Below are 55,563 nucleotides of genomic sequence, written 5' to 3'. Positions count from 1 at the left end.
TGGATTCTGCAAAAAAAAACATTTTCACAAGATGCCGTGAGCGAAGTTCAGGCTCAATCGGAATTCAGCCCTTCCGAGACAAAGCAGCCGCCACCAGTTCCGCAGAGAGTGTCGATTGTCAAGTGGGGGATTGCCCGGCTTCTCAAGAATGCAACTTTAGTTGCACTGGTTCATGCAATATTGAAGCCGTTCCCTAAGCTCCATGGATACGCTATTCGTCAAGTCAATCAGGCTGTCAATATTCCGGTGCACCCCGCCAGGTTTGTTAGGGGGGCAAATGGGTCTGGGCCAAGGGCGGTGCTCCAGATTTTCCTGGATGTAACATGTCTGATCAATGAAGATAAGTTGGGTGATGCACAAGGGGTGGTCAAAAATCTGTTGATTGAACTGATCTCCAGTCCTCCTGCAGGGTTCTTTATCCGGCCAGTCTTTGCAAATCCTGGAGAGCAGGGGTATCGCCATGCGGGTGAACGAATTGCACAGCTCTACGGCATCGGTGAAGCTGCGGTGGGCATTATTGCCCCCCAGCGTGGCGATATTTTTCTTGGGCTTGATCTCCAGCCTACCTTGGTCACACAAAACGCCCAGTATCTCGATGCGATTCGTCTGGCGGGTGTTCGGGTCTATTTCGTTATTTACAATCTTTTGAATGCCGGGCATTCACGGTATTTTCCGCCTGAGATATTTTCTTTGCGCGAAAAGTGGCTGCAAGTAATATCAAAAGCCGATGGTGTGCTTTGTATTTCACAAGCAGTGGCCGATGATTACAGCGCATGGGTTCGAGAGAATCTTCCCGAGCGTTTGCAGTCGATCGAGGTGCATAATTTTTCGTTGGGGGATGATCTCTTGTCTGTCCCGGCAGATATGTTCCGTTCGGACGGTGACCCAGTCTCGCATGGTATCGCGAGAATCTCTTGGGCCCAAAGTGCCCGCCAATTGGTCGAATGCGTCCTGCCAGTCGCAGGTCAATACCTGTCTTGGAGCATTGATGGCAAGGATGGCCCGGTGACGGTAGCCGACGTGTTGCTTGGGATCCGGCGTGAACTGGTTGCCTATCAAGGGGGACCTCAATGAGGGGAAGTGGAGAGGCTGTGCCGAAGATCAACCACCAAGGACTGCGGGTCGCAGTGCTGGCAGCGGGGCCGACGACTGGCGTGGTGGGTGGCGCCGAGAGGTTGTATGAAGGATTGCTCGGTGGTTTGAGGCAACTCGAATGCGAGGCTGAACTGATTTCCATCCCTGCAGATGAGCCCAATTTCAATGCCATTATGGGCAACTACGATCGCTGTGAAGCGCTGAACGTCTCTAACTTCGACGTTGTCATCTCGACGAAGGCGCCGACCTATGCAGCGTGCCATCCGTGCCACGTTTTGTATCTAGTCCATACGGTTCGCGTGTTCGATGACATGTTCGAACGTGTCTTTCCCAATGCCGGGCAGCAAGACTATTGGCAACGCGCACGCATTCATGCACGAGACCTCAAGGCGATGACACAGGTCAAAGCCCGATTCGCGATTGGGCATGAAGTGGCCGACCGGCTTTATCGTTGGCGTGGGTTGGATGCTGAGGTGCTGCATCCTCCACTGGGCGTCACTGGCTTTCAATGCGCGACTGCTGCGGACTATTTTTTCTTGCCGGGCCGCCTGCACGACTGGAAACGTGTCCATTTGGTGATCGAAGCGGTACGTTGCTCGTCCCGCCCAATGAGACTGCTGATCGCGGGAACTGGTGAAGCAAAGACGAAACTGGAAGCATTGGCAGCAGGCGACCCGCGAATCGAATTTCTAGGCAGGGTGAGCGATGCTTCCCTGATCGAACTATATTCTCGGGCGCTTGCCGTCCCATTTGTGCCTGAGCGGGAAGACTATGGCTACATCACGCTCGAGGCCTTTGCCAGTGGAAAGCCAGTTGTAACCTGTGTGGATTCAGGAGAGCCGGCGCGCATCGTCATTGACGGGATTTCTGGCCGCATCTGTGCACCGGACCCTAAGGAAATTTGCAAAGCGCTCGAATCGCTATTTGATAATCCGCGCCAGGCTGAAGAAATGGGCCAGAACGGGCGGGCCTGGGTCGCCCAAATGCATTGGAGCGATGTAGCACAGAAACTGTTGAATGCCGCGTTGGCTCCCCAGAGAGAGACGATACCGGACAAGCTCAAGGTCGCAGTTTTGGACATGCAGCCCATCGACCCGCCAGTGGGCGGCGGAAGACTGAGGCTCCTAGGGCTTTACCACAACCTGGGTAGTGAAATCGACTGTACCTACATCGGAAGCTACGACTGGCCCGGTGAGTGCTATCGGCGACACAGGCTCAGCCCAGGCTTAGAAGAAATCGATGTGCCATTGAGCCGCGAGCACCATGCAGAAGCGGGGCGATTATCGGCTAAAGCAGGTGGCAAAACGACCATTGATATTACTTTTGGACGGTTGGGGCGCTTATCGGTCGAATACGTTCGGACGGCCCGCGAAGCGGTACGTGAGGCAGACGTGGTGGTGTTTTCGCATCCTTGGGTGTATCCCTTGCTTGCAGCAGAACTCCGCCCCAATCAAACCATTGTGTACGATTCGCAGAATGTCGAAGGTTTTTTGCGCGCCCAGTTGCTGGACGAAAATAGTTCCGTGGAGGCAGAACTGCTGCGATGCGTGGTCGACGACGAACTGCGTCTGTGCCAGCGGGCTGACCTTGTCCTGACGTGCTCCCAGGAAGACGCATCACGCTTCAATCGCTTGTACAGAATTCACGCCAACAAATTGCGCGTAGTGCCTAACGGTGTCATGGCATTTGCACATCCAAGGCCTATGCCCGCAGACCGAATGAATGCAAAAAGGCGGCTGGACATTGCGCAATGGTCACTGGTTGCGATTTTCATCGGTAGCGCTTATGAGCCCAATGTGGAGGCTGCCCAATTCATTGTAGATCAGCTGGCGCCGGAAAGCACCGATACATTATTTGTGATCGCAGGTGGTGTGGGCAAAAGAGTCGCGTCGGTACATAAAAATGTACATATTACGGGGCCAATCGAAGAGGCAGAAAAGGTGCAGTGGCTGACTGCGGCAGACGTAGCAGTCAATCCGATGTTCTCGGGCTCGGGAACAAATATTAAAATGTTTGACTTCATGGCATTTGGATTGCCAATCATTGCCACCGAGATTGGCGCGAGGGGTATTACAAAGAACTCCGGTGATGCCGTCGAGATCACTGCTCCGCAAGCGGCTCCATTTATAAAAAATATCAATCAACTTAAGGATCCAAGGAAGAGGGAGAGCCGAGGAGAAAAGGCCCGTATCTGCGTTGAGCAATACTATTCATGGGAGCGCATCAGCAAGTTCACAGGCCAATTGCTGGCCGCCCGTAGTCGTTATGCATTGCAATCCGTACCTCGTTTCTCGGTGCTTATTGTAGCGTCGGGGGGCTTCGATGATCTCAGTGCTTTTTGCTTGGCGCTTGGCTGCCAGATAGAGCGCGATTTTGAGTTGATTGTGATAGACCGTGCATCAGGTTCGAGAAAGAATCAACTGCAGGAGTATGGGTTTCCATTGGTATATATGCATGCTCCTCATTTGGGGCTTGGTGCCGCAAAGAATGTGGGCGTTTCGCTAGCGAATGGAGTAATTTTGGTGCTAGCACAAGAATATGATTTACCTGACGAGGCATGGCTTTTTCAGCTACGTGAAAGTGTGTCAATGGCAGCAGGTGGTGCGCAGTCCATAGCTTGGGTGCCTCTATCACATGCGGGGGCGGGTGCTGCCTTACCGCGAATAGCTGTGCGTACGGAAGCCCTGCGGGTAGTGGGAGGGTTTGAGGACGATGCCGTAACCAATGACTTGGCTGATCCGGAAACGCTGATTGCTCGATTAAGGCGAATCGGGAGGATAGAGGACGCACCGAGCATGGAAAATCCGACCTTAATCAAGGGAGGAAAGTGCGCGGTGGTGATGTTTTCAACCCAAGGGCATAAATGCGGTGTTGGGGAGTATGCGGCAAGCCTCGGGACTGCCCTGAAAAAAAGGGGATGGCTGTTCATGTCATCAGCTGCCGCAGCGAAACTTCCGGCGTGACGCTAAATGATGCAGGGCAGGGTGCGCATATTGGCTGGTATTATGATGATAAATCATTTGCCCATAGCTTTATATATACAGAAACGGTGGATTTAATTCGATCAACGGGCTCGAATAGGGTGATTGTTCAATACCATCCTGGATTTTTTCCGGCTGAGGAGTTGAGACGTTTTGTGAAAGAATGCATTGAGAACCGATGGCAGGTGATCATTGATAACCATCGTTTCAGAGTCGAGGATGGGCAGGCATTGATTGAAATGGCGGCAATGGGTGCTTGGGTATTCTTCCATAGATTGGCGGAGTGCAATGCTGCGAAAGAGCTTGGTTTGAAAGCGATTTACTCCCCTATCGGATTGAAAAGTAATATTCCCGATGTGCCAGAGTCAATAGGTGGCAGGGACTGGAAAAAAAGCCGCCAACGCTTGTCACGACTGGTTTTCTCCGTCCTCACAAGAACATTCAAACGCTGATTGGTGCAATGCCAGCGGTTCAAATTGAATTTCCGGGTGCGGTGCTCCGTGTTCACTGTGCAGAATATCCAAGTGACGACTCTAGGGAAGAACTGAGACGTTGCCGAGAAATGGTGGATGCACTAGGTCTGGAAGCCCATGTTGTTTTTGATACCACATTCCATGAGAAAAAGGAACAACTTACATTGCTTTGCGACGCAGACCTTGCACTCTTGGCCTATGAACAAAGTGAGGAAGGCGGGAGTGCCGCCGCTGCTGATTGCTTGTCCGTGGGGCTCCCTCTTCTGATCTCGGGTGCCCGAATTTTCGACGATGTACGTGAATATGCCTGTACCGTGGAGGGAGATGCTGCCGTGTGGGCGCAAGAGATAAAAGAAGTGCTTCGGTCGGTAGAGAAATACGATGCTCTGCGTACAAGATCAATTGATTATGCAGAAAAGCACGACTGGGATAGTTTGGTAGATCGCTTCATTTCTTTGGAAAAAGCTCTCTAAAGGAGATTTGAATGGACCAGAATTCCAGCTATGACAATCAGGCTGTCGAGGTAATGAAACGGTTGCTCCGGAGGAATTCCATCTGTGTTGACGTGGGCTGCCATGTCGGGACATTCATGGATGATTTCCTCAGACTCGCTCCCGAAGGAAAGCATTTTGCATTTGAACCTCTGCCAGATCTTTGCGAGGGGCTTAGGCGTAAGTATGAGGGTGTGTCTAATGTGACCGTCATAGAGGCAGCGTTGAGCGACCATGACGGTAAATCACGATTTACGCATGTGGTAAGTAATCCTGGGTACAGTGGTTTACGTGAACGTCGATATGAAAGGCCGGATGAGAGTTTGCAAGAGATCGATGTGTCACTTTTACGGCTGGACCAAGTCATACCGGTCGATTTATGTGTGGATATGATAAAAATAGACGTGGAAGGTGCGGAACTGGAGGTGATGAGGGGGGGCGTACAAACGTTACGCCGCAGTCAACCTTGCATCATATTTGAGCATGGGCTTGGAGCGGCGGATTGCTATGGAACTACGCCGGGCGATATATACGAGTTGCTATGTGGGACATTGGGTTATCGAATCCATTTGATGGCAAGATGGTTGCGCAATGGCGAAGATTCGGGTCTGGGAAGGGGAGAATTTGAAGACGAGTTTTATAGCGGCCGTGAATACTATTTCATGGCGGTTCGTTAAGTGATGCAATCGAACGTCATTGGTGCTGTCCTGAAGTCGAAATTCGATCTATCGAATCGAACTACAATTATTTTGGGTTGGGCAATTATCGGATTGATGGTGATGGCTTGGGCGCTTGCGCATGCCACGCCAGCAGCCAAGCGTGTGCTTTACAGCGACCAAGCCACGCATGTGATGATTGCCGACAGCCTCTGGAATGACGGTGACTTGAAGTATTCCTTGGATGACTTACGTCGGTTTTCATTGGACTATCCGCAAGAGTCTGGCCCAAGAGGTCTTTTTCTGAAGCAGGGAACTGCAGGTGAGTTGTTCTATGCAAAACCGTACATATATGGGATGGTTGCTGCACCGTTTCATGCCGCGCTCGGTATGGATGGATTTATTGTATTGAACGTACTCTGCCTGCTGGTTATCGGTTCGATAACTGCATTTGCGTTAAAAAGTGCGCTTGCGCATGGGTGGAGTTTCATCGCTTCCTTGGCGTTTGTTGTGCCTTCGGCATTTTTTCCGTGGGTATTCGTAGCTCATCCTGATATTTTCATTGCAGCGCTGCTCGCGGCAGGCACATACCTTTTATTGTCCGTAGGGATGAGTGGTCATTCGAGAGTATTTGGGGCCCTCATACTCGGTGCCGCACTGCATGAAAAAATTCCTTTCTTGGTGGTAATTCCTTTTATTATTCTGGCGATCCCAGACGTCGGATGGAGGCGTCGCAGCCTGATCGGTTCGCTCGTCGTAGTATCGTGGTTTGTATTCTCCGGCGTGAATTTAGCCATCGACGGTTCTTTGTTGTCATACCAGGGGTTGAGATTGTATGTTCGGGGTGCACCTTTTCCATTGGAGGACGGCTGGATTCCACCTACAAAAGGCATCACCGGTCACGTCTTCGACCCTCTGGGCGTCGCGGCTGCGATTGTCGGAAACCTGAGTCTATTGCCTACAAAAATCGCTGATTTTCTGGTGGGGCGGCAGACTGGAATAATTCCATACTTTACTGTTGCCGCAAGTCTTTTGATTATGCGGCCAGCTTTTACCTGGCAACGCTCGGCACTTGTACTGGTCGGTTTTTTTGCCTACATGGTGCTGCAGTGGCTCGTCTTTCCAACGAACGGCTATGGGGGGGCTGGCTCATATGGTTCGCGCTACATGATGCAGGCTTTACCTTTGATTCCATTGGCTTTCATCGGGGCTAAATATGAGCCATTCTCTCCCAAGCCGCTCGCTGTCCGCCGTTGGACGGGTGTATTTTTACTCGGAACGGCAATTCTTGGAATGTCAATTCAGTATCGGCTAATTCTCCCCGGCAATGAAGCCGTGATGCGATACTGGAGGGTTAATTTTGTTTCTCCGTTGAATTTCTTCCGTTTAGAAGAATGGCTCTTGCCAACGGTATTTTCTGGATTTTCTGATAAATATGTGGAGGAGGTGAGTGATGGGTATTTTAAGATATTTAAAACTGACAAAATCAATGAATCTTCATGGCCTCATGCTAACCGCGATGATCGAAGGTCGAATTTTTTGATATATAAAATGGATAAGGAAAGAAAATTTCCACCTGTCACTGTGGCAACGTCGGTAGACGCTTCGGTACGCATTCTCAGTGGGGGGCGCGTCGTGTGGAGCGGGGCGGTGCTTGCTGGACAAAATCAGGCTATCGAAATTGATAGCGCCGTTCCGTTTCGGCACGCATTCGATATGCTGTTCAAGAAGCATATTGCGTTGGCTGCGCTGGTGGTGGAGGCGGACGATTCCGGGGAAAAGGAGCCTGTGAATCCTACGCTGCATTTCCATGAAGATACACGTCCATTCTTTGAGGGTACTGGCAAGCGTTTGACAGTGGGGGAACTGGTTGCGCAAGGGGCTGAGCTTCGGAAAGGATGGAGTCATATCGAGCCCTGGGGCGTTTGGTCTGACGGTGACATGGCGGAAATCTCTTTTCGGGTAGGGAAAGGCGGGGCGAAATACGAGGCGGAACTGGACCTGCGTGCTTACGTTCCTGGGCAGCGGGAAGCGCTTGATGTCGAGCTTCGCTGTTCCGGCGGTGGTTCTCGCCATGTACGTTTCGAGAACGATGCTTTTAAGTTGGTCAACCTACCCTGTGAGAAATCACGCGACCATGAATACGTGCTGGTGAATGCAAAAATTCGTAATCCGACTTCTCCTCTGGCGGAAGGCCGGGGCGTGGATCCGCGAAGGCTGGGAATTGGTTTGAATGCGGTCAGAATTGAGCGAATTGATTAGAGGAAAGAAAAATGCAGAGAGTGGTCAGCTTCGTGATACCTGTTAAAGATGAGGCGGCTAGTCTCGATGAGCTTGCAGACCGAATTGTTGATTCGATGAGTCGTGAGCACCCTGCGGATGGTATTGAAATATTGTTTATTGACGATGGCAGTACGGACGGGAGCTGGGCCGTAATGCAATCAATCGCCGAGAGATTGCCAGGGATTGCAGGTGCAATACGTTTCCGCCGAAATATGGGCAAGGCGCTTGCATTGGAGGCAGGGTTCCGTGCGTCTCGTGGTGACATTGTTTTCACGATGGATGCCGACCTGCAAGATGACCCCAAGGAGATTTCGAGGTTTCTTGAAAAGCTGGAGCAAGGTTTTGATCTCGTGTCTGGCTGGAAGCGTACGCGTCACGACCCGTTGTCGAAGACCCTGCCTTCAAAAATTTTCAATGGAGTAACCTCGAAATTAACCGGAGTCAAACTGAATGACTTCAATTGTGGTTTTAAATGTTATCGCAGGGAAGTAATCGAAAACATCCGTCTTTACGGAGAAATGCACCGTTATATTCCTGTCCTGGCTTCAGATCTTGGATATCGCGTGGGCGAAATTGAAGTGGAGCATCATCCGCGTGTTCATGGAAAATCAAAATACGGCTGGGAGCGCTATGTCCGAGGATTCATTGATTTAGTTACGGTATTGGCAACTACGCGCTGGTTGGCCAAGCCTGGTCATTTGTTCGGGGGGGTCGGTGTAATTTTGGGATTGGCTGGCAGCGCGTCCTTGGTATATTTATTCATTGTTTGGCTGGGTGGCGGACCCCCCATTGGTGGGCGCCCCTTGTTGACCTTCGGTGTTTTAACCATGGTCGCTTCTTTGCAGATGCTTTCGCTCGGTATCATCGCGGAATTTTTTGTGCGAAGTTCTCCAATAGATATTGGCAAATATATTTCATCGCATTCGGGTGTGAGTCAGGATGCTGCCCAATTGATGCAAAAGAAAGATGTTCAATGAATCCTCAAGCCTATTTGAGCTATTCTCATGAGGTTTCGTCATGGCTCCATGCTGGTCGCTCCCAGCTTGTACAAAAGGTGCTTTCATGGTCTTTGACGGAATCGGTTGGCAACAGGGAGATGTTAGAGGTTGGGGCAGGAGTAGGGCAGAATATTCCGATGTTGAGCCAGTTTGGCCAAGTTGACGCGCTGGAATTGGATCCATTAGGTCTGGCCAAGCTTCGGGATTTGCAGCAGGTACGGCATGTGTTTGAGTCTGCCATCCCTTCTGATCTTCAAGGGATGTGGGATGTCATTTGTGCGTGTGACGTTATTGAACACATAGAGGATGATCGCTCGGCGATTCAGTGGATCTTCGATCACCTGAAACCGGGAGGGATTTTTCTTGCAACCGTCCCAGCTTTCCAATGGCTCTATAGTGACCATGACAGAGCGCTTGGTCATTATCGAAGATATAACGCAGAGAATTTTGAAAGACTGCTCCCCGCTGATGCGGTTCGTTTGTATGGGAGCTATTTCAATTCATACCTTTTCCCCTTGGGATTGGCTTCTCGAATGACGTGGCAAATGTGGCGTCGATTCCGAGGGCGAAATGAAGATGTGCCAAAAAAGCAGCCGGTGCCTACAGGGCGATATGCCGATAAAATACTTCGCACTGTGTTTCTGCAAGAGGTCGCGAATATGTCGGAAACAACTCGCCGAGGCTTCGGTTTGTCCTACTATGTGTGTGCTCGTAAGCTGAATTGACGAGATGAATTTGCCTGCTAAGAGGGTACTAAAGCTATTTGGCAAAATATTGGTGGTTTTGGCAATTGGCTTTGTTGTTTGGCGATTATATTTCTATGCGGGAGAGATCGATTTTTCTCGATTCGATGGTTGGAGGTGGTGTGCGATCTTGGTGTTGATCTTCCTGAGTGCAATCGCCAATGCCCTCCTTGCCCGCGCTTGGAGGCAGTTGCTACAAAATTTGGGTTGTCGGATTTCCGTGGACCAGGCGGTGAAGATTCACGGTGTGTCTCAATTGGCGAGATATATACCCGGAAATATTTTTCATCTGGCCGGAAGACAAGCCCTTGGCATGGCTGCCGGAATTGATGCGAAGGTGCTTGCTAAATCGACGGTATGGGAGTTGGCATTAATAGCCTTGGCTGCATCTCTTTTTTCAATATGGGTTTTGCCGAGGTTTGGCTTGGTTTTTCCGATGATGTGGGGTCAGATTGGGTTTGGCTTGTGCTTTCTTGGGTTGGCCCGTGTTGTTGGATATATATTCTCACGGTTCGTAACGTGGGCGTTCATATCTCATACGGTATTTCTTGCTGTCTCGGGCGGCATCTTCTTGATCTTGCTTTGGCTGAGTCATGAGGCGCCTTTGCCAGAGAGCATATGGACAAAAATAATAGGCGCATATGTGGTTGCGTGGCTGTTGGGATTGCTTGTTCCCGGAGCGCCTGCCGGAATTGGTATACGAGAGGCCGCACTCATTTACTTGCTCAATGGCGTGGTGCCTCAGGTAGAGGTGCTTACTTCGGTGATGCTCGCCCGTGCGGTAACTGTTATAGGAGATTTGTTGTTTTTTTTATATGCATTTTTTAAGAGGCAGCCGCAGGATTAGATATCTGCAGTTTCTCGCGTCGTGATTTCATTGGGTGCGTGCTTGTTTTGTTGGGGGGCTAATGAAAATAGCGGTGGCTGGAATGGGTTATGTGGGGTTGTCCAATGCGGTGTTGCTTGCGCAGAGTCATGAGGTGGTATCTCTGGATATAGATCCTGAGAAAGTTGCCATGTTGAACGCGCGGCGGTCGCTGATCGAGGATCCAGAGATTGAGAACTATCTCCGTGACAAGCAACTGCATCTGTACGCCACGGTTGACAAGGTGCACGCCTATGCAGGGGCGGATTACGTGGTGATTGCCACACCCACGAATTACGACCCGCAGACGAATTATTTCGACACGTCTTCGGTGGAGTCGGTGGTGCACGACGTGATGGAAGTCAACCCGCAGGCGGTGATGGTGATCAAGTCCACCGTGCCGGTGGGCTTCACGGAGCGGCTGCGTGAACGGCTGGGGTGCGGGCAGGTGATTTTTTCGCCAGAGTTTCTGCGCGAAGGCCGGGCGCTGTACGACAACCTGCATCCATCGCGCATCGTGGTGGGGGAGCAATCGGAGCGGGCTCGGGTGTTTGCCGATTTGCTGCTGCAAGGGGCCATCAAGCAGGATGTGCCGGTGTTGTTCACCGGCTCGACCGAGGCCGAGGCGATCAAGCTGTTTGCCAATACCTATCTGGCTATGCGCGTGGCCTACTTCAATGAACTGGACAGCTTTGCCGAGCAGCATGGGCTGGATGCGCGCCAGATCATCCAGGGGGTGTGCCTGGATGGGCGCATTGGGGGGCACTACAACAATCCCTCTTTCGGCTACGGCGGATATTGCCTGCCCAAGGATACGCGGCAGTTGCTGGCCAACTATCGCGATGTGCCGCAGAACCTGATCCAGGCCATCGTGCAGTCCAATATGTCGCGCAAGGATTTCGTTGCCGAGAGTATCCTGCGCCGCGAGCCTCGCCGGGTGGGGGTGTATCGCTTGATCATGAAGGCGGGCTCGGACAACTTTCGCGCTTCCAGCGTGCAAGGGGTGATGAAGCGCATCAAGGCCAAGGGTGTGGAGGTGGTGGTCTATGAGCCCACGCTGGCTGTGTCGCATTTCTTCCGCTCGCGGGTGGAGCCTGATCTGGCGGCCTTCAAGCGTGATTGCGACGTGATCATCGCCAACCGCATGGCGCCTGAACTGGCGGATGTGCAGGACAAGGTCTATACGCGCGATCTGTTCGGCGGGGATTGAGTATTTGATTTGGTTATTTGGAGGAAGAAGAGATGAGAAAAAAGCCGTCGTTACGGGAATCACGGGCCAGGATGGCGCTTATCTGGCGCAGTTGCTGCTGGACAAGGGCTACGCCGTGTATGGCACCTTTCGCCGGACGAGTTCGGTCAACTTCTGGCGCATCGAGGAACTGGGCATTCAGGGCCACCCCCATTTGCATTTGGTGGAATATGACCTGACGGACTTGTCGTCCAGCATCCGCCTGCTGCAGACGACCGAGGCCACCGAGGTCTACAACCTGGCGGCACAGAGTTTCGTGGGGGTGTCGTTCGAGCAGCCGGTGACGACGGCCGAAATCACCGGCATTGGCGCGGTCAACCTGCTGGAGGCGATTCGCATCGTCAACCCCAAGGTGCGCTATTACCAGGCCAGCACCTCCGAGATGTTCGGCAAGGTGCAGGCGATTCCGCAGGTGGAGTCCACGCCGTTCTACCCGCGCAGCCCTTACGGCGTGGCCAAGCTGTACGCGCACTGGATGACGGTCAATTACCGCGAGAGCTACGGCATCTTCGGCAGCAGCGGCATCTTGTTCAACCATGAAAGCCCGCTGCGCGGGCGCGAGTTCGTCACCCGCAAGATCACCGATGCCGTGGCCAGGATCAAGCTCGGCAAGCTCGATGTGCTTGAACTGGGCAACATCGACGCCAAGCGCGACTGGGGCTTTGCCAAGGAATACGTGGAAGGCATGTGGCGCATGCTGCAGGCCGACGAGCCGGATACCTTCGTGCTGGCCACCAATCGCACCGAGACCGTTCGTGACTTCGTGCGCATGGCGTTCAAGGGCGCCGGCATCGCCGTCGATTTCACGGGCAAGGACGAAGGCGAGGCCGCCGTGGACATGGCCACGGGCAAGACGGTAATGCGCGTGAACCCCAGGTTCTACCGCCCGGCCGAGGTGGATCTGCTGATTGGCGATCCGGCCAAGGCCAAGGCCAAGCTGGGTTGGGCGCCACAAACCACGCTGGAGCAACTGTGCCAGATGATGGTGGAGGTCGATCTGCGCCGCAACCAGGCGGGCTTTTCGTTCTGATCATGGCCTCGCAAGGCACGGGCGCCAAACGGGCGCTGATCACGGGGGCCGGCGGCTTTACCGGCCGCTATCTGGCGCGTGAACTGCGGCAGCATGGCTGGGAGGTGTGGGGCCTGGGGCATACGCCTGCGGCCGCATTCCCGGCAGCAGAGCTGCACCACTATGTGCAGACCGAGCTGAACGACTATGCGCCGCTGCAGGCGGCCGTGCTCCAGGCTGCGCCGCAGGCGGTGTTTCACCTGGCCGCGATTGCCTTCGTGGGCCACGGCTCGCCGGCGGATTTCTACCGTGTGAACGTGGGCGGCTCGCGCAATCTGCTGCAGGCGCTGGCCGGCCTGCCCACGGCGCCACAAAGCGTGCTGCTGGCCAGCAGCGCCAATGTGTATGGCAACGCGGCCGAAGGCCAGTTGGCCGAGTCCACGCCGCTGCGGCCTGCGAACGACTACGCGGTCAGCAAGGCCGCGATGGAAATGATGGCCAGTCTATGGGTGGACAGGCTTCCGCTGGCGGTGGCCCGTCCCTTCAATTACACGGGGCTGGACCAGTCCACCGATTTCCTGATTCCCAAGATCGTCGATCACTTCCGCCGCAAGGCGCCGATGATCGAACTGGGCAACCTGCACGTGTGGCGCGATTTTTCGGATGTGCGCGACGTGGTGCGCGCTTACCGGCTGCTGGCGGAAAAGCCCGTGGCGGGCGCGGTGGTCAACGTGGGATCGCAGGCGCTGCATTCGCTGCAGGACGTGCTGGACCTGTGCGCCCGCCTGACGGGCCACGCGATGGAGGTGCGCGTCAACCCCGCCTTCGTGCGCGCGAACGAGGTCAAGACCCTGCGTGCTGACACATCGCGGCTTGACGCGCTGATTGGCGAAAGAAGCCTGGTGCCGCTGGAGCAGACGCTGCAGTGGATGCTGGCGCCGTAGTAGCGCTCGTCCGCCATGAGAGTGCTTGTTTTTTCCGCCACCTATGACGAGGCGGGGAACATTGGCGGCGTGCTGAACGGGACAGTGGATGCCGTTCCGTATGCGGACATCCTGGTGGTTGACGATGCGAGCACGGACGGCACGGTTGCCGTCATGCGGGGCTTGCAACTGCCGCAACTCACCATCATCGAGCGTCCCGGAAAGATGGGGCTGGGCAGCGCCCATCTGCTGGCGTTTTGCCATGCCATGCATTGCGGTTACGACGTGCTGGTGAGCCTGGATGCGGACGGGTCGCACCAGCCGTGCGCCATTCCTTTGCTGATCGAGAAGATCCGAGAGGGCAATGACTTTGTCATCGGGTCGCGCTATTGCGCGGGCGGCCGCTGCGACTACACGGGCTATCGGCTGCATGTCAGCCAGGTGGCCAACCGGGCGGCGCGGCGGCTGCTGGGCATTGCGTTGTCGGAGTTCACCACGTCTTTCCGGGCCTTCAGAGTCACGGCGCTCAGGCGGCTTTGGCTGCCGGGGCTTCGCCGGGGCGGCTATTCGTTTTTCATGGCGGCGGTGGTGGAAGGGGCCCGGAATGATTTTCAGATGGTAGACGTGCCCATTCATTTCTTGCGGCGCGGCTATGGCGTTTCAAAGATCGCCAAGTTGGAAATTTTCCGGGGCATGGCCACGCTGCTGCAGTTGGCGGTCGTGAGACGGCTGCCGGTTTCCAAGTCCCGGCGGGGCGGTGGCCTTGCTCCCTGCCGGTCATGCGCGAGCCCTTACGCATGGATCGAGGGGATGCCCTCCGGCGCTTATGCCCGCGATGGCGGTGGCTGTGTCCAATGCGGTGCGAATGATGGCGCGGCCGTCTGATCTGGCTACGCGCCCGGCTGGGCGGTGCCCGGGCCTGGGATGGCTGTTGTTGTTCGGGGGGCTGGCGGGCCTGCTGTACCCGATGTCGCACATGCTGGCGGGGCTGCAGGATGGCGACGGTGTGTTGACGAGTTTGATATCCACCCAGAAGCTTACCTGGTACTTCTGGGGGCAGGACCGGTTGCTGAATTTCCTGCCGGCGCTGGCGGCTCCGGTGACGGACGTGCAGGCCAACGCGCACCTGCAGATATTCCTGCGCGCGTTCATGGCGTTCCTGGCCCCGGTGGGGCTTCTGGTGCTGATTCAGGAGGACCGCCGGTCATGGTTCATCACCACGGTTCTGGCCGGTTTTTTTCTGGCGCTTTCGCTGTCGGATCAATACGGGCTGTTCAACCTGTACGTGCAGCACAACCCTTTCGGCACCTCGCTCGTGCTGTGGGGGATCAGCACGGCGATTCTTCGCGCATGGCCAGGCGCCGCGAGTGTGCTGGCGGCGCTAGCGGCGGCTTTCCTGGCCTATGCCACGAATGCGGCGCTGATGATGCTCATGCTGCCCGTGCTGGTGTTCCTGATGCTCTTCGGCAAGGGGGAGGAGAGGCGCGGTTTATTCCTGTTGCTGGCGGTGCAGGCGGTGGCGCTTGTCATGGCGGCCGCGCATGCCTGGGTGTTTGGCGAGCGCTCCACGTCGCCGTTCATCCATCCCTCATGGCCTGCTGTCCTGGCCGTCTGGAAGACCCTGTCCACGCACTTGCACCTTGGGGGTCTGGGTGCCTTGGGCGCTGCCTCCGTCGTGGCCGCGCTGCTGCTGCGCACCCGTCAGGCGTGGCTGGTTCTGGTGCTGGCCGCGGCCATGCCCGTGGCGGTGACGGCGTTGAGTGCATTGGTGTGGGTGCAAGTCAACTTCTTCAACATCCGGTATTTCCTCGTTTTCGTGCTGGCGTACTGCACCTTCTGTGCCTTTTTGTGGGTGACCCTGTTTGCCAGGGTGCTCAACATGCCGGCGCAAGCCCTGGTGGCTGCGGGCTGCGTTGCCTATGTTTTCGTGGTGAAGCTCGGCGGGCTTTCCTCTGAGCCGGGCGAGATCGTCTCCACGACATGGCGCGGCCAGGCGAAGGCATCGGCGCTGGTGGTGGTCGAGGAAAAAGCCAACTTGGTCGCGGGTGGCTTCTGGGATGTCTGGCCTGTGGTGTTCCTGGCCAATGCGCATTGGCAGCGCAGGGGCAGCGATGGGCTTCCTGTCTACGGGGTGGCCCCACGGGGGCATGTGCTGAGGAACAAGCTGCTGGGCGAGGTGTCGCGGGAGAAGGGCCTGAAGGTGCTGTGCCTGGTGGATTCCATAGAGGAATGCGAGAAAGTCACCGGAGACCATCTGATCAGGGGGGCTGCGTTCCACATCGTCCAAAGGACGGTGCGCCCGGTGAAGATTGGCGAGAAGACCGGCTTTCTGTATGAGGTTGCGCCTATCCCATCGACGCCCCGGTGAGCGCTGCCGCGGTGTTGCTCCTCTCTCGGCTCGGCGATACTTCTGCTCGTGAAACTCGATGTGATCTTGGGCGCTGACGCCCTGCGCCCGCCGCTGACCGGCATTGGCCGCTACACCTATGAACTGGCCATGCGGCTGGCACGGCACGAGGAGGTGGCGCGGCTGCGGTATTTCTCCATGGGGCAATGGCTGGACGACCCGCTGGAGGCGCTGGGGACACCAGTGTCAAGCACGGTGGCCCCGGCGGCCGTTGCGGTGCGCGAGCGCACTACCTTGCGCACGCGGCTGGCCGGGAATCCTCTGGCGGTGCGGGTGTTCTGTGCCATCACGCCAGCGTTTTTCGGCTGGCGCCTGCGCGGCAACCAGCAGGCGATCTACCACTCACCCAACTACGTCGTGCCTCCGTTCCAGGGGCGCACGGTGAGCACGGTGCTGGATCTGTCGCACATCCTGTACCCGCAGTTCCACCCGCGGGCTCGCGTGGATTATCTGAACCTGACTCTGAGGCCGAGCCTGGCGCGCACGGACCATGTGATCGCCATCTCCGAGGCGGTTCGCCGGGAGATGATCGAGCGCCGTCTGATGCCGCCCGAGCGCATCACCGCGATCCACCTGGCGGCCGATTCCGTCTTCCGCCCCCACACGCCGCAGATGCTGGAGCCCGCCATGCAGGCGCTGGACTTGCGTGCGGGGCGCTACACCTTGTTCGTCGGCACCGTGGAGCCACGCAAGAACGTGGAGCGGCTGGTCCAGGCGTATGAGTGCTTGCCTGCCGCGATGCGCCGTGAATGGCCGCTGGTAGTGGCGGGGGGCAAGGGCTGGAACTCCGAAGCCATCCATGCGCGCATGGCCCGCGCGCAGGCCGAGGGCTGGCTGCGCTACGTGTCGTTCGTTGATCAGCATTGGCTGCCGGCGTTGTATGCGGGCGCACGGCTGATGGCGTATCCGTCGCTGTATGAAGGCTTCGGCCTGCCCATCGTCGAGGCGATGGCGAGCGGCACGCCGGTGCTGACGTCCAATCTTTCGTGCATGCCCGAGGTGGCTGCGGGTGCGGCCCGGCTCGTGAACCCGCTGGACGTGGAGGACATTGCCGCCGCCTTGGCGGAATGTTTGGGCAGCGATGCCTGGCTGGCACAGGCTCGTGCCCAGGGGCTGGCCCGGGCTGCCACGCTGTCGTGGGATGCCTGTGCAGATCAGACCGTGGCGGTGTATCGCAAGCTTGGGTCTTTTTGAATGAAAATGACCTCTAGCGCTCGTGTAGAAAGCGCAAGCAGCTATCGATAACATAGCGATCTTGCGGCTGGCGCGCTGCCGTCAGCCTTCGCCGGCCTTTCGCTGCGCGCCTACTTCCTTGCGGGCCAGGCACAGCAGTGTCGTGGCGATCATGTATTTGCCTACGTTGAACCATGAGTTGAAGATACGCGACTTGCCTGCCGTGCGCAGGTTCATGGAGACGGGCACTTCGGCGATCGTGAGGCCCGCCCTGCGGATCAGCAACAGCGCGCCCAGATCCTGGTAGTCGAGCAGCGTGGCTTCGCGGGAGGCGAGCACGCGCATGGCCTCGCGGTTGTACAGCCTGAAGCCCGAGGTCAGGTCCCGCAGGTCGAACCCCGCCAATTGACGGAACCAGTGCCAGGCCAGTTGGCGCAGCCGGCTGGCGCGTTCAGGAAATGCACCAATGACCAAGTCTGCCTGGCGATGTGCCTGGAGCAGCGTGGGAAGCTCGGCGACTTCGTGCTGGCCGTCCGCATCCATGGTGACGACGGCCCGGTAGCCATGGCGCAGGGCGTGGCGGATGCCCGCCTGCATGCCGCCCCATGCACCTACGGGCAGCGCGGGGCTGAGTACCTGTGCGCCCGCGGAGCGGGCGATGGCGGCGGTGTCGTCGGTGCTTTGGTCGTTGATGACCAGCACGTCGCGCCAGCCCGCCGCTTGCAGGTCGTGCAGCACGGCGCCGATGGTGGCGGCTTCATTGCGGGCGGGAATGACGATTAGCACGTCTTTGCACGGTGGGCTGCAGGCGGCATCGGGTGCGGCCAGGGCGTATTGGCCCGCCATGCGGCGCTCGCAGGCGGTGATGGAGAAAGATTCCCGCAGGGCGCGCTGGCCGGCCTGGCCCCATCGGGTGCGCAGCGCGGGGCTGTCGTGGGCCTGGGCAATGGCCGCCCGCCAGGCGGCCACGTCTTCCACCGGCACCCGCAGGCCGGCGCCGGCTGTGGCAACCACCCATGGCATGCCCGAGCCCGGCAGCGCCGACACGATGCAGGGCCGGGCGTGCTGCATGGCTTCCAGCAAAACGATGCCGAAAGCCTCGGTGCGCTCGCGCGAGGCCAGGCAGAACACGTCGCAGCTTTGCAGCAGGGCGCTTTTCTCCGCGTCGCTGACGTTGCCCAGCAGGCGCACGTTGGGCGCCTGGCTCGCCGGGGTTTGCGCCTGGATCAGCGCCTGCAGTGCATCGCGCAGTTCGCCTTCCCCCACGATCAGGAGCTCCACGCCGCTCAACCCGGCGGCGGCCTGGATCAAGGTCTCAAAGCCCTTGTAGTAGGTCAGCCTGCCGATGGACAGCAAGCGCAGCGTGCCGTTCCGCCATGGCGGAGGCACTGAAGTGGCTGGGGTTTCTTCATTGGTAATGTTCAGTCCCAGGGGGATGACGGCGCACTTATCCTTCCATCGCCTCAGGGGCTCGCTGGCCTCCAGATACGGGGGAGAGGTTGCGATGATGCGCGAGGCGTGCTGCAGCACGGCCTGCTCGAACGGCCGGTAGAGCCGGTAGGCGAGCGCGACCGGGAGGCGGATCTTCGACACCACGACGTCGGACTGCCAATGCACCACCCAGGGCAGCGCGCGGGCTTTGGCCAGGGTCAATGCCCACAGGGCCGAATTGTTTGGCATGTGCAGGTGCAGCACGTGGGGCTGGTGCCGGGCGATGGCACGCGCCATCGCGGAGCGGAAACCGATGGCGATGGGGGCGTAGACAAACTGCCCCTGCACGGGCACGCGGGTCAGCCAGGGGGATCCCCGGCCTCGGGCGTACCGTGCACCAGGGCGGCGGCATCGATGCCGGCCTGACGCTGGGCGTTGACGAGGTCGGCCAGGAAGACTTCCATGCCTCCCCGGTGCGGCGGATAGAACTTGCCAATGTGCAGGATGCGCAGAGTCACGGCGGTCCGCTATTCCTTCGAGGCTGCGACCGTATCGCGCAGGCGTGTGTACTGCAGGTTGTTGGGCTGGAGTTTGAGCGCCTCGTCCAGGTCGGCCAGCGCGGCCTTTTTCTGGCCGAGCTGCCGGTAGGCCAGGGCGCGGCCGTAGTAGGCCGGTGCGCTGGGGTTGCGGGCGACGAGCTGGTCGAACATCTGGATGGCCGCTAGCGGCAGGTTCTTGCCGACGAAGGCCATGCCCACACCCAGGGCGAAGCGGGGGTCGCTGGGCCTTTGCTGCAGCAGCGCCTTGAAGTCACCGAGGGCCTCGTCATACATTTGCGCAGCCATTGCGATTTCTGCGCGCCGCACGCGCATGAGCAGCAACTGGTCTGGCGTCGTGTCGGGGCTGTGTTGCGCCAGCTCCAGTGCAGTGCTGTAACTTTGGTAGGCCGGGGCCAGTTGTCCGGTGGCGGCAAGCGATTCGCCTTGGTGGTAATGCAGGGGGTGACCAGAATAGCCCATGGCTCGCGCGACCGAGAAGGCGTGGAGTGCCGCGGCGTCCTGCCGTTTCATTTGCAGGATGACGCCGGAGTTGTACAGCGCCATGCCGCCCAGCTCTCCCCGGTCTCCGAAGGTTTTTGCGATGGTCAGGTTGCGTTCCGCCTGATCCAGCATCTGCCGCTTCAGGTAATAGGCGCCCAGGTTCAGGAAGGGGCGGCTGCGCCCCACGGCGTTGGCGGGGGCCTGGAAGTCGGTCTTCTCCGCCGCGTCTGTCCAGGCGGTGACTTCATTGTGCAAGGACATGTTGCGCTCCAGCGCCAGCGCGCCGAGCAACAGGCCGGCGACGGCGCCCAGGGCGTAGATGGTGCGTGGCCGCAGGCCGATCAGGAGGATGGCCAGCAGCCCGGGCAGCATCGTGGCCCAGAGGTAGCTGCGGTAGAGCACGAACGGATCCTGCACCCAGACGGTGGCGAATTCGGTGCAGAACCACAGCAGAGGAAAGAGCAGGAGCAGGCCCGCCAGGCTCGGCGCGCCGGTGCGCCGCAGCAGCAGCCAGACGGCGGCAGCGAAAAGGGCCAGGTAGCCGATGGCGCCAGCGAGCTGCCACGAGGCGAGCTCCAGGGGGAACGCCGGCCGCAGGTCGATGGACAGCCACCCCAGGTAGGGCACGAGCCAGCGCAGTCCATAGCCAAAGAAGAGCGCCGCCTGGTTCATGATGCTCAACGGGTACATGTGCTGACTGACGCCTGGCCGCAGCGCGTCGAGCTGCTGGGCAAAGGCCCGGGATTGCGCGTCGAAGAGCTGGCCGACCAAGCTGCCGTAGAAATTCAGGAGCACGGCGGCGGCGACAGCGAGCAGCAGCAGTGCGGAGCCGGCCACGGCCGCGATGCTCTTCCAGCCTGGGCGCCGCACGTAGATATAGAGCGGAATCGCCAGGGCGGCGGTCATCACCGCATGCTCCTTGGACAGCACGGCGAGCGCGTAGCAGAGCACGGCCAGTCCATACCATGGCCAACGCCGGGCCGTCAGTGCGCGCACCCACGCCAGACAGGCCAGCAGGGCGAACAGCGTCGCCATGAGAATCGACCGCTGGATCAGGTAGCCCACCGCGTAAACGGCGACCGGGTGGAGCGCGAAAAGGGCGGTGCCCACCTGCAGAGCGGCGGTCCGGGAGGCGACGAAATGGGGCTGGCTTTCGATGTCGTCGGGAAAACGGGTCAGCGCGAACAGCGACCTGAGCAGTGCATACAGGGCTGCGACCGCGGCCAGGTGCAGTGCGACGTTGACCAGGCGCTGCTTCCAGAAGCCAGGCCCTGCGAGATGTTCGACCCAGATGAAGCTGCCATACGAGACCATGCGCTGCTTGATGTCCAGCAGGCTTCCGTAGGCTTTGAAAAGCGAGCCGTTCTGGAGCGACGAGACGTCGTCGAACAAAAGGTCGTTGTACAGCCCCGGCAGGTAGACGCCCAGCACGGCGGCCAGCAGAACCAAGGCAAACAGCCAGGAAAGGTACTTGGTTCGCTTTTCAGTGTTCGGGGGGGACTCATGGTGGTGTTCGGCGATCGCGCCGGCATGGCTGGCGAGGCGATGGAGGCTAGAAAGTGTAATTGCCCCCCTTCATGAGCCCTGCCGAGTGCGGCTCAGGTGGAGGGGGTGAGGCGCAAAAAACGATCCAATAGGTGGAAATGGTCTTCGAAAAAGGCATCTTCCATGCGCGCCAGTTGGTGGAACGGAGTCCATTGCACCTGCGCCGCGTCGTCGTCGGCGCGCACGGCGGGCAAGGGTGCGTCGCCCAGATCGAAGTAATGCGCGTGGGTGATGGTGCGCCCGCGCTGGCTGCGGTCGGGGTGGTCGAAGACGGCCACCTCCCGCAGCGCGGCGCGCAGGGTGGATTCGGGCAGGGCGCAGTGGGTTTCCTCGGCCAGCTCGCGCAGGCAGGACTGCCAGAGGGTTTCGCGCGGCTCGATGAAGCCGCCGGGCACGGCCAGCAGGCCCTTGCCGGGGGCGTGGGCGCGGCGGATGAGCAGCACGTGGTCCTGGCAGCGCAGCACCGCGTCCACGGTGACGAAGATGGGCGGGTAGGGCGCGGCGGACCAAGCTTGGCGGTAGTCGCGCAGCATGCGCCATTCCTGTTGCAGTGCGGCGTAGTGGGGCGTGCGCGCGAGCCGCTCCAGCAGGCGGTGCGTGGCAGGGGGAATGTCCGCTGCCAGCGGCGCGAGCGCCGCGGCCAGGGTGTCCGGCGTGGCGCCGAAGTAGGCATCGCGCAATGTGGTGGCGTCCATGCCGCCCTGGCGCTCCATACGGATGAGTTCCCAGTCGGGAAAGGCGTCCAGGTAGCTGCTGGTGGCGTCCTTGAAGTGGCCCACGAGGGCGATGCGCTCCTGCGGCCCGGCCAGCCGTGCGACGGCCTCGCGCACGGCGCGCACCCACACGGCTTCGTTGTAGTAGTCGCGCACGGGCAGCACGGTGAGGCGTGCGGCGTCCGGCGCGGGCAGGGCGCCGCGCAGCATGGCCTCGCGCTCTTGCCAGGTGAAGGGGTTCTTGGGCGTGCGCGCCTGGTAGGCGGAGCCGACGATGACGATGGCCCGTTGCGCGCGCGCCAGCGCCTCGCGCAGCAGGGCCACATGGCCGGCGTGGACGGGCTCGAAGCGGCCGATGAGGATGGCGGTGTCGTACATGCTTCAAAAAGAGAGCTGCTTACGCTTGCTGAATAAGCGCTAGAGGCTGATTTGGCTTGAGGTGGCCAGTTGTGCGCCCTGCGCGCGCATGGCGTCGAGAAAGGCCGTGTGCTGCGCCTCGAAGCCCGCCACGGGGCTCATGCAATCGGTCAGCAGCACGAGGCGGCTGGCATTCCAGCCGGGCGCGATGAGCGGCAGGTGCTGCACGATGTGTTCGGTGGTGGCGCGCACGCAGTGGCTGCTGGCCTCGCCGGCGATGAGCAGCAGGCCGGCGCGGCCCAGGTCCTCCAGCAGGCGGGTGTTGAGGGCCGTGGCGGGGTCGGCCGGATCGGGCACCTCGGCCTGCACGGCGCTGTAGTGCTCCGTCCACGGGTTCATGCCCTTGAACACGTGATGCACGGCGCGCAGTTGCCGTGCCTGCCATGCGCCGCAGGCCGCGAGCACGTCGGCGTGCACGCCGTGGCCCCAGCTGCCGATTTCGCAGTGCACAGGCCACACCATGAGCGTGTAGCGGCCCTGCGTTTCCAGCGCGTCGAGGTAGGCCAGCACGCGCGGCAGCGCCTGGGCGTCGCGCGGAGCGAAGGCGCCGGCGCGGACCTTGGCTGCGGTGATGGGCGTGAAGGGCGGCACATCGCTGCCGTCGCCGCGCTGCCAGAACGGCGGATGGGCGATGTCGTAGCGCTGGTGCGAGTCCAGCGTGACGGTGATCTTCCCGATGCGCCCGCCCTGCATGCGGAGGAGCGCGGCCAGGCGCTGCATGTCCGCATGCGCGCCCGGCACGGGCAGCGTGGGCGCTGCGGCGCCCTCAGCAGGCAGGTCGCAGAAGTCGTTCTGGGGATCGATGGCGAGCAGGTGGACGGACATGGCGCGGAAGCGGTCGTGCAGAGCCCGCAGTGTAGGCAACTGCGCGGCCGCGCCCGGCCGCCGCCGTCATTTGAGCGCCTTGCGCGCAGCGCCGATGCCCAGCAGCGCCAGCACCAGGAACACCACGGCCAGCACCAGGAACAGCACGAACAGTACCTTGGCGATGGCGGCCGAGCCCGCGGCCACGCCGGTGAAGCCCAGCGCCCCGGCGATGAGCGAAATGATGGCGAAGATGATGGCGTACTTCAGCATGGCAGTTCCCTTTCGTTACGGGAGCAACGATAGGGAGCCGGGCACCATCCGGCCGTCGGTGTGGCGGCCGGGGCGATGTAGGAGCGGGGCGTGTGCTTACCGCCCGGCTGCTGTACGCAGCGCCTGGGCTTTGTGGCTTCGGCCCGGCCCTGCGGGCCTTCACTTCGCTGCGCGAAATGAGCCTGCGCCGCAAGGCTGCCGAATCCGCTGGCGCGGATTGCCGGGCTTTACAGCCCGGCCGCTGCACGCAGCGCGGCAGCCTTGTCCGTCCTCTCCCAGGTGAACTCGGGCTCCTCGCGGCCGAAGTGGCCGTAGGCGGCGGTCTTCTGGTAGATCGGGCGCAGCAGGTCGAGCATCTGGATGATGCCCTTGGGCCGCAGGTCGAAGTGCTCCAGCACCAATTGCGCGATCTGCTCGTCGGGCATCACGCCCGTGCCCTCGGTGTAGACCGTGACGTTCATCGGCCGCGCCACGCCGATGGCGTAGGCCACCTGGATCTGGCACTGGCGCGCCAGGCCCGCGGCCACGATGTTCTTGGCCACGTAGCGCGCGGCGTAGGCGGCGCTGCGGTCCACCTTCGTCGGATCCTTGCCGCTGAACGCGCCGCCGCCGTGCGGGCAGGCGCCGCCGTAGGTGTCCACGATGATCTTGCGGCCCGTCAGGCCGCAGTCGCCCTGCGGGCCGCCGATGACGAAGCGGCCCGTGGGGTTGATGAGGTACTTGGTGTCCTGCAGCCACTCCTTGGGCAGCACGGGCTTGATGATCTCCTCGATGACGGCCTCGGTGAAGCTGGCCTTCATCTTGGTGGGCGTCTCGCTCTGGTCGGGGTGGTGCTGGGTGGAGAGCACCACGGTGTCGATGCTGTGCGGCTTGCCGTCCACGTAGCGCATCGTCACCTGGCTCTTGGCGTCGGGCCGCAGGAAGGGCAGGCGGCCGTCCTTGCGCAACTGTGCCTGGCGCTCGACCAGGCGGTGCGCGTAGTAGATGGGCGCGGGCATCAGCTCGGGCGTCTCGTCGCAGGCGTAGCCGAACATCAGGCCCTGGTCGCCCGCGCCGGTGTTCAGGTGGTCGTCGCTCGCGTGGTCCACGCCCTGGGCGATGTCGTTGCTCTGCTTGTCGTAGGCCACGAGCACCGCGCAGCCCTTGTAGTCGATGCCGTAGTCGGTGTTGTCGTAGCCGATGCGCTTGATGGTATCGCGCGCCACCTGGATGTAGTCCACGTGGGCGTTGGTGGTGATCTCGCCGGCCAGCACGACCAGGCCGGTGTTGGTCAGCGTCTCGGCAGCCACGCGCGAGCGGGGGTCCTGCTCGAAGATCGCGTCGAGGATCGCATCCGAGATCTGGTCGGCCACCTTGTCTGGGTGGCCCTCGGAAACCGATTCGGAGGTGAAGAGGAAATCGTTCGCCATTTGAATAAACTCCTGTGTTCAGCACTTTTGGGCGTTGCCCGCAGTCCTTGAGGAGCCTGTGGCGAACGCTTTAGCAGTTGTGTTTAACGTCGCCCTGCAAGTTGCTCAGTTAACTCGGCGACGTCCGCCATTTTAATGCCATCCGTCTTCCGCTTCCTTTCCGCACTGCCGCTCCGGCTGCTGCACGCCATCGGCGCGCTGCTGGGGTGGGTGGCGTTCGGCGCCTCGGCCACGTACCGGCGGCGCTTTCTGGAGAACGCCGCGCGCGCAGGCTACCGGCTGCGCGACGTGCGCGCGGCCGTGGGCCACGCGGGCCGCATGGTGGCCGAGGCGCCGCGCCTGTGGCTCGCGCCGGCGCTGCCGCCGTGCGAGGTGCGCGGCGCCGAATGCGTGGAGCGCGCGTGGGAGGCGGGGCGGGGCATCGTCTTCCTCACGCCGCACATCGGCTGCTTCGAGATGTCGGTGCAGGAGGGGGCGCGGCGCTGGGCGCCCGGGCACGGCCCCTTCACCATCCTCTACCGACCCGCGCGCCAGCCCTGGCTGGCCCGCGTGATGCAGACGGCGCGCAACCGCCCCGGCATCCACGCGGTGCCGACCACGCTGCAGGGCGTGCGCCAGATGCTCAAGGCGCTGCGCGCGGGCCGCGCCGTGGGCCTGCTGCCCGACCAGGTGCCGCCGCAGGGGCAGGGCCTGTGGTCGCCGTTCTTCGGCCGCGACGCCTACACCATGACGCTGGCCGCGCGCCTCGTGCAGCAGACGGGCGCCGCCGTGATCCTGGCGCGCTGCGAGCGCCTGCCCAGCGGGCGTGGCTACGTGCTGCACCTGGAGGATCTGCCCGAGCCCCTGGCCCCTACACTCGACGCCGCCGTGCGGCAGATCAACCAAGCCATGGAACACCTCATCCGCCAAAGCCCCGGGCAGTACCTCTGGGGCTACGCCCGCTACAAGCAGCCGCGCGCCGAGGCGCACACGGTGGAGACGGGCGCATGACGTCGCGGCTGGCGTCACGTGCGGGTATCGCGCTGCTGAACCTGCTGGGCCGCCTGCCGCTGCCCGCGCTGCGCGCACTGGGCGCCTTCATCGGCCGGGTGCTGTTCGTGCTGGCCGCGCCGCGGCGCAAGGTGGCGCTGCGCAACCTGGCGCTGTGCTTTCCCGACGTGCCCGAAGCGCAGCGCCGCGCCTGGGCGCGCGAGTCGTTCGAGGTGTTCTGCCAGACCTTCCTCGACCGGGGCTGGCTCTGGTCCGCGTCCGAATCGGTGGTGCGCAGCCGCGTGAAGCTCACCGGCGCGTTGCACGAGTTGGAGGGCGACACGCCCACCATCGTCTTCGCGCCGCACTTCTACAGCATGGACGCGGGCGGGCTGGCGCTGCCTTTGAGTACCACGCGCGAATTCACCTCGATCTTCGCGACCAACCCCGATCCGGTGCTCGACGCCTGGTTCATGGGCGGGCGCCAGCGCTTCGGCAACGTGCGCATGCTCAACCGCGCCGACGGGGTCAAGCCCATCGTCTCGTGCCTGCGCAAGGGCGGGCTGCTGTACCTGCTGCCCGACATGGACTATGGGCCGGGCGATTCGGTCTTCGTGCCCTTCTTCGCCGTGCCCGATGCGGCCACCATTCCCTCGCTCTCGCGCTTCGCGCGCCTGGGCCGCGCCAAGGTCGTCGCGCTCTACAGCCGCATGACGCCCGAGGGCTACGTGGCCGAGCTCACGCCCGCGTGGGAACACTTCCCCACCGACGACCACGTGGCCGACACCGCGCGCATGAACCGCGAACTGGAGGCGGCCATCGGCACCATGCCCGCGCAGTACTACTGGGTGCACCGGCGCTTCAAGACGCGGCCCGAGGGGCAGCCGCCGCTTTATTGAAGAAAAACGGCGCCAGCGCTTGTCCGGCAAGCGCAACCAGCTATCAAAAATGAATCATTCCGCGAGGAAGGCGGCCAGCTCGCGCTGCACCAGCGCGGGCTGCTCGTGCACGATCCAGTGCGTGGCGCCTTCCACGCGGCGCACCTCCAGGCGCGGCACCCATGGCTCCAGGCCGTCCAGCAGGCCGGGCAGCAGGGCCGGGTCGTCCATGCCCCAGAGCACGCGGGTGGGCGCCTGCACGGTCAGCATCTCCGGCGGCAGCTGCAGGGCGTGGATGCCCTCGTCGCCCGGGGCGGGCGGCCTGAGCGGGCTGGCGCGGTAGTAGTGGCAAGGGCCGGCCAGGCCCGCGCTCCAGAGCGCCTGGTATCGCGCGCGCAGCTCGGGCGTGAGCCAGCCGGGCGCACTGCCGTCGGCGTGGCGGAAGAAGTTGAACAGGCGGCGAAAGCCGTCCTCGGCCAGCATCGCCTCGGCATCGGGGCGGCGCAGGAAGTGCATGTAGGCGCTGGCGCGCTGCTGGGCGGCGCTGGTTTGCAGCTCGCGCAGGAACGTGCCTGTGTGCGGCGCGTTGAGCACCATCAGCCGCTCCAGCAGCGCCGGGTGCTGGTTGGCGAGGCTCCACGCCAGCGCGCCGCCCCAGTCGTGCGCCACCACGGCCGAAGCGCGCCCGCCCTCGGCGGCGATCAGCGCGGCCAGGTCCTGCACCAGCAGCCGGGGGCGGTAGTCGGCTTCTGCAGCGGGTGCGCTCGATGGTGCGTAGCCGCGCAGGAACGGCGCCACGCAGCGGTAGCCGCCATGGGCCGGATCGGCGAAGTGGGCCAGTAGCGCGTCCCAGACGAAAGCGCCCTCGGGAAATCCGTGCAGGAACAGCAGCAGCGGCCGCCCCGGCGCGCCCGCCACGCGGCAGTGCAGGGTGATGCCGTGCGGCAGGGCGTGGGCGGTTTCTTGTACGGGGGCGTGCGTCATGTGCTATTTCTTTCGTAGCTGCTTGCGCTTGACAGGTAAGCGCTGGAGGCTTATTTCATTCAAATTGTCGAGAAATGCCTGTGCCGCAGGCGACAGCGGCCGGCCGCGCCGGCGCACCACGCCCACGCTGCGCGCGATGCGCGGGGCCACCAGCGGCACGCCGGCGAGGGAGGTGCCTGCGGCCAGCGCCAATTGCGGCACCGCGCCCACACCCACGCCCGCCTCGACCAGGCTCAGCACGGCGGGCACGTGCTGCGCTTCGCAGTGCCAGCGCGGGCGGGCGCCGCTGCCGGCCAGGCCCTGTTCGATCAGCAGGCGGTTGCCGCTGCCCGGCGCCAGCGCGATGCAGTCGTGCGCGGCCAACTCGGCCCAGGCGACCTCCGCGCGCTGCGCCAGCGGGTGGTCGCGGCGGCAGGCGAGCACGAAGGGCTCGTCCACCAGCAGGTCGAAGTCCAGGTCGGGCTCCTGCGTGCCCAGGTAGCTGATGCCGAAATCGGCCTCCGAGCGAGCGACGGACATCAGAATTTCCGGGGCTGGCTGGTCCAGCACGCGCAGGCGGATGCGCGGAAAGCGCTGCTGGAAGCCGCGTGCGGCTCGGGCCACGAAGTTGTCCACGGCCGAGGGGATGCAGGCCACGGTGACGAGGCCGTGGATGCGCTCGGCCAGATCCGCCATGCCCAGCAGTGCGCCCTCCAGCTCGGCCAGCACGTGCCGCGCGCGCGGCAGGAAGGCGCGGCCCATGGCGTTCAGCTCCACCTTGCGCGTGCTGCGCTCCAGCAGGCGAAAGCCCAGCGCCTGCTCCAGCTTGTCCACGCGGCGCGAGAGCGCGGGCTGCGACAGGTGCAGCGCCTCGGCGGCGGCGCGAAAGCTGGCCAGGTCGGCCACGGCGACGAAGGCGCGCAGGTCGGAGAGGTCGAAATTCATGCGCAAAGCCTATCAATCCAACGAATCTTTGCAATTTACAGCGAAGCGCGTTGCCGCGAGGATGCGCGGGCATTCGATAACGCAAGGAGAGACACCGATGTTCCCCATCCGCTGGAAGGCCGCCCTGGCGTGCCTGGCCCTCGTCCCGCTGGCCGCCGCCGCACAGGCCCCTGGCCCGCGCGCGCCATCACGCTGATCGTGCCCTTCGCGGCGGGCGGCGGCACCGACAGCATCGCGCGCGACATCGCCAAGAACATGGCCGAGCGGCTGGGCCAGCCTGTGGTGGTGGACAACCGCGGCGGCGCGGGCGGCGCCATCGGCGCGCAGGCCGTGGCCAAGGCCGCGCCGGACGGCTACACGCTGCTGTTTGCCACGTCCACCTTCGCCACCAACGCGGCCGTGGAGCCCAAGCTGCCCTACGACCCGGTGAAGGACTTCGCCCCGGTGGCCATGATCGGGCGAGGCCCGCTGCTGGTCGTCACCAGCAAGCAGCTCGGCGCGGGCAGCGTGGCCCAGCTCGTGGCGGCGGCCAAGGCCCGGCCCGAGGGGCTGAACTTCTGCTCCGCCGGCAACGGCAGCATCAACCACCTGGCGGGCGAGATGTTCCGCCAGAAGACGGGCCTGGGCGCGTCGATGACGCACGTGCCTTTCAAGGGCAGCGCCCCGGCCACGGTGGAGCTGCTGGCCGGGCGCGTGGATCTGTTCTTCGCCACCGTGCCGACGATCCAGAGCCACCTGAAGGACAACCAGCTCGGCCTGCTGGCCGTGACCAGCGCCAAGCGCTCGCGCCTGTTCCCCGACCTGCCCACGCTGGCCGAGGCCGGCGTGCCGGGCTACGACGTGACCACGTGGTGGGGCGTGCTGGCGCCCGCCAGGACGCCCGCGCCCATCGTCGAGGCGCTGAACCGCGCCGTGAACGAATCCGCCGCCGCCGAGCCGGTCAAGGGCCGGCTGCAGCACGAGGGTGCCGACCCGGTGCGCCTGGCCCCCGCCGCGTTCGGCGAGGAGTTGCGCAAGGAACTGGCGCTGTGGCGCAACGTGGCCGCCGCCCCTGGCATGCAACTGCGCTGAAGGAGAGCAACGCCATGCAACACACCCTTTCCCGCCGCAACTTCGTGGGCGCTTCCACCGCGCTGGCCCTGGCTGGCTGGGCCCGCGCCCAGGACAGCTACCCGAACAAGCCCATCACCGTCATCGTGCCCTACGCGCCGGGCGGGCAGGGCGACGTGTTCGCGCGCCTCGTCGGCGAGCCGCTGGCACGTGCGCTCGGCCAGCCCGTGGTGGTGGACAACCGCCCCGGCGCCAGCGGCGCGCTGGGCACCCGCCTGGCCGCGCGTGCGCCGACCGACGGCTACACGCTGCTCATGGGGCAGACGGGCGAGATCGCCATCAACGGCGCCGCCATGAAGAACCCCGGCTACGACGCGCTGAAAGACCTGCGCGCCGTGGCCCTGGTGGGCGACGCGCCGCTGGTGCTGGCGGTGCCCGCCGCCTCGCCCTTCAAGAGCCTGGCCGATCTGGTGCAGGCCGCGCGCGAGCGGCCGGGCAGCGTGGCCTACGCCTCGTCGGGCACGGCCACGCCGGGCCACCTGGCCGCCGCCGAACTGGCCGCGCGCACCGGCACGCAGATGACGCACATCCCCTACAAGGGCGCGGGCCAGGCCATCACCGACCTGATAGGCGCGCAGGTGCAGTTCTTCTTCGCCAGCGCCTCGTCCATCGTCGGGCACGTCAAGGGCGGCAAGGTGCGGGCGCTAGCCGTCTCCAAGCCCGCGCGCATTGCCGCGCTGCCCGGCGTGCCGGCGGTGTCGGACACGCTGCCGGGCTTCGCCTTCAGCCTCTGGGGCGGCTACTTCGCCCCGCGCGGCACGCCCGACGCAGTGGTGGAGCGGCTGGCCGGCGAAATCGGCCGCATCATCGGCCAGGGCCCGCTGCGCGAGCGCCTCGAAACCGAGGGCAGCGCGGTGGAGCTGGGCACGCCCAAGAGCTTCGACGCCTTCGTGCGCGCCGAGGCCGACAAATACGCGCGCCTCGTCAAGGCCGCCGGCGCCACGCTCGAAGGCTGAATCTTTCAACGAACGGAAACCTCCCATGAAAATCGTCGTACTCCCCGGTGATGGCATCGGCCCCGAAACCATGGCCGCCACGGTAGAAGTGCTGCAGGCCGCATCCCAGCGCTTCGGCCTGGATCTGCAGCTCGACCACGACGTGGCCGGGCACGAGAGCCTGCGCCGCCACGGCGCCACCGTCACGCCCGCGCTGCTCGCCAAGGTGAAGGCGGCCGACGGGCTGATGCTCGGCCCAATGTCCACCTACGACTACACGGACGAGATCAATCCGTCCCGGTTCTTCCGCAAGGAGCTGGATCTGTACGCCAACATCCGCCCCGCGCGCACGTGGAGCGGCGTGCCGCACAAGGTGGATGCGTTCGACCTCGTGGTGGTGCGCGAGAACACCGAGGGCTTCTATGCCGACCGCAACATCGCCTCGGGCGGCAGCGAGATGCTCATCACGCCCGACGTGGCGGTGTCGCTGCGCCGCATCACGCGCGGCTGCTGCGAGCGCATCGCGCGCTCGGCCTTCGAGCTGGCGATGACGCGGCGGCGGCACGTGAGCATCGTGCACAAGGCCAACGTGCTCAAGCTGGGCGACGGCATGTTCATCGAGGAATGCCAGCGCGTGGCGCGCGACTTCCCCGAGGTGCAGGTGGACGAGTTCATCGTCGACGCCATGATGGCCCACGTGGTGCGCGCGCCGCAGCGCTTCGACGTGATAGTGACCACCAACATGTTCGGCGACATCCTCTCGGACCTGACGGCCGAGCTCTCGGGCAGCCTGGGCCTGGGCGGCTCGGTCAACGCCGGGCGCGACCACGCCATGGGCCAGGCCGCGCACGGCTCGGCGCCCGACATCGCCGGGCAGGACATCGCCAATCCGTTCTCGCTGATCCTCTCGGCCGGGCAACTGCTGGGCTGGCACGGCCAGCGCCACGGTCTGCCGGCTTTCCTGGCGGCGGCCGAGGCCATCGAGCGCACCGCCGCCGCCGCCGTGGAGGCGGGCGAGGCCACGCGCGACGCGGGCGGGCGCCTGGGCACGGCCGCCACCGGGCGCGCCTTCGCGCAGCGCCTGCAGGGGGCGTGATGGCCGCCGGGGCGTGCGATTGCCACACGCACGTCTTCGGCCCGCGCGCCGACTACCCCATGGTGGACGCGCGCCCCTACACGCCCGGGCCCGCGCCGCTAGCCCCGCTGCGCGCGCACCTCGCGGGCCTGGGGCTGGAGCGCGTGGTGCTGGTGCAGCCCAGCGTCTATGGCACCGACAACCGCTGCCTGCTCGATGCGCTGGCGGCGCTGGACGGAGCCGGGCGCGGCATCGCGGTGCTGGAGAAGGGCGTGGACGCCGCTGCGCTGCGCGAGCTGCATGCGCGCGGCGTGCGTGGCGTGCGGGTCAACCTGGAAAGCGCGGGCCTGCGCGACATCGTGGGAGCGCGCGCCCTGCTGCAGGCCTGGAGCGCGCGCGTGGCCGATCTCGGCTGGCACGTGCAGCTCTATGCCGCGCAGCCCGTGGTGCGGGCGCTGGCCGATGGCCTGGCGCGGCTGCCGTCGCCCGTGGTGCTCGACCACTTCGCGCTGGTGGATGCGCCGCACGGCGCGGATGTGCTGACGGATCTGCTGCGCACGGGGCGCGTGCACGTGAAGCTCTCGGCGCCGTACCGCCTGGCATCGTCGGCCCTGGCCGATGCTTGGGCGTGCCACTGGGCCGAGGCGGCGCCCGGCGCGCTGCTGTGGGCCAGCGACTGGCCGCACACGGCGCGCGACCCGGGCCGCGCGGCGCACGAGGTCAGTGCCTACCGTGTGGTGCCGGCGGATGCGCTGCGCGAGCAGATCGCGCGCTGGCTGCCCGGCGTGGACCTGCGCCGCCGCGTGCTGGCGGACAACCCCGCGCGGCTATACGGGTTCTGAACCGGGTTCGGCATCCGGCGCGGCGGCGGGTTCCATCGCAGGGTGGGACCACTGCCACAGCAGCTGCGCCACCTCGTCCACGCCCTGTCTCTTGAGCGCGGAGAACATCCGCACCTCGCCGCCGCCGGCCTGCAGCCGCGTGATCGACAGCGCCTTGGCCTGCTCGGCGCGCGTGAGCTTGTCGGCCTTGGTGAGCAGCACGAGGAATTTCAGGCCCGCCTCCACGCGCGGGCGCACGGCGTCGAGCAGCGCCTCGTCCAGCTCGGTCAGCCCCAGGCGCGGGTCGCACAGCAGCACGATGGCCGTGAGGCTCTCGCGGCTGATGAGGTAGTTGAGCATCACGCGCTGCCAGCGCTGCTTGTCGTCGCGCGACACGGCGGCGTAGCCGTAGCCGGGCAGGTCGGCCAGCACCGCGTCCATCACGCCCTGGCGGCCCAGCGCGAACAGGTTGATGTGCTGGGTGCGGCCGGGCTTCTTCGACGCGAACGCGAGCTGGCGCTGCTGCGTGAGCGTGTTGATGCAGGTGGACTTGCCCGCGTTGGAGCGGCCGACGAAGGCGATCTCCGGCACGGTAATCTCGGGCAGGTGGTGCAACTGGGCGGCGGTGGTCAGAAAGCGCGCGGTGTGCATCCATCCCAGTGCGGCCTTGGCATCGGGCAATTCGGGCAGGCCGGGCGCCGGTGCGTGCGGTGTGGTTGACATAGATCGGGTTTTCAGGGGATGGAGCGAAACAGGGTGCATTGTAGAATCGCGGGGTTTTGCCGCTCGTTACACAAGAACCCCCGATATGAAGTTGCTCGCCTCCTTGCTGATGTCTGCCGCGCTGGCAGCTCCCGCTTTTCCGGCCCTTGCAGCGGGCGAAACGCCGAAGGCCGCCAAGCCCGACCTCGCCAAGGGCGAGGCCAGCTACGCCGCCGTGTGCGTGGCCTGCCATGCGGCCGACGGCAACTCCACCATCGCCGCCAACCCCAAGCTGGCGCAGCAGCACCCCGAATACCTGGTCAAGCAGCTGCAGGAGTTCAAGTCCGGCAAGCGCGCCGACCCTGTGATGCAGGGCATGGCCGCGATCCTGTCGGAAGACGACATGCGCAACGTGTCCTGGTGGCTGGCCTCCCAGAAGGCCAAGGACGGCTTCTCCAAGGACAAGGACCTCGTCGCCCTGGGCGAGCGCATCTACCGCGGCGGTATCCAGGACCGCAACATCGCCGCCTGCGCGGGCTGCCACAGCCCCAACGGCGCCGGCATCCCGGCGCAGTACCCGCGCCTGTCCGGCCAGCATGCCGATTACACGGTCAAGCAGCTGGTGGACTTCCGCGACGGCAAGCGCGGCAACAACGCGCAGATGCGCGACGTGGCGGCCAAGCTCAACGACCGCGAGGTCCGGGCCGTGGCCGACTACATCGCCGGCCTGCGTTGATTCACGTCAAATTCCCCGGGGTGCGCAGGTGCGCCTCCGGAACCTACCGCCGATAATCACACCCAAGACGGGCGGGCGCATCTGAACGGATGGCCCGCCCTTTTCTCTTTCGGGCTCTGCCGTCTTCCATGTCTGATCTTCCTTCCAGCAGCGGCGCCCGGCGCCCGTACGCCACGCGGTCGCTGACCGAGCTGCTGGCGTCCATGCGCTTCGCGATCGCGCTGCTCACGGTGATCTGCATCGCCTCGGTGATCGGCACCGTGCTCAAGCAGCACGAGCCCGCCGCCAACTACGTGAACCAGTTCGGGCCGTTCTGGGCCGAGCTGTTCCTGGCGCTCAAGCTCAACGCGGTCTACAGCGCGTGGTGGTTCCTGCTGATCCTGGCGTTCCTGGTGGTGAGCACCTCGCTGTGCATCGCGCGGCACGCGCCCAAGTACCTGGCGGACATCCGCAACTACAAGGAGAACATCCGCGAAAAGAGCCTGCAGGCCTTCCACCACAAGGCGCAGGCCGACCTGGCGGGCGAGGCGCCCGAGGCTGCCGCGCGCCGCATCGGGCAGATGCTGGCCTCCGTGGGCTGGAAGGTGCGCCTGCAGCAGCGTGAGACGGCCGCCGGCGCGGGCTGGATGGTGGCGGCCAAGGCGGGTGCGGCCAACAAGATCGGCTACATCGCCGCGCACAGCGCCATCGTGCTCATCTGTCTGGGCGGACTGCTCGACGGCGACCTGATCGTGCGCGCGCAGATGTGGTTCGGCGGCAAGACGCCCTACGCGGGCGGCGGGCTGATCTCCGAGGTCAAGCCCGAGCACCGCCTGTCCGAGCGCAACCCCACCTTCCGCGGCAACCTGGTGGTGGCCGAGGGCACGCAGTCGGCCACGGCCATCCTGAGCCAGTCCGACGGCGTGCTGCTGCAGGAGCTGCCGTTCGCGGTGGAGCTCAAGAAATTCATCGTGGAGCACTATTCCACCGGCATGCCCAAGCTGTTCGCCAGCGAGATCGTGATCCACGACAAGGCTACGGGCGAGGCCACGCCCGCGCGCGTGGAGGTGAACCATCCGGCCAGCTACAAAGGCATCGAGATCTACCAGTCCAGCTTCGACGACGGCGGCTCGCACGTGCGCCTGCGCGCGCGGCCCATGGTGCCGGGCGCGCGGGAGTTCGAGGTGGAGGGCACGATCGGCGGCGCCACGCAGCTCACGCACACGGGCACGGGCGAGGCGCTCACGCTCGAATACGCGGCGCTGCGCGTGCTCAACGTGGAGAACTTCGGCGACACGGGCGGCACCTCGGGCGCCGACGTGCGCAAGGTGGACTTGCGCCAGTCCATCGAATCGCGCCTGGGTGCGGGCAACAAGACGGTCACCAAGCGCGAGCTGCGCAACGTGGGCCCCAGCGTGACCTACAAGCTGCGCGACGCGGCCGGCCAGGCGCGCGAGTTCCACAACTTCATGCTGCCCGTGGACACGGGCGACGGCCAGCCCATGTACATGCTGGGCGTGCGCGAGACGCCGGCCGAGCCCTTCCGCTACCTGCGTGTGCCGGTGGACCACGAGGGCGGGCTGGACGGCTTCCTGCGCATGCGCCTGGCGCTTGCCGACCCCGCGCAGCGCGAGCAGGCCGTGCGCCGCTATGCGGCCGTGGCCGTGGACGGCGCGCGACCGGAGCTGGCCGCGCAGCTCGCGCAGTCGGCGCTGCGCGCGCTCACGCTGTATGCGGGCGAGCGCGACGCGCAGGGGCGCATGCACGGCGGCCTGCAGGCGATCTCGGACTTCATGGAAACCAACGTGCCCGAGGCCGAGCGTGAGCGCGCGGGCGAGGTGCTGGTGCGCATCCTCAACGGCGCGCTGTTCGAGCTGGCGCAGATGACGCGCGAGCAGGCCGGCCTGCCGCCGCTGCCTTCCGACGCGCAGACGCAGGCCTTCATGACGCAGGCCGTCCTGTCGCTGTCCGACGCGCAGCTCTACCCCGCGCCCATGGTCTTCGAGCTGCGCGACTTCGAGCAGGTGCAGGCCAGCGTGTTCCAGGTGGCGCGCGCGCCGGGCAAGAACGTTGTCTACCTCGGCTGCACGCTGCTGATCCTGGGCATCTTCGCCATGCTCTACGTGCGCGAGCGCCGTATCTGGGTCTGGCTCGCCCCGCAGGATGTGGGCACGCATGCCACGATGGCCCTTTCCACCAACCGCAAGACGCTGGACGGCGGGCGCGAGTTCGCGCGCCTGAGCGGCCAGCTCCTCGGCCCCCACCCCCACGGAGGTTCCGCATGAACACCGCCACGCAGACGTTCACGCTCAACGAAGGTTTCCTCGCGCGCCGCAACTGGCTGGACTGGCTGTTCGCCCTGGCCGTGCTGGCCGGCGGGCTGTTCGCGCTGCAGCGCTACGGCGCGTGGATGGACGGCTACGAGAAGGGCATCCTGCTCGGCACCATCCCCTGCGCGATCTGGCTGGGCTGGTTCTGGCGGCCGCTGCGCGCGCTGATGTTCGCCGTGGCGGCGTGCTCGCTGCTGGCTATCGCGCTCTACCAGGGCGAGGGCGGCGGCGACCTGGCGCGGGCCGACACGGTGTTCCTGCTGAAATACTTCCTGTCCAGCCAGTCGGCCATCCTGTGGATGAGCATGCTGTTCTTCATGAGCACGGCGTTCTATTGGGTGGGCATGTTCTCGCGCGGCGAGGGCACGGCCATGATGCGCATCGGCTCGCGCGTGGCCTGGGTGGCGGTGGCGCTGGCGCTCATCGGCACCATGGTGCGCTGGTACGAGAGCTACCAGATCGCGCCCGACATCGGCCACATCCCCGTGAGCAACCTCTACGAGGTGTTCGTGATGTTCTGCTGGATGACGGCGGCGTTCTACCTCTACTACGAGGAGCAGTACGCCACGCGCGCGCTCGGCGGCTTCGTGATGCTGGTGGTGAGCGCGGCCGTGGGCTTCCTGCTCTGGTACACGGTGGTGCGCGAAGCGCACGAGATCCAGCCGCTGGTGCCCGCGCTCAAGAGCTGGTGGATGAAGCTGCACGTGCCGGCCAACTTCATCGGCTACGGCACCTTCGCGCTGTCGGCCATGGTGGCTTTCGCCTACCTGATCAAGCAGCAGGCCGGCGAGACGCGCTGGTACAAGCTCGCGCCGCTGTGGCTGCTGGGCGTGGTGCTGTGCTTCGAGCCCATCGTCTTCCGCCAGGGCGCCACAGAGAACGGCGGCAGCTACTGGATGGTGTATTTCGGCATCTCTGCGCTCATCGTGGGCGGCATCCTGCTCGCGCGCCGGCGCATCGCCGAACGCCTGCCACCGCTGGAGGTGCTGGACGACGTGATGTACAAGGCCATTGCCGTCGGCTTCGCGTTCTTCACCATCGCCACCGTGCTCGGCGCGCTGTGGGCGGCCGAGGCCTGGGGCGGCTACTGGAGCTGGGACCCCAAGGAAACCTGGGCGCTGATCGTCTGGCTCAACTACGCGGCCTGGCTGCACATGCGCCTCATGAAGGGGCTGCGCGGCACCGTCTCCGCCTGGTGGGCGCTGGTGGGGCTGGCGGTGACCACGTTCGCCTTCCTGGGCGTGAACATGTTCCTCTCGGGACTGCACAGCTACGGCACGCTGTAAAAAAAGGAGCTGCCTGCGCTTGATTGGCAAGGATTTTGCGGTGAATACTGCTCTAAACCGGCTGTTGGCAAGCGCAACCAGCTATCGTTTTTGAAGGCCCATGAGGCCCTGCGCCGTGCAGGGCCGGGCGTCCTGAGGCAGACTCGCCAGACGTCCAGCCATTGGAGGCCCGCCATGCCCGCCCGCATTCGACCCACCGGATTCGACCACCCGCGCACCAGCGAGATCACGTCGCGCGCCGTGTACGCGCAGCGCCGCGACCTGCTGCGCCTGCTGGCCGGCGGCGCGGCCGGGGCGGCGCTGGCCGCGTGGGCGGGGCGCGAGGCGCTCGCGGCGCAGGCGCTGGCGGGCACGCGCTCGGCCGTGCCCGGCGCGGTGACCATGGAAAAGCCCACCGCCTACAAGGACGCGACCACCTACAACAACTTCTATGAGTTCGGCACCGACAAGGCCGACCCCGCGCGCAACGCCCACACCCTCAAGACCCGCCCGTGGACGGTGGAGGTGGAAGGCCTGGTCAACAAGCCGCGCCGCTTCGACATCGACGAGCTGCTCAAGCTCTCGCCGATGGAGGAGCGCATCTACCGCCTGCGCTGCGTGGAAGGCTGGTCCATGGTGATCCCGTGGGTGGGCTATTCGCTGGCCGAGCTCATCAAGCGCGTGGAGCCGCAGGGCAGCGCCAAGTACGTGGAGTTCGTCACCCTGGCCGACAAGGCCACCATGCCCTACGTGGGCTCGCGCGTGCTCGACTGGCCCTACACCGAGGGCCTGCGCATGGACGAAGCCCTGCACCCGCTCACGCTGCTCACCTTCGGCATGTATGGCGAGGTGCTGCCCCACCAGAACGGCGCGCCGGTGCGCATCGTCGTGCCGTGGAAATACGGCTTCAAGAGCGCCAAGAGCATCGTGAAGATCCGCTTCGTCGAGAAGGAGCCGGGAACCGCCTGGAACAAGGCCGCGCGGCAGGAATACGGCTTCTATTCCAACGTGAACCCCGACGTGGACCATCCACGCTGGAGCCAGGCCACCGAGCGCCGCATCGGCGAGGACGGCCTGTTCGCCAAGAAGCGCAAGACGCTGCTGTTCAACGGCTACGAGGCCCAGGTGGGCCAGCTCTACGCGGGCATGGACCTGAAGAAGTTCTATTGATGGCTGCCGCGCCCCGCGGCCGCTGGCTGCAGCACCGCGCGGCCAAGCCGCTGCTCTTCACGCTGTGCCTGCTGCCTCTGGCATGGCTGGTGTATGGCGCGGCGACGGATGGCCTGGGCGCCAATCCGGCGGAGGCGCTGATCCGCGCCACGGGCGACTGGACGCTGCGCCTGCTGTGCCTGGCCCTGGCGGTGACGCCGGTGCGCATCGCGCTGGGAGTGCCGGCGCTGGCGCGCATGCGGCGCATGCTGGGGCTGTTCACGTTCTTCTATGCCGCGTTGCACCTGCTGTGCTACGCGTGGTTCGACATGGGGTTCGATGCGGCCGAGATCGCGCGCGACATCGCCAAGCGGCCCTTCATCCTGGTGGGCATGGCGGCCTTCGCGCTGCTGCTGCTGCTCGCCGCCACCTCCTTCAACCGCGCCATCCGCTGGCTGGGGGGCGGCGCTGGCAGCGCCTGCACCGCGCCGTGTACCTGGTGGCGGTGCTGGCGGTGCTGCACTTCTTCTGGATGCGCGCGGGCAAGAACGACTTCGCCGAGGTGGCGGTCTATGCCGCCGTGCTGGCGGCGCTGCTGCTGGCGCGCGTGGTCCGCTGGCGGCGGACGTGATGCTATGGGTTGAATAGCTGCTCGCGCTTGCAGGATAAGCGCTGCAGCCGGATTTGGCTTGAAGTCAGCCGACCGCCTGCAGGGGCGGGCGCACCTGGCGCGTCACCGGGTCGATGTGCGCCGTGGGCACCTGGTAGGCGCGGTCGTCGAACAGGTCGATGCCGCACATCAGCGAGTCCAGCCAGTCGTAGAAATCGTTGATCGCCTGCTTGCCCATGATGGGCGCGCCGTGCTGCGGCACGAGCATGGCCACGTCGAGCGGGCGCACCATGCGCGTCCACAGGCGCAGAATTTTGTTGGAGACCATGTAGCGGCGGTGGAAGCCTTCCATGCGCGGGATGTGCGGCGCCAGCTCGGTCACCGGCACGCGCGCCTCGGCGCCCGAGGTCATGGACACGCCCAGGTCGCCCGTGAACAGGATGCGGCTGACCGGGTCGTAGAAGTGGAAATTGCCCTCCGAGTGCATGAAGTGCGCGGGCAGCAGCACCAGTTCGTGCCGCCCCAGCGGCAGGTGGCCGCCGCCGTCGGGCACGCCGATGACGCGGCCCTCGGTCTTGCCCAGCTTGGTGAAGTGCGGCGCGAAGCGCTCCCAGATGCGCGAGATGACCAGCGTGGCCTTGGTACTGGTCATCCAGCGGTCCAGCGAGGCGATGATGTCCGGGTCGGCGTGCGAGGCGATCAGGTAGGAGAGCTTGTGCGGCGGGAAATGCTTGGTCATTCCCATGAACAGCTCGTTGAAGGCCAGGTTGCCGCCCGGGTCGATGATGGCGCCGGTGTCCCCGTCCACGATCAGGAACTGGTTGGCCTGCACGGCCTGGCCGTCCTCTTCGATGAGGTCCGAGAACATCAGACAGGCGTGGTGCTTGTCTCGGTAGAGTTCGAGAGGTTCCAGGGACATGCAGCGGACTTTCGCAATGAAAGTCGGAATGCTAGTCCCCCCTCTGTGGCTGTTTCTTGATGGCTATCAAGGATTGGCGGGTGGCAGGAGCTTTTCGGCGTGGAAGATGTCGCTCACGCTCTCGCGGCGGCGGATGAGATGGGCGCGCTCGCCGTCCACCAGCACTTCGGCCGGGCGCGGCCGCGTGTTGTAGGTGCTGCCCATGGCGCTGCAGTAGGCGCCGGCGGAGAGCACGGCCAGCAAGTCGCCGGCGCGCACGGCCAGTTCGCGGTCGCGGCCGATCCAGTCGCCGCTCTCGCAGACGGGGCCGACCACGTCGTAGACCTGCGCGGTGGCCTGTGCGGTCGCCTGCAGCGGCACGATGGCGTGGTAGGCCTGGTACATCGCCGGCCGGGGCAGGTCGTTCATCGCCGCATCGACGATGCAGAAGTTCTTCTGCTCGCCGGGCTTGAGGTAGAGCACCTCGGTCAGGCACACGCCCGCGTTGCCCACCAGGGAGCGGCCCGGCTCGATCATGAGCCGCTTGTCGCCGTAGCCGCGCGCATCCACCTTGGCCAGCAGCTTGGCCCACAGTGCGTCGGCGGCGGGCGGCGTATCGCCTTGGTAGTCGATGCCCAGGCCGCCGCCGAAGTCCAGGTGGTGGATGGGAATGCCCGCCGCCTCGACGGCCTGCACCAAGTCCAGCATGCGGTCCATGGCGTCGAGATAGGGCGTCTCCTCGGTGATCTGCGAGCCGATGTGGCAGTCGATGCCGATCACGCGCAGGCCCGGCAGCGCGGCGGCGCGCTGGTAGGTGGCCACCACGCGCTCGTGGGCGATGCCGAACTTGTTGCCCTTGAGGCCGGTGGAGATGTAGGGGTGGGTCTTGGCGTCCACGTTCGGGTTCACGCGGATGCTGACCGGCGCGCGCAGGCCCATGGACTGGGCGACTTCACTGAGCACCTCCAGTTCGGCTTCGCTCTCCACGTTGAAGCAGCCGATGCCGGTCTCCAGCGCCTGGCGCATCTCGGCGCGGGTTTTGCCCACGCCGGAGAAGATGACCTGGGCTGGGTCGCCCCCGGCTGCGAGCACGCGCTGCAGCTCGCCGCCGGAGACGATGTCGAAGCCGCAGCCCTGGCGGGCGAACAGCTGCAGCACGGCCAGCGACGAGTTGGCCTTCATCGCGTAGCAGATCTGCACCTTGCGCCCGGCGAAGCCGCGCTGGTAGGCGGCCAGCGCCTGCAACATGGCGGCCTGGGAATAGACGTACAGCGGCGTGCCGTGCTCGCGCGCCAGGGTGTGCAGGCGCACGCCTTCGAGGTGCAGGGCGTTGCCCTCGTAGTGGACGTGGGGCTGGCCGGGCAGGGAGGAGGAACTCATGGAGTGGGAGACGATGCGGGGGGAAGCCGGCGCCGCGGGCGGGCGCGGGATGGCGGGGTTGAGGGTTTCGGGCAGGGTGGCGCGCTGCGCAGCCGCGGGGTCCGTCGGCAGATAGAGCGGGCCGCGCTGCCCGCACCCGGCCAGGGCTGCCGCGCTCATGCTAAGGGCAATCGTCCTGACTAGAATTTGGCGGGCTTTCAACATCCGCAAATTGTACTTTTCAGCCCCCAAGACAAGCCCGCGCCACGCGGGCTTTCTCATGCACGGGCACGCACTCGCGTGAGATACGGAGCATCAGGACGCACTACCCGATAGACCGCGCACTTGACCGTGCCGAGACCGACACCCCACAGCTCAGCCAACTCGGGCATTGTCCGACCACCCGCCAAGTACATAGCCACCAACTGGGCCTCATCATCAGGCGACAGAGCACGCCGACGACCCCAGCGCTTACCGCGAGCCTTTGCAGCAGCTTGCCCAGCCATCACGCGCTCACGGATCATCGACCGCTCAAGCTCCGCCACAGCGCCTAGCACTTGAAACGTGAACTCACCAAAGGGGCTAGACGTATCGAGAGGCTCAGTGAGACTACGGATGGACGCACCGGAAGCCTTTAAACGATCACGTATACCGAGCAGGTCAGACAGGCTACGCGCAACGCGATCCAGCTTCCAAACCACCAGCGTATCCCCTGCGGCGAGGCATGACAGAGCGCGCTGCAACTCAGGGCGAGGACCGATGCCAGACCCAGACTCACGAAAGACCCTCAACACGCCAGCAGAGCGCAGCGCATCCTGTTGCAAAGCCGTATCTTGATCCACCGTAGACACACGCGCATAACCGACCAACGCCATCACTCCCTCCAGATCAAACCTTGAGTTTTCCAATCACGATTCGTCAGCGCGAACCGCAGTAAGGACCGCACGACCTCAGCGCGCGTGCAGCCATAGAAAGAGGCTAAGTCGTCGATCGTCATACCGGTGCGCGGAGGAATGGACACATCCAGGCGCACATGCCGCGACCGATGGTCAGCCACACGTACGGCGCTTGTGTTACCGGCAACGACGCGAAGAGAGGACTTAGGCAAGGGCATGGCCTACCCCCCGCCCCGACAACGCGTCTACGGGCCCGCTATGGCCTTGCGGCTGGCCCTCAAACGCGAAGTAAAACCAGTCTCCCCACCGGCTCAGATGCATGGTGTCTACACGACCACCCATGAAGACCAGCGCAGCCGACCGAAGGGCCGCATCAACCGAGTGGAACTCACCGAGGTCGACGGGGGCGGGACTTCCACGTCACCGAATTTGGTCCACCGGTTCGACCACTTGTCACCCTCTTCGAAAGCCTTGGTGATGTACTTTGAGAGGTAGGCCGCAATGCGCGCAGCAGTGCGCTGGCTATGCCGCTTGCGCGCAGAGATATCAACGTTCCCGCCGTGCGCTTTCGTGACGGATCGCCAGATGGCGCGCAGCACATTCCACGACTTCACCAAGACGCCGTTGCGGGCCTTGAGACTTGCAGGCAGCCTCACCGTAGCCATGTGCACATGCCACGCACCACGCTTTTGCTGCTCAAAACCGCACACCGCGCGGAAGTCTGGAATCACGCGCCGGACTCGCCGCACGAACTCTTTCAGGTGCGCCTTGCACAGCGCCAAATCCTGCTGGTTGCCTTTATACGTGAGCGTCATCAGCGTATCCGCGCCCATGGCCTTGCAGAGCTTGCGCACGCGTGTTTTGGCGCGGTTCGCCGCGACCTCAAGAGCGCGAGCACGCTTGTCTACGTCGCTCTGATGATCGGGGTCAGCCAGCATATCGAGATAGTCCTGAATCTGGCCTGCCGTCCATCCCAGCTCCTGCCAGCATGTGCGCTCGACTCCGCTGACCTCGATGTGCCCGGCGCCCAGGTCATGCGCCTTGACCCGGAAGACACCATCGTGATAACTGCCGACCGCGTAGCGCGAACCGTCCGCGTTCTCTAGAATACGAATCGCCATGGGATACCCCTCTATCTCGTGACCACGAACCCCGAGCGGCTGCAACCGTTGCGGGGTTCACCTTTTTCAGGGCAGCACGCCCTCGAACCACAGGGCTACAACGCCCCCCTGCTTGTGCCGGTACTGACGCCGCCACAGCTCATCCAGGTAGCACCAATCGCCATCGGGCCACTGCCAGACGAGCAACGCGCCAGGGCGCGGGACGTCCAAACGAAAGCCCACCAACTGACCCGCATGGGGAAGGAAGACCGGGTTTTCTGTCATACGTCCTAAAGTGTTTATGGGATAAATCTAGGCCGCGCTGCGCGCGGCCTCGCCGCCGCGCTGCGCCAGCGTCGGCTTGCCCGCATCGCACGCGGCATCAAACAACGCGAGCGCCACAGAGCACAGGGCACGGGGCGCACCACGCGGCGACATGGGGTTTGTCACCCCATACCCCGACCCCACCGCTACGACACAAGGTCTCCGCTCTCGGGGCCCCGGTTTGTCTCCAGAGAAGAGGCGGCGCATACCTAGCGTCCCAGGCTCGACCGCACTTGCGCATTGCGCGCGGCCAGCTCCTGCTCCCACTGTGAGCGCGGCTGCTTCGGCTGCTGCTGGGCCGCAGCCTGAGGGCCAAAAATCTGGTCAGGAGACACACGCACACGCCCAGGCTCCAGAGCAGCAGGAGGCGGCGCGACAAGGCCGGCATGCGTGATACCCGCCCGCTGCTCGGGCAAGTCGCAGATCACTGAGCGCGTCGTACCCCGGTAGACAAGATTGAGCATGCACTCGCCCTTGCGCGTGACCTTGTAACCCATGTCTTTCAAGTCGGCGCTAGTCAGCGTGAAAGCCTGCTGCCCACCCTGGCTAACCGCAAGCTGGCACAACAGCCGGTCCCCCATCTCGACGCAACCCAGCAGATGGAGACCACGGCCCGCAAGTGGGTGATCCGGCTGCGGTGGCTTCTCCGGTGATGCAGCGACTGCGGGCACCGTCGATGCGGGCACCATTGCCGTTTTCCCGCCGCCTTGCTTCTGTTGCCCTTGGCTCGCTGATGCTGCTGCCGGGTTCATGTTCGACGCAAGGCGTCCGTACATGTGCCATGCAAGGTAGCCGGTGCAACCGAGGGCTGCGACAGCCACGACGAGCGCCGTCGGGAAACTGCGGATTGGCTTGATGTGGATCGACGCCGAGGTGTAGCTGTCAAAGATGCGCTTGGGCAGCTTGTAGCGCTTCTTGATGGGGGCCGAGCGCCAGCCGGTACGGCACTGGTCAGCGCATTCGGGCCATTCGTACCACCAGCGGCCCAGCCACCCCAGATCACGCAGATGGATATGGCGACCGACCAGGGCGCGCACGTTTGAATCCAGCAGGTTTGGGCCTTGCGTGGTCAGGAAGAAGTCCAGGCCGCGATGGCGGTGAGTCTCCAGGGCCGCGATATGGTCAGGGACTACCTTTCCCGCGCCACGGGGGCGCCATACCTGCTGCACCTCATCAATGACGATGGCCGCGCCGTCCGGGACCTCCTCCATCCATTTAGTGGGGTCCTCGAGGGGCACATGCGCCAGCTTGAGGCCATTGAGGCCGAAGACGAAGAGCGGACGATCCGCGCCGACCGTGCGCAGCAGATCCACCAACGCCGCAGTCTTGCCGGTGCCAGGGGCACCCGTGAGCAACGTGATCATGACTGCGAGGCCGTGCCGGTTTGCAGGGCGAAGTGCTTGAGTACGAGCCAGGAAATCCCGGCCACCAGTCCGCCGCTCGTAATGCTCATGTAGTCAAAGAACCCGGCGCGTGCGGCGAGCTGGGCGGCCACGGGCAGGATGCCCTGGGTTGCTGCCTTGGCCGAGCCGAGCACGTTGTTCAGGCCTTCGGTGACACCCGTGTATGTGACCGTGCCGACGCCGAGCGCGGCCAGGACTCTGGAGACGATTGGCCAGGAAATATCCGAGAGCCACTTTGCCAAGCCATCCATGTTTTACCTCCGCAGGAAGCCGACCATGCCCAGGCCGACCGAGAGCCACGCCAGGGCGATCACGACAGGGCGCACACCATCCGCCCACTGGCACCACGCATCCCAGGACCATTCCAGCGTGCCGATGCTGGTAGACACCGTGAGGGGCGCAGGGCAGCTCTGCCCAGGCGTGCCGAAGCCAGACTGAGGCGTGATGGTGCTGGCGTTGATTTCGCGATCCTTGACCGGCTCAGCATCGCCAGCAGAGCCGGTTTTCTGGCACACGAAGGTGTCGGGGAAGAGCTTGCACAGAAGGCCTTCCTCGCCATCGCCGTCGCCGTCCCCGCTGCCACCACCACCACCGCCGCCACCTGTACCGCCACCGCCACCGCCGCCCCCACCGTTTCCGCAGTCGTCGCCCTCGCACTCGCCACCACCGCCGCCGCCGCCGCCACTGCCGCAGTCATCGCCTTCACATTCACCGCCGCCACCGCCCTCGCCGCCGCCGCCTTCACCTTCGCCCTCGCCCTCGCCCTCACCGGGAGGGCAGACACCAGCAGTGCAGCCGCCGTCATCGGGGGGATCATCGTCGTCATCGTCGCCGTTGCCGCCTTCACCGCCACTGCCCTCGCCAGGGCCACCACCCTCGCCGCCACCACCTTCGCCGGGGCCACCTTCGCCGCCACCGCCTTCGCCTTCGCAACCGGCACCCTCACAGCCAGGGCCACCGCCACCCGAGCCGCCAGTCTGGGGCGGAGGGCTAGACGGGTCAGGGGTCTTTTGCGTGCACTGCGCGCCCGTGCTGGTGTACGCGTGTTCGCAGAACGACTTATGGGGAACACCCTCCTCGGCAACAGTCTCAATCGAACAATCCAGGACCCCCTGGTGCGCCCACACGCAAGCACCGTCACAGTAAGAGCCGGGAGGCGAAACCGGATCGCCAATAGGCTTACCGTCCGGAGGCACGTCAGTCCACCAACTACTAAAAAACGTGTAGCTCTTGTTCTGACCAGCCTCGCATGTTTGCGGCTTGACGCACTGGCCGTTGCGCTCGACAAACCCCTGCGCACAAGCGCAGGTAGCCGAGGCCCCAGAGCCGATCATGGTGGAGTTATCGGGGCAGCTGTAGACGGGCTCAGGCTTGGTACACATGCTGTTGTAGACACCGTTAGCTGTGCTGCCATCCCAGCCCAACTGCGCCGACGTGTAAGACCACCCACATTCACGCTGCGAGCGCCCCTCATGCCCGCACACCCATGCGGCAGATACGGAGGGGTTCGACGCATAGGACCTAGGATGATTTCCTGGTGTGCAGTCACCGTCAGGCTGAGTCGGCGTCGCAGGGATCGCATACGCCAAAGATGCGCAAACACACAGCAGCAGGGCCAGGATCAGGCGGTGAATACGAGCCATAGCCATCACAAGCCCCTCAGAAGTAGCGCGGCCATGCCGAGCACGGCGACGACGAGCATCAATGCATCCGGTGTCATGTATCCCCCTGGTGGCCCCAACTGGTGACGGCGTGCCAGACGGTGCGGCCGATGAATGTGACGGCGCCGACGGAGAGGAGCACCGCAGCAACGCCCCACGCGAGTTCCATGGCTTCCGCGCGTTGCATGAGTCCGCAGGGCTGCGGCTCAACCGCCACCACACGCATGAGCACTGCGCCAGTGCTGATGTCTGTGGCCTCGTAGGTGATCGAGGTGGGCGTGACGGCACTGGCCGCGATGGCGTAGCCACCTTGGACAGTGCCGGAGACCGCAGCGGCTGCGGCCTCATTGGCAGCTTGAGCAGTGCCGTAGCACTGGGCACCAAACTGCCACATGGTCAGCGAACCGCGCGGCGCAGGAACAGGATGGCGGCCACGGCGATCACGGCCACAATGACGAGGGTGGCGGCGCTGACACCGTCGTCTTTCATGTCGCCCAGGGCGGTGCTGACTTCTGTGGGCAGTGCGGCGTAGGCATTGCCAGCCAGGACCATGGGCAGTGCCGCAGCGGCGGCGAGCTTGTTCTTGAGGCTCATGTCGAAACTCCTAAAAGGTTTTTGAAACGACGCGGATTGCGTCCGAGTGCCCCGCACGCGAGGCAGTCAGCTGGAATCCTTTTTGCCGCCGATGGCTTCACGGATGAAGCGGATGGCGCGCACTGCGGTGATGGCCGTTACGACCATGGCCGCAGCACGGGAGCCGTTGAGGGCCATGCCCAGGAGTAGTTCGAGGGCTAGGGCCGGCATGGGAGGGCACTGTTGATGGACCGCACGTGGGCGCGGGCGCGGGCCGAGCCGATGCGCACGCGCTTGTCTTCCCAAGCTTGAATAGCGTCAGCCACATGCATCAGGGCGCGCACAATGAGCGACCAGCAGATGGCGCCAAGGACGCCACCCACCATCGAGAGCTTCACGATGGACAGCGCGAAGGCTTGCAGCTCAAGCTCTGTCATGGAGCAGGCGTGGCCTTTGCAGAGGACGCGGACGGAGAAGCCGCACGGGCGCCAAAGACCGCCTTAGGGTCCACCGGTGTCAGGGAGACGAACTGCGCCTGGATGCGGCCCGCGTTGTCCCCATAGTCCTGCACGCCGAGCGTGAAGCCCACCGTGTAGAGGCCCAGGCCGACCTGCCCCTCCAGAGCGGCCGGGACTCGGAACATACCAACGGTGGCCACATCGCCGTTTTCCTTGCGCACGATGGCGCGCGCTTCTTTCCACTGGGACAGGACGCCCTGTGCATTGGGCTTCTTGGCGACCTTGTCTTCGATAAGGATGATTTCCATGAGGGATGCGTAAGCAGACATAGGGGACTCCAGGCAGTGGGCAGCTAAGGCCCGAGAAAGAGCAACAGCGCTCTACGCTCACCCGCACGCGAGGGAGCGTGCAGGGCTGTCATGTGGCGACCACCTGGACGGAGGTGCAGGGGAGCCATTTGCCGTAGGTGTCACCAGGAAGACGGACGAGGCAGCGGCCCATGCGCACGCGCAGGACGGGGCCACGGAAGCCGTACCAGCAGACGGTGAGGCCGCGGCGCACCAGCTTGTCGTGCATGTCGAGGTTTGCGGCCATGTCAACAGCCCTCACGGGAGGCGCAGCGGCCATCGAGCACCGCGTAGGCCCACTTGCGACCGGAGCCGACGACAAACGACGTATGGGAGCCAGAGGGCAGATAACAGGGCGCGTCCATACCAGCGCCGAACAACGCGCCAGTCACCGAGCCGTCACCAGTGGCGCACCACCCGCCAAGAAAGTCGTCACGTATCTCATGACAGCAACCCGCGTTACCGGGCGCCACAGAGGCGATACGGAGGCACTCCCCACCGCCCACCGCCAACGGGTGAGCTACCACCGCAATGGCGGCTTGCTGGACGGGGGAGTGCTTTCGGAGGCCATCGCGGCTTGCTGCGCGAGGGCGAAGGCGGCGAAGGAGATTTGCGTGGCTGACATGGGTAGCTCCATGGGTTAGACCAAAGAGCCCGCCCTGCTTCTGGCGGTAGGCCGCGCTGTGGATCACTGCGACTGGCCGGGAGAGCCCCATGGTGGTAGACTGAAACCGTTACCGGAAACAGTAACTTTACTCAAACGAGTAAATGCAAGTTTACAGAAAGGAGTAAACATGAGCCAATTGGTTTCCTTTATCGAAAAAGGTAGATCTATCTACGGCAGCTATGGCGGGTTAGCGAAAGAGGTAGGCGTGCCACAAAGCCATATCAGCATGTGGAAGTCAGGCGTAAAAGCCTGCACCGCACCCGATCGCGCCGCACTGGCGGTAGCGGTCGGAGAGAACCCCGCCGAAGCCGCCATCGAGGCAGCACTAGAGGGGATCAACCTAGAAAAACCGCAGGGCAAGCGCGCAGCACACGCCCTACAGCTAGCACTCCAGAGGATTCGAAAACTGTAATGACCGACCTCGAATTCATGGACCGTGCCGAGCAGCTGCTGCTGGCGGTGGAGCAGGGCTGCGACCGCATCAACGAGGCAACCGAGGCCGACCTGGACAGCCAGCGCTCCGGTGGCATGGTCACGATCACGTTTCCCAACCGCAGCCAGATCGTCATCAACCTGCAAAAGCCGCTGCACGAAGTCTGGATGGCGGCGCAGTCCGGCGGCTACCACTTCCGCTTCGACGGCCAGCAGTGGATGGACACCAAGGGCGCAGGCGAATTCTTCGCCGGTCTGAGCCGCGATGCCAGCCTGCAGGCGGGGCAGCCGCTGGTGTTTTCGCGCTGAGGGTGCTCTTGAAAAAGAGCTGCCTGCGCTTGGTGCGAAAGGAATTCAGGGGGTATTTGTCCTGAAAACCTTGCACACCAAGCGCAGGCAGCTTTTATTTTGATAGCGGTCAGTTGCGGAACAGGTCCAGGATCCGGTTGCGCTCCTCGGTGGGTGGCGGCGTGCCGGGCGCCTGGCTGCCAGGCGCACCACCTTCCACGCCTACGCTGGCCACGCCGCCGCTGCGCGCGTATTCCTCGTAGAACCATTCGCCGCTCACGTTCACCAGGCCGGGCGGCACCGTGGGTTCGGCCACCGGCACGCCCTTGAGCGCGCGGTCCATGAAGCTGATCCAGACGGGCAGGCTCAGGCCACCGCCCGTCTCGCGGCTGCCCAGGTTGCGCGGCGTGTCGTAGCCGATCCAGGTCACGGCCGCCAGCGTGGGCTGGAAGCCGGCGAACCAGGCGTCCACGGCGTCGTTCGTGGTGCCGGTCTTGCCGTAGAGGTCGGGGCGCTTGAGCGTGGCCTGGGCGCGCGCCGCCGTGCCCGAGCGCGTCACCTCCTGCAGCAGGCTGTCCATGACGAAGGCGTTGCGCGCGTCGATGACGCGGGGGGTGTCGCCGATGGCGGGCGGCTGGACGTCCGACAGGATGCGCCCCTTGTGGTCGGTGATGCGGGTGATGAGGTAGGGGTTGACGCGGTAGCCGCCGTTGGCGAACACGGAATAGGCCGCCACCATCTGCATGGGCGTGACCGAGCCGGCACCCAGCGCCATGGTGAGGTAGGGCGGGTGCTTGTCGGCGTCGAAGCCGAAGCGGGCCACCCAGTCCTGCGCAGTCTTGGGGCCTACCGACTGCAGCACGCGGATGGAGACGACGTTCTTGGAGCGCGCCAGGCCGGTGCGCAGCGTCATGGGGCCGTCGTACTTGCCGTCGTAGTTCTTCGGCTCCCAGGGCTGGCCGCCCGTCACGCCGGCGCTGAAGAACAGCGGCGCATCGTTGACGATGGTGGCGGGCGTGAAGCCCTTTTCCAGCGCGGCGGAATAGATGAACGGTTTGAAGCTCGATCCCGGCTGGCGCCACGCCTGGGTGACGTGGTTGAACTTGTTCTTGTCGAAGTCGAAGCCGCCCACCAGTGCGCGGATGGCACCGGTGCGCGGGTCCACGGCGACGAAGGCGCCCTCCACCTCGGGCAGCTGGGTGATTTCCCAGGTCTTCTTGGGCGTCTGCACTACCCGGATCACCGCGCCGCGGCGCAGCTTGATGTTGGGCGGGGCCTTGTCGCTGAGGCCGGACTGCGCGGGCTTGAGCCCGTCGCCGGTGATCTCGATCAGCTCGCCGTCGGCGCGGGCCGCCACGATCTTCTTGCTACCCGCTTCGAGCACCACCGCGGCGAGCACGTCGCCGTTGTCGGGATGGCCGGCCAGCACGTCGTCGATCACGTCCTCGGCCTGAGCGGGGTCGGTGGGCAGGGCGGCGAAACGCTCGGGGCCGCGGTAGTGCTGGCGGCGCTCGTAGTCCATGATGCCCTTGCGCAGCGCGGTATAGGCGGCCTCTTGCTCACCGGCGTTGAGGGTGGTGTACACGTTCAGGCCGCGTGTGTAGGCCTCGTTGCCGTACTGGGCGAACACCAGTTGGCGGGCCATTTCCGCGACGTACTCGGCGTGGATGCGCGTACTGTTGGTGGAAGAGCGCAGCTTCAGGTCTTCCTGCTTGGCGGCCGCGGCTTCTTCTGCCGTGATGAAGCCGTTCTCCTGCATGCGCTCGATGATGTAGAGCTGGCGCATGCGGGCGCGCTTGGGGTTGCTGATGGGGTTGTAGGCCGAGGGCGCCTTGGGCAGGCCGGCCAGCATGGCGGCTTCGGCGATCGAGATGTTTTTCAGCGGCTTGCCAAAATAGGTTTCTGATGCGGCGGCAAACCCATAGGCGCGATTGCCCAGATAAATCTGGTTCATGTAAATCTCGAGAATCTGGTTTTTGGTCAGCAGATGCTCGAGCTTGAAGGTTAGTAATATTTCGTAAATCTTTCGTGTAAATGTCTTCTCGGAAGAAAGATACACATTGCGCGCCACCTGCATGGTGATGGTGGATGCCCCCTGGCTCTTGACGCGGCCCAGGTTGGCGAGCGCGGCGCGCAGCACGCCCTTGTAGTCGACGCCGCCGTGCTGGAAGAAGCGCGCATCCTCGATCGCCAGAACGGCGTTGGTCATCACCGGCGGAATGTCCTGGATCGGTGTGAGATTGCGCCGTTCCTCGCCGAACTCTCCGAGCAGCGCGCCTTCCGTGGAATAGACCCGCATCGGCAGCTTGGGCCGGTAGTCGGCCAGCTCGGAGATGTCGGGCAGGTTGGGATAGGCCACGGCCAGCCCGAGCGCAATGAACATCGCCCCCGCCAGCACGCCCGCCGCGGCAAGCCCGACCAGCCAGGCAAGCCCGCGCACCACCCAGCGCAGCCAGCGTGGCGAGGAGGAGGCCGGGGAGGGTTGTTTGTCTTGTGGGGGAGGCATACGGCTCCAATGGAAAGCGAACCCGCCATTATAAAAATCGTCCGCGCCGTCCATCGCTCCGCCACGTTGCCGGCGTCCCCGCCGTTTCACGGTTTCCCCGGGGAAATCGGCTCTCCTGTCCCGGAAAATCGTCTGCTTTTGACAACGCGGCGCATGTAGCCAAAGGGTAAAACTCTTTGCTGGTAAAGGACCTTACTGATAGCATTCATGTGAAGTGTTAAGTTTTGTTGCGCCATATAGATAAGTCACGGGGGGCCATCTTGATCTCAATGGGGTCGTTGTTCAGTCGCCAGTCAGCCCCATTGCTGGGGATCGACATCAGCTCATCCAGCGTCAAGCTTGTCGAGTTGGGGCGCGACAAAGCGGGCACGCTGGTGCTGGAACGGTGCGCGATCGAGCCGCTGGAACGGGGCTGGATCACGGATGGCAACATCGAGAAGTTCGACGAAGTGGCCGAGGCGCTGCGCCGGGTCGTGAAGAAGAGTGGCACGAAGACCAAGAACGTGGCCCTGGCGTTGCCGTCGTCCGCCGTCATCACGAAGCGGATCACCCTGCCCGGAGGCATGACCGAGCAGGAACTCGAGGTGCAGGTCGAGTCCGAGGCCAACCAGTACATCCCATTCTCTCTGGACGAAGTGAGCCTGGATTTTTGCGTGATCGGCCCCAGCAAGAACGCCCCGGGCGATGTGGAGGTGCTCATTGCCGCCTCGCGTAAGGAAAAGGTCCAGGACCGCCAGGGTTTGGCAGAGGCGGCCGGGCTCAAGCCCATCGTCGTAGATGTCGAGTCGCATGCGGCCCGCCTGGCGGCCGGCCGTCTCATAGAAGCCTTGCCCAGCAGCGGCGTGGATGCCGTGGTGGCGCTGTTCGAGGTCGGGGCTCTGACCACCAGCATGCAGGTCCTGCGCAACGACGATGTCCTCTATGACCGTGACCAGGCCTTTGGCGGCGCGCAGCTGACGCAGCTCATCGTCCGCCAGTACGGTTTTTCCCAGGAAGAAGCGGAAAGCAAGAAGCGCAACGGCGATCTCCCGGAAGACTACCAATCGGCCGTGCTGCGTCCCTTCGTGGACAGCATGGCGCAAGAAGTAGCCCGCGCCCTGCAGTTCTTCTTCTCCAGTACGCCCTACAACCGGGTGGACCACATCATGCTGGCGGGTGGCTCGGCTCCCCTGCCTGGGCTGACAGAGGCGGTGACCCAGCACACAGGCTCCGCCTGCAGCGCCATCAATCCTTTCGAAGGAATGGAAATCGGCGGCGCGGTACGGCTCAAGAAGATGGTGCGCGAGGCGCCGTCCTACCTGACGTCGTGCGGGCTGGCGATGCGGAGGTTCCTGCAGTGATTCTCATCAACCTGCTCCCGCACCGGGAGGCCGCGCGCAAGCGCCGGCGGGAAACATTTCAGGCGGTCATGGTGGCTTCGGCCCTCGTGGGCTTGGCCATCGCCGGGGCCATCTACTGGTGGTACCAGATGATGATCGACAACCAGCAGGCGCAGAATAACTTCCTGCGCGGTGAAATCCGAGTCCTGGAAGGCCAGATCAAGGAAATCGCAACCATCGAGGAAGAGATCGCAGCATTGCGCGCACGCCAGAAGGCGGTGGAGGACCTGCAGTCCGACAGAAATCTGCCCGTCCACATGCTCAACGAGTTGGTCATGCAATTGCCGGACGGCGTATACATCACCAGCCTCAAGCAGGCCGATCAGGTCGTCACCATGCAGGGCATGGCGCAGTCGAACGAGCGCGTTTCCGAGATGCTGAGAAATCTCGCCGGCAACACGCCCTGGTTTTCGAAGCCGGAACTGGTCGAGATCGTTGCGGCCAATGTTGCGCTGACGCCGAAGGATCAGCGCCGGGTGGCGTCGTTCAACCTGCGTTTCCGGCTGGTACGCAGTGCCGAGGCGCAAAAGGCGATGGATGCCGCCAGCGCGGCTGCGGGGAAGTAAGCCATGGCCAGAACTAAAGACAAGGCGCCGAAAGTCGATTTCGCGAAGCTGCAGAGTAATCTGCAGCGCCAATTCCAGAATCTGGACCCTAAGGACCCATCCCTGTGGCCGATTTTGCCCCGTACTCTGTTGTGCGTGCTGATCGCTGCGGGCGTAGCTACCTTTCTGTGGTTCTTCAAGCTGTCCGAATTCGAGGATGAGCTGGTGGCGGAGCAGAACACGGAGCAAACGCTGCGCAATGATTATCAGCAGAAGCTGATCAAGGCCGTCAGCCTGGACGCGCTCAAGAAGCAGCGCGAGCAAATCCAGCAGTATGTGATTCAGCTGGAGAAGCAATTGCCCAGCAAAGCAGAAATGTCTGCTTTGCTCTCCGATATCAATCAGGCTGGCCTGGGCCGTAGCCTGCAATTCGAATTGTTCCGGCCGGGACAAGTGGTCGTTAAAGACTACTATGCGGAATTGCCAATTTCTATTCGGGTGGTAGGTAAATTCCACGATATAGGCGCTTTTGCTTCGGACGTCGCCAACCTGTCCCGCATCGTGACGTTGAATAACGTAGCAATTGCGCCTCCGCAAAAGGACGCCGCGGGCAACTTGACCATGGAGGCGACCGCGCGCACTTTCCGCTACCTGGACCAGGAAGAAATCCAGGCGCAAAAAGCTGCTGCCGCAGGGAAGGGCAAGAAATGATGCGTCTACATAGATGGCTCATTGCCGCGGGCGTGATCGTTCTGGGAGGGTGTGGGCCCAGCGGTGAGGATGAATTGCGCCAATGGATGTCGGAATTGCGCGCCACTACCAAGCCGCGGGTGACGCCGCTGACCGAGCCCAAACAGTTCTTTCCTCAGGACTACACGGCGGAGAATGGGGTAGATCCTTTCAATCCGATGAAGCTGACGCAGGCACTTCGGCGTGAATCGTCTCAGGGGATAGCCAACGCTTCCTTGATCGCGCCGGAAATGGCGCGGCGCAAGGAGCCTCTGGAAGCCTATCCACTCGATGCCGTGAAAATGGTCGGCAGCTTGAACAAGACCGGCACACCCACTGCCCTGTTGAGTGTGGACAAGCTTTTGTACCAAGTGCGTGTTGGCAACTACCTTGGGCAGAACTACGGAAAAATCGTAAGTATTACAGAAACAAATATGCGACTGCGGGAAATTGTCCAGGATCCCTCAGGCGACTGGGTGGAGCGCATGACGACACTTGATCTGCAAGAGGGAACAGAGGTGAAGAAATGATTCAAAGGAATACTCGCTTACGT

55 protein-coding genes and 2 pseudogenes (2 of these 57 only partly in view) are annotated in these 55,563 nt (G+C 63.6%); 33 read left to right on the top strand and 24 right to left on the bottom strand.

The features are described from left to right. From AAG689_RS17665 to AAG689_RS17595, 15 genes are all read left to right on the top strand, one after another. On the top strand, positions 1-1,074 hold the end of the coding sequence (locus tag AAG689_RS17665; RefSeq protein WP_406623096.1) for a class I SAM-dependent methyltransferase. The gene continues 1,173 nt to the left of window position 1, outside the view; only the last 1,074 of its 2,247 coding nucleotides appear in the window; its start codon lies beyond the left edge, outside the window; it ends in the stop codon at positions 1,072-1,074. A gap of 17 nt (positions 1,075-1,091) precedes the next feature. Beyond that, positions 1,092-4,058, top strand: a complete 2,967-nt coding sequence (locus AAG689_RS17660) for a glycosyltransferase (RefSeq protein ID WP_406623095.1) — start codon at positions 1,092-1,094, stop codon at positions 4,056-4,058. After that, positions 4,013-4,528 carry a hypothetical protein gene (locus tag AAG689_RS17655; protein WP_406623094.1) on the top strand — a complete coding sequence of 172 codons (516 nt, stop codon included), beginning with the start codon at positions 4,013-4,015 and terminating at the stop codon, positions 4,526-4,528. Before AAG689_RS17660 ends, AAG689_RS17655 begins: the two co-directional genes overlap by 46 nt. Continuing rightward, positions 4,459-5,022: a glycosyltransferase gene (locus tag AAG689_RS17650; protein ID WP_406626367.1), complete on the top strand. Its 564-nt coding sequence runs from the start codon at positions 4,459-4,461 to the stop codon at positions 5,020-5,022. The genes AAG689_RS17655 and AAG689_RS17650 overlap by 70 nt, the downstream gene beginning before the upstream one ends. Positions 5,023-5,033: 11 nt before the next feature. Further along, positions 5,034-5,717 carry an FkbM family methyltransferase gene (locus tag AAG689_RS17645; protein ID WP_406623093.1) on the top strand — a complete coding sequence of 228 codons (684 nt, stop codon included), beginning with the start codon at positions 5,034-5,036 and terminating at the stop codon, positions 5,715-5,717. A 3-nt stretch (positions 5,718-5,720) separates the two neighbouring features. Then, the gene (locus AAG689_RS17640) at positions 5,721-7,958 is read left to right on the top strand and encodes a DUF7024 domain-containing protein (RefSeq protein WP_406623092.1); all 2,238 of its coding nucleotides are present in this window, start codon (positions 5,721-5,723) and stop codon (positions 7,956-7,958) included. A gap of 11 nt (positions 7,959-7,969) precedes the next feature. After that, a complete protein-coding gene (locus AAG689_RS17635; protein WP_406623091.1) occupies positions 7,970-8,956 on the top strand; it encodes a glycosyltransferase family 2 protein in 987 nt (328 codons plus the stop codon). Beyond that, a complete protein-coding gene (locus AAG689_RS17630; protein WP_406623090.1) occupies positions 8,953-9,702 on the top strand; it encodes a methyltransferase domain-containing protein in 750 nt (249 codons plus the stop codon). Before AAG689_RS17635 ends, AAG689_RS17630 begins: the two co-directional genes overlap by 4 nt. A gap of 4 nt (positions 9,703-9,706) precedes the next feature. Then, positions 9,707-10,567 (top strand): hypothetical protein, encoded by an 861-nt coding sequence (locus AAG689_RS17625; protein ID WP_406623089.1) that lies wholly within the window; start codon positions 9,707-9,709, stop codon positions 10,565-10,567. Between the two features lie 61 nt (positions 10,568-10,628). Next, entirely contained in the window at positions 10,629-11,795 is a 1,167-nt protein-coding gene (locus AAG689_RS17620; protein WP_406623088.1) for a nucleotide sugar dehydrogenase, read from the top strand. A 7-nt stretch (positions 11,796-11,802) separates the two neighbouring features. Beyond that, the gene (gmd, locus tag AAG689_RS17615) at positions 11,803-12,864 is read left to right on the top strand and encodes a GDP-mannose 4,6-dehydratase (protein WP_406626366.1); all 1,062 of its coding nucleotides are present in this window, start codon (positions 11,803-11,805) and stop codon (positions 12,862-12,864) included. Between the two features lie 2 nt (positions 12,865-12,866). Next, the gene (locus AAG689_RS17610) at positions 12,867-13,787 is read left to right on the top strand and encodes an NAD-dependent epimerase/dehydratase family protein (protein ID WP_406623087.1); all 921 of its coding nucleotides are present in this window, start codon (positions 12,867-12,869) and stop codon (positions 13,785-13,787) included. 15 nt (positions 13,788-13,802) lie between these two features. Further along, the gene (locus tag AAG689_RS17605) at positions 13,803-14,651 is read left to right on the top strand and encodes a glycosyltransferase (RefSeq protein ID WP_406623086.1); all 849 of its coding nucleotides are present in this window, start codon (positions 13,803-13,805) and stop codon (positions 14,649-14,651) included. Then, positions 14,602-16,134 carry a hypothetical protein gene (locus AAG689_RS17600; protein ID WP_406623084.1) on the top strand — a complete coding sequence of 511 codons (1,533 nt, stop codon included), beginning with the start codon at positions 14,602-14,604 and terminating at the stop codon, positions 16,132-16,134. Before AAG689_RS17605 ends, AAG689_RS17600 begins: the two co-directional genes overlap by 50 nt. A 66-nt stretch (positions 16,135-16,200) precedes the next feature. Then, a complete protein-coding gene (locus AAG689_RS17595) occupies positions 16,201-17,367 on the top strand; it encodes a glycosyltransferase family 4 protein (RefSeq protein ID WP_406623083.1) in 1,167 nt (388 codons plus the stop codon). 81 nt (positions 17,368-17,448) lie between these two features. Here AAG689_RS17595 and AAG689_RS17590 read toward each other — a convergent pair whose 3' ends face one another. The 7 genes from AAG689_RS17590 to metK form a co-directional block, all read right to left on the bottom strand. Beyond that, on the bottom strand, positions 17,449-19,140 hold the full coding sequence (locus AAG689_RS17590) for a glycosyltransferase (protein WP_406626365.1): 1,692 nt from the start codon (positions 19,138-19,140) through the stop codon (positions 17,449-17,451). Continuing rightward, positions 19,137-19,295 (bottom strand): hypothetical protein, encoded by a 159-nt coding sequence (locus tag AAG689_RS17585; protein WP_406623082.1) that lies wholly within the window; start codon positions 19,293-19,295, stop codon positions 19,137-19,139. Before AAG689_RS17585 ends, AAG689_RS17590 begins: the two co-directional genes overlap by 4 nt. A gap of 9 nt (positions 19,296-19,304) precedes the next feature. Continuing rightward, a complete protein-coding gene (locus tag AAG689_RS17580; protein ID WP_406623081.1) occupies positions 19,305-21,266 on the bottom strand; it encodes a tetratricopeptide repeat protein in 1,962 nt (653 codons plus the stop codon). A gap of 149 nt (positions 21,267-21,415) precedes the next feature. Further along, the gene (locus tag AAG689_RS17575) at positions 21,416-22,453 is read right to left on the bottom strand and encodes a bifunctional nicotinamide-nucleotide adenylyltransferase/Nudix hydroxylase (protein WP_406623080.1); all 1,038 of its coding nucleotides are present in this window, start codon (positions 22,451-22,453) and stop codon (positions 21,416-21,418) included. Positions 22,454-22,492: 39 nt separating this feature from the next. Continuing rightward, positions 22,493-23,317, bottom strand: a complete 825-nt coding sequence (locus tag AAG689_RS17570; protein WP_406623079.1) for a cysteine hydrolase — start codon at positions 23,315-23,317, stop codon at positions 22,493-22,495. Between the two features lie 66 nt (positions 23,318-23,383). After that, entirely contained in the window at positions 23,384-23,569 is a 186-nt protein-coding gene (locus AAG689_RS17565; protein WP_020228986.1) for a DUF1328 domain-containing protein, read from the bottom strand. Between the two features lie 227 nt (positions 23,570-23,796). Beyond that, complete coding sequence (gene metK / locus AAG689_RS17560; RefSeq protein ID WP_406623078.1) at positions 23,797-24,978, bottom strand: methionine adenosyltransferase; 1,182 nt, start codon at positions 24,976-24,978, stop codon at positions 23,797-23,799. A gap of 135 nt (positions 24,979-25,113) precedes the next feature. On the opposite strand from metK, the gene AAG689_RS17555 reads away from it, so the two are divergent. Together AAG689_RS17555 and AAG689_RS17550 are read left to right on the top strand one after the other, a co-directional pair. Continuing rightward, on the top strand, positions 25,114-25,968 hold the full coding sequence (locus AAG689_RS17555; RefSeq protein WP_406623077.1) for a lysophospholipid acyltransferase family protein: 855 nt from the start codon (positions 25,114-25,116) through the stop codon (positions 25,966-25,968). After that, positions 25,965-26,846: a lysophospholipid acyltransferase family protein gene (locus AAG689_RS17550; protein ID WP_406623076.1), complete on the top strand. Its 882-nt coding sequence runs from the start codon at positions 25,965-25,967 to the stop codon at positions 26,844-26,846. Before AAG689_RS17555 ends, AAG689_RS17550 begins: the two co-directional genes overlap by 4 nt. A gap of 54 nt (positions 26,847-26,900) precedes the next feature. Here AAG689_RS17550 and AAG689_RS17545 read toward each other — a convergent pair whose 3' ends face one another. Together AAG689_RS17545 and AAG689_RS17540 are read right to left on the bottom strand one after the other, a co-directional pair. Next, the gene (locus AAG689_RS17545; RefSeq protein WP_406623074.1) at positions 26,901-27,809 is read right to left on the bottom strand and encodes an alpha/beta fold hydrolase; all 909 of its coding nucleotides are present in this window, start codon (positions 27,807-27,809) and stop codon (positions 26,901-26,903) included. Positions 27,810-27,812: 3 nt separating this feature from the next. Further along, positions 27,813-28,733: a LysR family transcriptional regulator gene (locus tag AAG689_RS17540; protein ID WP_406623073.1), complete on the bottom strand. Its 921-nt coding sequence runs from the start codon at positions 28,731-28,733 to the stop codon at positions 27,813-27,815. A gap of 129 nt (positions 28,734-28,862) precedes the next feature. On the opposite strand from AAG689_RS17540, the gene AAG689_RS17535 reads away from it, so the two are divergent. The 4 genes from AAG689_RS17535 to AAG689_RS17520 are packed head-to-tail and all read left to right on the top strand — an operon-like array spanning position 28,863 to position 32,695. Then, positions 28,863-29,804: a tripartite tricarboxylate transporter substrate binding protein gene (locus AAG689_RS17535; protein WP_406623072.1), complete on the top strand. Its 942-nt coding sequence runs from the start codon at positions 28,863-28,865 to the stop codon at positions 29,802-29,804. A gap of 14 nt (positions 29,805-29,818) precedes the next feature. Beyond that, positions 29,819-30,799 carry a Bug family tripartite tricarboxylate transporter substrate binding protein gene (locus AAG689_RS17530; protein WP_406623071.1) on the top strand — a complete coding sequence of 327 codons (981 nt, stop codon included), beginning with the start codon at positions 29,819-29,821 and terminating at the stop codon, positions 30,797-30,799. A gap of 25 nt (positions 30,800-30,824) precedes the next feature. Continuing rightward, positions 30,825-31,874 (top strand): isocitrate/isopropylmalate dehydrogenase family protein, encoded by a 1,050-nt coding sequence (locus AAG689_RS17525; protein WP_406623070.1) that lies wholly within the window; start codon positions 30,825-30,827, stop codon positions 31,872-31,874. Continuing rightward, positions 31,874-32,695 (top strand): amidohydrolase family protein, encoded by an 822-nt coding sequence (locus AAG689_RS17520; protein WP_406623069.1) that lies wholly within the window; start codon positions 31,874-31,876, stop codon positions 32,693-32,695. Before AAG689_RS17525 ends, AAG689_RS17520 begins: the two co-directional genes overlap by 1 nt. Here AAG689_RS17520 and yihA read toward each other — a convergent pair. After that, complete coding sequence (yihA, locus tag AAG689_RS17515; RefSeq protein ID WP_406623068.1) at positions 32,681-33,397, bottom strand: ribosome biogenesis GTP-binding protein YihA/YsxC; 717 nt, start codon at positions 33,395-33,397, stop codon at positions 32,681-32,683. The two genes, AAG689_RS17520 and yihA, sit on opposite strands and share 15 nt — an antisense overlap. 85 nt (positions 33,398-33,482) lie before the next feature. On the opposite strand from yihA, the gene AAG689_RS17510 reads away from it, so the two are divergent. From AAG689_RS17510 to AAG689_RS17490, 5 genes and pseudogenes are all read left to right on the top strand, one after another. Beyond that, on the top strand, positions 33,483-34,112 hold the full coding sequence (locus AAG689_RS17510) for a c-type cytochrome (protein ID WP_406623067.1): 630 nt from the start codon (positions 33,483-33,485) through the stop codon (positions 34,110-34,112). A gap of 128 nt (positions 34,113-34,240) precedes the next feature. Next, on the top strand, positions 34,241-36,376 hold the full coding sequence (locus AAG689_RS17505; protein WP_406623066.1) for a cytochrome c biogenesis protein ResB: 2,136 nt from the start codon (positions 34,241-34,243) through the stop codon (positions 36,374-36,376). Then, on the top strand, positions 36,373-37,707 hold the full coding sequence (ccsB, locus tag AAG689_RS17500) for a c-type cytochrome biogenesis protein CcsB (protein WP_406623065.1): 1,335 nt from the start codon (positions 36,373-36,375) through the stop codon (positions 37,705-37,707). The genes AAG689_RS17505 and ccsB overlap by 4 nt, the downstream gene beginning before the upstream one ends. 174 nt (positions 37,708-37,881) lie before the next feature. Continuing rightward, positions 37,882-38,856, top strand: coding sequence for a protein-methionine-sulfoxide reductase catalytic subunit MsrP (gene msrP / locus AAG689_RS17495; RefSeq protein WP_406623064.1), 975 nt, complete (start codon positions 37,882-37,884; stop codon positions 38,854-38,856). Continuing rightward, positions 38,856-39,466 (top strand): annotated as a pseudogene (locus AAG689_RS17490) (sulfite oxidase heme-binding subunit YedZ). The gene msrP and the pseudogene AAG689_RS17490 overlap by 1 nt, the downstream one beginning before the upstream one ends. Before the next feature lie 64 nt (positions 39,467-39,530). Here the strand turns inward: AAG689_RS17490 and AAG689_RS17485 are convergent. The 13 genes from AAG689_RS17485 to AAG689_RS17425 all read right to left on the bottom strand — a co-directional run bounded on the left by AAG689_RS17485 (position 39,531) and on the right by AAG689_RS17425 (position 48,711). Beyond that, complete coding sequence (locus tag AAG689_RS17485; protein WP_406623063.1) at positions 39,531-40,364, bottom strand: MBL fold metallo-hydrolase; 834 nt, start codon at positions 40,362-40,364, stop codon at positions 39,531-39,533. A 66-nt stretch (positions 40,365-40,430) separates the two neighbouring features. Then, complete coding sequence (gene lysA, locus AAG689_RS17480) at positions 40,431-41,927, bottom strand: diaminopimelate decarboxylase (RefSeq protein ID WP_406623062.1); 1,497 nt, start codon at positions 41,925-41,927, stop codon at positions 40,431-40,433. Positions 41,928-41,980: 53 nt separating this feature from the next. Beyond that, complete coding sequence (locus AAG689_RS17475; protein ID WP_406623061.1) at positions 41,981-42,577, bottom strand: recombinase family protein; 597 nt, start codon at positions 42,575-42,577, stop codon at positions 41,981-41,983. Between the two features lie 347 nt (positions 42,578-42,924). Beyond that, the gene (locus AAG689_RS17470; RefSeq protein WP_406623060.1) at positions 42,925-43,719 is read right to left on the bottom strand and encodes a hypothetical protein; all 795 of its coding nucleotides are present in this window, start codon (positions 43,717-43,719) and stop codon (positions 42,925-42,927) included. Positions 43,720-44,231: 512 nt separating this feature from the next. Continuing rightward, entirely contained in the window at positions 44,232-45,386 is a 1,155-nt protein-coding gene (locus AAG689_RS17465; protein ID WP_406623059.1) for a zonular occludens toxin family protein, read from the bottom strand. Continuing rightward, complete coding sequence (locus AAG689_RS17460) at positions 45,383-45,676, bottom strand: DUF2523 domain-containing protein (protein WP_406623058.1); 294 nt, start codon at positions 45,674-45,676, stop codon at positions 45,383-45,385. Before AAG689_RS17460 ends, AAG689_RS17465 begins: the two co-directional genes overlap by 4 nt. A gap of 3 nt (positions 45,677-45,679) precedes the next feature. Beyond that, positions 45,680-46,759, bottom strand: a complete 1,080-nt coding sequence (locus AAG689_RS17455; RefSeq protein WP_406623057.1) for a virulence factor TspB C-terminal domain-related protein — start codon at positions 46,757-46,759, stop codon at positions 45,680-45,682. A 382-nt stretch (positions 46,760-47,141) separates the two neighbouring features. After that, a complete protein-coding gene (locus tag AAG689_RS17450; RefSeq protein ID WP_406623055.1) occupies positions 47,142-47,480 on the bottom strand; it encodes a hypothetical protein in 339 nt (112 codons plus the stop codon). Positions 47,481-47,482: 2 nt separating this feature from the next. Continuing rightward, complete coding sequence (locus AAG689_RS17445; RefSeq protein WP_406623054.1) at positions 47,483-47,680, bottom strand: major capsid protein; 198 nt, start codon at positions 47,678-47,680, stop codon at positions 47,483-47,485. Between the two features lie 66 nt (positions 47,681-47,746). Then, entirely contained in the window at positions 47,747-47,890 is a 144-nt protein-coding gene (locus AAG689_RS17440) for a hypothetical protein (RefSeq protein ID WP_406623052.1), read from the bottom strand. After that, positions 47,878-48,096 carry a hypothetical protein gene (locus AAG689_RS17435; protein ID WP_406623051.1) on the bottom strand — a complete coding sequence of 73 codons (219 nt, stop codon included), beginning with the start codon at positions 48,094-48,096 and terminating at the stop codon, positions 47,878-47,880. The genes AAG689_RS17440 and AAG689_RS17435 overlap by 13 nt, the downstream gene beginning before the upstream one ends. Further along, positions 48,093-48,446, bottom strand: coding sequence for a hypothetical protein (locus AAG689_RS17430; protein WP_406623050.1), 354 nt, complete (start codon positions 48,444-48,446; stop codon positions 48,093-48,095). The genes AAG689_RS17435 and AAG689_RS17430 overlap by 4 nt, the downstream gene beginning before the upstream one ends. 88 nt (positions 48,447-48,534) lie before the next feature. Further along, positions 48,535-48,711 carry a hypothetical protein gene (locus tag AAG689_RS17425; RefSeq protein WP_406623049.1) on the bottom strand — a complete coding sequence of 59 codons (177 nt, stop codon included), beginning with the start codon at positions 48,709-48,711 and terminating at the stop codon, positions 48,535-48,537. A 547-nt stretch (positions 48,712-49,258) separates the two neighbouring features. On the opposite strand from AAG689_RS17425, the gene AAG689_RS17420 reads away from it, so the two are divergent. Together AAG689_RS17420 and cyaY are read left to right on the top strand one after the other, a co-directional pair. Continuing rightward, positions 49,259-49,543, top strand: coding sequence for a hypothetical protein (locus AAG689_RS17420; RefSeq protein WP_406623048.1), 285 nt, complete (start codon positions 49,259-49,261; stop codon positions 49,541-49,543). Beyond that, positions 49,543-49,872, top strand: coding sequence for an iron donor protein CyaY (cyaY, locus tag AAG689_RS17415; protein ID WP_406623047.1), 330 nt, complete (start codon positions 49,543-49,545; stop codon positions 49,870-49,872). The genes AAG689_RS17420 and cyaY overlap by 1 nt, the downstream gene beginning before the upstream one ends. A gap of 109 nt (positions 49,873-49,981) precedes the next feature. On the opposite strand, the gene AAG689_RS17410 is transcribed toward cyaY, so the two are convergent. Then, entirely contained in the window at positions 49,982-52,357 is a 2,376-nt protein-coding gene (locus AAG689_RS17410; RefSeq protein ID WP_406623046.1) for a penicillin-binding protein 1A, read from the bottom strand. Between the two features lie 260 nt (positions 52,358-52,617). On the opposite strand from AAG689_RS17410, the gene AAG689_RS17405 reads away from it, so the two are divergent. From AAG689_RS17405 to AAG689_RS17385, 5 genes and pseudogenes are all read left to right on the top strand, one after another. Further along, positions 52,618-53,697 (top strand): pilus assembly protein PilM, encoded by a 1,080-nt coding sequence (locus AAG689_RS17405; protein WP_406623045.1) that lies wholly within the window; start codon positions 52,618-52,620, stop codon positions 53,695-53,697. Then, on the top strand, positions 53,694-54,302 hold the full coding sequence (locus tag AAG689_RS17400) for a PilN domain-containing protein (protein ID WP_406623044.1): 609 nt from the start codon (positions 53,694-53,696) through the stop codon (positions 54,300-54,302). Before AAG689_RS17405 ends, AAG689_RS17400 begins: the two co-directional genes overlap by 4 nt. A gap of 3 nt (positions 54,303-54,305) precedes the next feature. Beyond that, on the top strand, positions 54,306-54,992 hold the full coding sequence (locus AAG689_RS17395; protein WP_220638546.1) for a type 4a pilus biogenesis protein PilO: 687 nt from the start codon (positions 54,306-54,308) through the stop codon (positions 54,990-54,992). Continuing rightward, complete coding sequence (locus tag AAG689_RS17390) at positions 54,992-55,540, top strand: pilus assembly protein PilP (RefSeq protein WP_406626364.1); 549 nt, start codon at positions 54,992-54,994, stop codon at positions 55,538-55,540. The genes AAG689_RS17395 and AAG689_RS17390 overlap by 1 nt, the downstream gene beginning before the upstream one ends. Further along, positions 55,537-55,563 (top strand): annotated as a pseudogene (locus tag AAG689_RS17385) (AMIN domain-containing protein) (its annotated part continues 969 nt past the right edge of the window); the annotation flags it as partial. The gene AAG689_RS17390 and the pseudogene AAG689_RS17385, both read left to right, overlap by 4 nt.

The organism is Acidovorax sp. SDU_ACID1, from assembly GCF_045291395.1.
In the GTDB taxonomy this organism is placed as follows: Bacteria; Pseudomonadota; Gammaproteobacteria; order Burkholderiales; family Burkholderiaceae_C; genus MR-S7.
The sequence above is the reverse complement of the archived record's forward strand: the minus strand, read 5'-3'. Positions and strand labels throughout refer to the sequence as shown.

What these genes read in the sequence shown, in the direction of transcription:
- AAG689_RS17605 (WP_406623086.1), top strand. Translation starts at nt 13,803, where the DNA reads ATGAGAGTGCTTGTTTTTTCCGCCACCTATGACGAGGCGGGGAACATT.
- AAG689_RS17530 (WP_406623071.1), top strand. Translation starts at nt 29,819, where the DNA reads ATGCAACACACCCTTTCCCGCCGCAACTTCGTGGGCGCTTCCACCGCG.
- AAG689_RS17550 (WP_406623076.1), top strand. Translation starts at nt 25,965, where the DNA reads ATGACGTCGCGGCTGGCGTCACGTGCGGGTATCGCGCTGCTGAACCTG.
- AAG689_RS17655 (WP_406623094.1), top strand. Translation starts at nt 4,013, where the DNA reads ATGGCTGTTCATGTCATCAGCTGCCGCAGCGAAACTTCCGGCGTGACG.
- ccsB (WP_406623065.1), top strand. Translation starts at nt 36,373, where the DNA reads ATGAACACCGCCACGCAGACGTTCACGCTCAACGAAGGTTTCCTCGCG.
- AAG689_RS17420 (WP_406623048.1), top strand. Translation starts at nt 49,259, where the DNA reads ATGAGCCAATTGGTTTCCTTTATCGAAAAAGGTAGATCTATCTACGGC.
- msrP (WP_406623064.1), top strand. Translation starts at nt 37,882, where the DNA reads ATGCCCGCCCGCATTCGACCCACCGGATTCGACCACCCGCGCACCAGC.
- AAG689_RS17525 (WP_406623070.1), top strand. Translation starts at nt 30,825, where the DNA reads ATGAAAATCGTCGTACTCCCCGGTGATGGCATCGGCCCCGAAACCATG.
- AAG689_RS17640 (WP_406623092.1), top strand. Translation starts at nt 5,721, where the DNA reads ATGCAATCGAACGTCATTGGTGCTGTCCTGAAGTCGAAATTCGATCTA.
- AAG689_RS17565 (WP_020228986.1), bottom strand. Translation starts at nt 23,569, where the DNA reads ATGCTGAAGTACGCCATCATCTTCGCCATCATTTCGCTCATCGCCGGG.
- AAG689_RS17455 (WP_406623057.1), bottom strand. Translation starts at nt 46,759, where the DNA reads ATGATCGGCTCTGGGGCCTCGGCTACCTGCGCTTGTGCGCAGGGGTTT.
- AAG689_RS17430 (WP_406623050.1), bottom strand. Translation starts at nt 48,446, where the DNA reads ATGTCTGCTTACGCATCCCTCATGGAAATCATCCTTATCGAAGACAAG.
- AAG689_RS17635 (WP_406623091.1), top strand. Translation starts at nt 7,970, where the DNA reads ATGCAGAGAGTGGTCAGCTTCGTGATACCTGTTAAAGATGAGGCGGCT.
- cyaY (WP_406623047.1), top strand. Translation starts at nt 49,543, where the DNA reads ATGACCGACCTCGAATTCATGGACCGTGCCGAGCAGCTGCTGCTGGCG.
- yihA (WP_406623068.1), bottom strand. Translation starts at nt 33,397, where the DNA reads ATGTCAACCACACCGCACGCACCGGCGCCCGGCCTGCCCGAATTGCCC.
- AAG689_RS17520 (WP_406623069.1), top strand. Translation starts at nt 31,874, where the DNA reads ATGGCCGCCGGGGCGTGCGATTGCCACACGCACGTCTTCGGCCCGCGC.
- AAG689_RS17425 (WP_406623049.1), bottom strand. Translation starts at nt 48,711, where the DNA reads ATGGCCGCAAACCTCGACATGCACGACAAGCTGGTGCGCCGCGGCCTC.
- AAG689_RS17625 (WP_406623089.1), top strand. Translation starts at nt 9,707, where the DNA reads ATGAATTTGCCTGCTAAGAGGGTACTAAAGCTATTTGGCAAAATATTG.
- metK (WP_406623078.1), bottom strand. Translation starts at nt 24,978, where the DNA reads ATGGCGAACGATTTCCTCTTCACCTCCGAATCGGTTTCCGAGGGCCAC.
- AAG689_RS17485 (WP_406623063.1), bottom strand. Translation starts at nt 40,364, where the DNA reads ATGTCCCTGGAACCTCTCGAACTCTACCGAGACAAGCACCACGCCTGT.
- AAG689_RS17630 (WP_406623090.1), top strand. Translation starts at nt 8,953, where the DNA reads ATGAATCCTCAAGCCTATTTGAGCTATTCTCATGAGGTTTCGTCATGG.
- AAG689_RS17390 (WP_406626364.1), top strand. Translation starts at nt 54,992, where the DNA reads ATGCGTCTACATAGATGGCTCATTGCCGCGGGCGTGATCGTTCTGGGA.
- AAG689_RS17475 (WP_406623061.1), bottom strand. Translation starts at nt 42,577, where the DNA reads ATGGCGTTGGTCGGTTATGCGCGTGTGTCTACGGTGGATCAAGATACG.
- AAG689_RS17545 (WP_406623074.1), bottom strand. Translation starts at nt 27,809, where the DNA reads ATGACGCACGCCCCCGTACAAGAAACCGCCCACGCCCTGCCGCACGGC.
- AAG689_RS17555 (WP_406623077.1), top strand. Translation starts at nt 25,114, where the DNA reads ATGCCATCCGTCTTCCGCTTCCTTTCCGCACTGCCGCTCCGGCTGCTG.
- AAG689_RS17510 (WP_406623067.1), top strand. Translation starts at nt 33,483, where the DNA reads ATGAAGTTGCTCGCCTCCTTGCTGATGTCTGCCGCGCTGGCAGCTCCC.
- AAG689_RS17470 (WP_406623060.1), bottom strand. Translation starts at nt 43,719, where the DNA reads ATGGCGATTCGTATTCTAGAGAACGCGGACGGTTCGCGCTACGCGGTC.
- AAG689_RS17600 (WP_406623084.1), top strand. Translation starts at nt 14,602, where the DNA reads ATGGCGGTGGCTGTGTCCAATGCGGTGCGAATGATGGCGCGGCCGTCT.
- AAG689_RS17445 (WP_406623054.1), bottom strand. Translation starts at nt 47,680, where the DNA reads ATGAGCCTCAAGAACAAGCTCGCCGCCGCTGCGGCACTGCCCATGGTC.
- AAG689_RS17610 (WP_406623087.1), top strand. Translation starts at nt 12,867, where the DNA reads ATGGCCTCGCAAGGCACGGGCGCCAAACGGGCGCTGATCACGGGGGCC.
- AAG689_RS17435 (WP_406623051.1), bottom strand. Translation starts at nt 48,096, where the DNA reads ATGACAGAGCTTGAGCTGCAAGCCTTCGCGCTGTCCATCGTGAAGCTC.
- AAG689_RS17450 (WP_406623055.1), bottom strand. Translation starts at nt 47,480, where the DNA reads ATGTGGCAGTTTGGTGCCCAGTGCTACGGCACTGCTCAAGCTGCCAAT.
- AAG689_RS17540 (WP_406623073.1), bottom strand. Translation starts at nt 28,733, where the DNA reads ATGAATTTCGACCTCTCCGACCTGCGCGCCTTCGTCGCCGTGGCCGAC.
- AAG689_RS17460 (WP_406623058.1), bottom strand. Translation starts at nt 45,676, where the DNA reads ATGGATGGCTTGGCAAAGTGGCTCTCGGATATTTCCTGGCCAATCGTC.
- AAG689_RS17620 (WP_406623088.1), top strand. Translation starts at nt 10,629, where the DNA reads ATGAAAATAGCGGTGGCTGGAATGGGTTATGTGGGGTTGTCCAATGCG.
- AAG689_RS17465 (WP_406623059.1), bottom strand. Translation starts at nt 45,386, where the DNA reads ATGATCACGTTGCTCACGGGTGCCCCTGGCACCGGCAAGACTGCGGCG.
- AAG689_RS17570 (WP_406623079.1), bottom strand. Translation starts at nt 23,317, where the DNA reads ATGTCCGTCCACCTGCTCGCCATCGATCCCCAGAACGACTTCTGCGAC.
- AAG689_RS17440 (WP_406623052.1), bottom strand. Translation starts at nt 47,890, where the DNA reads ATGCCGGCCCTAGCCCTCGAACTACTCCTGGGCATGGCCCTCAACGGC.
- lysA (WP_406623062.1), bottom strand. Translation starts at nt 41,927, where the DNA reads ATGTTGAAAGCCCGCCAAATTCTAGTCAGGACGATTGCCCTTAGCATG.
- AAG689_RS17575 (WP_406623080.1), bottom strand. Translation starts at nt 22,453, where the DNA reads ATGTACGACACCGCCATCCTCATCGGCCGCTTCGAGCCCGTCCACGCC.
- AAG689_RS17395 (WP_220638546.1), top strand. Translation starts at nt 54,306, where the DNA reads ATGGCCAGAACTAAAGACAAGGCGCCGAAAGTCGATTTCGCGAAGCTG.
- AAG689_RS17645 (WP_406623093.1), top strand. Translation starts at nt 5,034, where the DNA reads ATGGACCAGAATTCCAGCTATGACAATCAGGCTGTCGAGGTAATGAAA.
- AAG689_RS17410 (WP_406623046.1), bottom strand. Translation starts at nt 52,357, where the DNA reads ATGCCTCCCCCACAAGACAAACAACCCTCCCCGGCCTCCTCCTCGCCA.
- AAG689_RS17505 (WP_406623066.1), top strand. Translation starts at nt 34,241, where the DNA reads ATGTCTGATCTTCCTTCCAGCAGCGGCGCCCGGCGCCCGTACGCCACG.